We start from the raw sequence: 57,671 nt of genomic DNA on the forward strand, positions 1-57,671 counted from the left end.
ACTCATTGATATGAGATATGAAAAGAAAAGTACGATTTTAACAACTAATGTTGGTTTTAAATCCTGGGACGAGGTATTCCAAGATCCTAAGATAGCAAATGCAATTTTGGATCGTGTCCTCCACCATGCAACGGTAGTTAATATTATTGGTGATTCTTACCGAATTAAGGACCATCTGGAACGAGATAATTAGTAAAACTGTACATTCTTAAACAGTCAAAAGTGTACATGTTTATGTTGACATTTATAATCCGGACTGCAGGACTGGTGGAAACTATGCAAACCTCACTGCGGGGAATAACAACAAAAGCAAAACAAGATAAGAACTATCGCTTCGGTAACCTTTATGGGTTAATAGACAAAAACGCTTTGTATGAGGCATGGGGTAGCATCAATAAAAAAAGCATCAGCAGGAGTAGACAAGGTAAACGCAAAACAATTCAAACAAAACCTTGACCCAAACCTCAGCGAACTCCTAGACCAACTAAAACAAAAGAAATACAAAGCCAAACTCATAAAAAGAGTCAACATACCAAAAGAAAATGGAAAAACCAGACCCCTAGGAATACCCACAGTCAAAGATAAAATCCTACAAAAAGCAGCAGCCCAAATACTAGAAGCAATCTATGACCAAGAATTTCTAACAAGCAGCTACGGGTATAGACCAGGAGTCGGACCACAAAAAGCAGTAAAAAAACTCACCAAAGAAATCCAAGGCAAATACAGCTACATAGTCGAAGCAGACATCAAAGGGTACTTCAACAACATAGACCATGAATGGCTAATGAAAATGCTACAACTGCGGATAAAAGACAAAGCATTCCTAGGACTCATAAGAAAATGGCTAAAAGCAGGCATCCTAGACACAACAGGAAAAACAATACACCCAACAACAGGCTGTCCACAGGGCTCAACCATAAGTCCAATACTAGCAAACATCTACCTTCACTATGCACTAGATTTATGGTTTGAAAAAATAGTAAAACCAAGAAGCATAAGCGACGCATACCTATGTCGTTTTGCAGATGATTTCATTTGCGCGTTCAGATATAAACAAGACGCAGAGAGGTTTTACAAAGCACTTGGCAAAAGACTGGGAAAATTCAAGCTGGAATTAGCAGAAGAGAAGACAAAAGTAATAAGTTTCTCAAGATTTAGAAAGCACGAAAACACCAGCTTTGAATTTCTAGGATTTGGATACCGATGGAAAGTCTCACAAAAAGGGAATGACATAATAACGAGACAGACCAGCCGAAAGAAACTAACCAAATCAATACAGAACTTTACCGAATGGTGCAAAGAGAAACGTAATAAAAGACTAAAGAAAATCGTAGATATGTTTAATGCCAAACTTAGAGGATACTTTAACTATTACGGAGTCATAGGAAATTATAGCAGAATACAACAATTCTATAACATAGCCATCAAAATACTGTATAAATGGCTAAACCGCAGAAGCCAAAAGAAAAGCTTCAACTGGACCGAGTTCAACGCAAAAATGAAATGGTATGGTTTAATGAGACAAAAATAACCGAAGTAGCTGAAAACCAGCTAAAGTTCAAAGAATGTTTTGCTTGATTACGGAAGTGAATATATCTGAAGAGCCCAGTGCGGTAGTTCCGCACGCTGGAATCTGTGCGGGGGACAGCAAGTAATTGGTGTTTCTACCGTGACGGCGACAGACTCTGCAATAACCGCGCGTCTGCGCGGAATTTAAAGAAAGTAATAGAGTTACAGCACATATGATGTGAAAGACGACACGATACTGGTGATGTTTTTCTTACTGCCATAATCTCGCATCCTTGCTTGGGTGTTTTTGAGAAGAGCGTTGAATGATTGAGCATACCGTGTTTACATAAAAATAAATTTTTTCTTAAGAAAGGAATGGCAAATGAAATGATAAAAGTAAGTAAGTTTAGGCATGTTGCAATCGTTGTTAAGGATTATAAAAAAATGATAGATTTTTATTCGAAAATCTTAGGATTTGAAATTATTAGAGAAATTGAGGTTAGTAATGAGGAATTTAGAAAGGGTATCGGACTTCCAAACGCAGTTGCTAAAGGTGCACATTTGGCTATACCCGGAAACAATGTAGAAATTGAGATGTTTCAATTTGAAAAAAAGATGGATAGGTGTGATGAATTATCTATTGCAAACTATCCTGGATTTAGACATATTGCTTTAATAGTAGAAAATCTTGGGGAAGCATATGCGAGTCTTAAGTCAAAAGGGATAGAATTTGTATCTGAACCGATTTGCATGAAGGAACCACCAAGTGTAGCTGGGTTTAGATTTGTTTATTTTAAAGATCCTGAAGGCAATATAATTGAATTAAATCAACTGCCGTAAGATGTGGTATTATTTCCTTTAGTTGACATTATGATAGTTGTTAGTCCGCAGCGTCCTTCTGCTCTTGCTATGTGGGGCAGAGTCCGCCGCCTAACAAGGCTCTCCACTAGGGGCAAACAAGAAGCATATTCGGTTGGAGTTATAGCATGAAGTAATCATGCCACATCCACTAGCTAAGATATGAGTTATATAAATCTAGCGGATGTTGCAGACGTCAGACGTTATTTGAAATTTCAGGTCTATGAAAGGTTACATTTCCGCATCTAAAGATTTCTTAGATTATTATGGCACAAAGATAAGTCACAATTATAATACATTACGATTTATTTAATATTAAGGAGAATTAACAATATGAATGTTTATATAGCATTATTAACAGGTATCAACGTAGGTGGAAAAAATATAATTAAAATGGCAGATTTGAAACGAGTAATGGAATAATTGGACTTTTTGAAGTAAAAACATATATTCAAAGTGGAAATGTTCTATTCAAATCAAATGAAGTAGAGGAATCTCTGTGCAATAAAATTGAACATGAGATTGAAACAGTGTTTGGAATTCCTGTAAAGGTTGTTTTGAGGACGTCTACAGAGTTAGAAGAGATTATTTTGAATTGCCCATTCTCGGAGGATGAAGTGACACAAGCAGAGACATTATCCGAAGTAGAGAGTCTGTATGTTGCATTATTGGCACAACATCCTTTAAAAGAAAAGATTGAGTGCATAGATGTTTACAGAAGTGAAAGTGATAAATATCAAATTGTAGGGAGAGAGGTATATCTTTTATTCCATCATAGTATTTGGAATTCAAAACTTGCTAATAATCTTTATAAATTGAATGTACCAACAACTGTGCGTAACTGGAAAACATTAAGCAAACTTGTCCAATTAGCAAAAACTATGATATGAAATGTAGAGTGAGAATGTCCTGATTCGGATTTTTTTTATTGTAAACTACAAGAAAAAATTTGTGGGGTTATCTTACGCATTTAGAGTAAATGACCTGAACCATCAACTAACAAAACATTCCAGTTCGCTTTGTCCTGAAAAGACGGACAAAGCCACCGCCTCAGGCTAAGATACGAGTTATCTAAGCCTGAGGCGGTGCAGGAATGCGCCACGTTATCCATAATATTGATGCTTAGACTATTACCAAAAATTACGTTTCGGGTATAATGATTATAAGTATTCAATATGGAGGCGATCGAGATGAGTGCAAAAGAAGAAGTTATAAAAATCATCAAAGAATTGCCTGAAACTGCTACGATAGAAGATATTATGTATAAAGTATACGCTCGTGTACAAATAAAAGCTGGATTGAAAGAACTCGATGAAGGCAAGGGGATTACTCATAAAGAAGCTATGGAAAGAGTATCTAAATGATTAAATTAATTTGGTCGCAAAAATCATTGAATGATTTAGAAGAAATTTATAAATATATATCGGCTAATTTCTGAATCAAATGCTAAACAGTATATCGAAAGAATAATTAAAAAAACAGAAGATATTTCAAATTTTCCCTTTATCGGTAGGGTTGTACCTGAGGCTAGTGACAACAAAATCAGGGAAATCATATCTATCAATCATAGAATTATATATAGGATAAATCTGATTCAGTAGAAATTGCTACAATATTTCATGTTGCCAGACAATTAAAAGAAGACAACATCTAGACATTTAGCATGATGTTTTTGTTAGCGATTCAGCATACTACGGATAACAACGCATCACGTGTCTTGAAAGTACATACAGTGAATTCTGCAGCGTCGTCATGTTAACCCGTAAGGGACAAGGGAGATATAGAAGAGGTCATGCGTTTGTAATTGATATTTCTGGTATAGCAAACAGGATTTAAAACGCGCAACGTCGAAAATCTCTCTATGTGAAATATGGGAGGGATTGGATGCGTCGCCCTTTATTTTGGTCATTATTGATTTTTATCACGGGATTATTCTTATCTGTAGCAATCCTAGATGCATATGCGTTTTCTAACACTAGTCTCATCATTAAAAAAATAACCCAATTGGTATTTATATTGCTCATCGTGATACTATCATCGATTGTAGCCGTTAATCATTTCAAGCTATCAAAGCAAACCTTCATCTCAATACTACTATCTGTATTTATATTCCTGTTAGGAAGTTTCTATGGTCTAGTAACGGTGAAACAAACTTCCTCGATAGGATCAGTGTTGAAAGATCGTCAGGATATCACGATGGAAGGCATTGTGGATACCACATGGCATACACCAACACAACAGAATATCATCATAGAAACATTAGAAAAACATCGTATACGTGTCATACTCTATAAGAATGATGAAGCAACAGAGTCTATGTCGGGCGATCCCAAGCCATCTACTAGCGTATCTATCTACCCTGGTGATTACGTACAAGTTTCTGGAGAATTCCGTAAGGTAGAACCGAAGCGCAATCCTGGAGGCTTCGATGAACGAAGATATTACTGGCTCCACGATTGGGATGGAAAAGTCGTTAGTGATAGCAGTAATGTGAAAATCATTCAAAGAATAGATGTAAGCTCAAGCCCAACATCGAGCCTATCGACATACTTGTTTTCCTATCTTCCTTTTAAAATGCGAGAGTTCTATCAAGGTGCGCTTCGTTCACACCTTGGCGAGAAAGAATTTATGATCGTTAACGCCTTAATTCTAGGTGAACGAACATCGATGGATTTTGACACGAAGGAATTAATTCGCAAACTAGGATTAGCCCATTTATTTGCCATATCTGGCTTGCACGTAGGGATTATTGTGTTGGCTTTTATTGCTGTTATGGACAGACTACGAATGGTAAGAGAGCGAAGTTATTTAATATTAATTATTTTACTTCCTATATATGCACTCTTAACAGGTGGAACATCGTCTGTAGTACGTGCTGTAATAATGATTGAAGTTGCATTGCTCGGATCTCTACTATCAAGGAAGAGCGATGTATATACAAATATCGTGATCGCAGCATTCCTATTATCTTTTTATAACCCCAAAGTACTTTTGCAAGTAGGTTTTCAACTGACGTTTATTATTACATTGGGAATCTTGTTATTTGAGCCCATTATTGATTATCTCCTGCTAAAATGGAATTTCACTTGGAAATGGTTGCGTAAACTATTGTCTGTTACAATAAGCGCCCAAGTTTTCTCTTTCCCTTTGCTGGTATACTATTTTCAAGAATTCTCTTGGACGGTACTTCTTTCGCAATATTTCATTCTACCAATAACAAGCGTTGTAATTTTACCAATAGGTTTTCTATTTCTTTTAATTTCGTGGATTCATCCGATGATACCGGCACTTTTAGCAATTATTTTACAGTGGGCTTCATCGGCTATGCTTTGGATTACTGAATTTATGTCGTTTGCAACAAAATACGTCAGCTATTTTCCTGAGCGTCACTGGTTATGGCTCGTAGGCTACTTGCTACTTGCCTTGTTCCTTGCATATCTTATGTATCAACGTAGGTATCTTAATAAACTCATCATTAGTTTGGTTTGCGCCTTACTACTCTTTGCAGGTTCTCTTTGGATTCCTAAGCTACCGACAGGAAGTTTACAAATGACTTTAATTGACGTGGGTCAAGGCGATGCAATTCATATTGAAACACCGAAAGGGAGACATATTTTAATTGATGGTGGAGGTGTACCAAGCTATAACAATAATGTCTACGATGTCGGCGAACGTATCCTTTTGCCATATTTTCGAGCAAATGGTATACGAAAGCTTGATATGGTTTTTCTGAGTCATGCAGATTGGGATCATATTCAAGGATTGTATCAAATACTTAAAGAGATACCTGTACAAAGCTTTGTATATAGCTTTGAGGATCCACGGGAAAGCTTTCTTCAGCTAAAATCAATTGCAGAACAAAAAAATATTCAAATATTTCAAGTAAGTCAAGGAAACCAAATTGTCATTGAGGATCAAATAGTGCTTGATATCTTATATCCTGATATAATAGTAGGGAGTCAAACAGATCCTAATCATTTATCTATGGTGATGCGATTGATGTATAACGAAATGGATATTCTACTCACAGGGGACATTGATGAACTCGCTGAGGATAAGATTAGGCCATTCCTACAGAATAGCGAAATTGAACTTCTAAAGGCAGCCCATCATGGAAGTCAAACATCCAGTTCTAAAGCTTTTCTTGATACAATACAGCCAAAGGTATCGGCCATAAGTGTTGGTGCTAATAACCGGTTTGGTCATCCCAACCAATCCGTTATCGACCGTCTTGAAGAAGTAGGAAGTGCAATCTATCGAACTGATTTACACGGAGCCATCACGTTTAAATTGAATAAACAAAGGATGGCCGTAGAAACTATGATTCAATTACAGGAACATTAAGATTATAATCACAGTGTTAAAGTATTAGTCAAAGGTGTAGTTACAGTACACCAAGCATATTGTGAAAGCTTAATTTAGGAGGGAAAATAATGGATTCAGATATGCTAAAGATTCTTAACGAATCGAAAACAATTGCTGTAGTCGGTCTATCTGACGTTGAAACAAGACCGAGCTTTAAGGTGTCACAATATATGCAAAAGCATGGGTATCGTATAATTCCAGTTAACCCAAGGCTAGATCAAGTGTTGGGCGAGAAGGCAGTAGCAAGTCTGGATGAGATTCAAGAACAAGTCGATATCGTGAATATCTTCCGAAAAAGTGAGGATGTTTTGCCGTTTGTAGAAAAGGCCATTGCTATTGGAGCTAAGACAGTATGGTTGCAGATGGGCATTTCTAATCAAGAGGCTGAAGAATTAGCTAGAAACGCTGGCTTACAAGTAGTATCTGATAAATGTATTAAAATTGAGCATCAATGCCGAATCAATTAGGAGCGAGCAATGTCGAACGTATATTTACTTTTTGGAAATGAAGCGATTCTTATGGAGGAATGGCTAGATACACTGATACATAATGAGCTTCCCGATGGGAAATTAGATATGAATTATTCTTCTTTTGATTTAGAGGAAATAGCAATTCAACAAGTGTTACAATATGCTGAAACAATTCCTTTCATGGCAGATAGAAAAATTGTGATTGCAGAACGTGCTGATTTTTTTGGCACAGCCAACGGAAAGAATATTCACGATTTAGAGGCCTTAAACGACTATTTGTTAAACCCAGCACCATATACCACAATTATTTTTAAAACAAAAGCAGACAAGCTAGACAAAAGAAAGAAGATTGCAAAGACAATTGAAAAAGCTGGAATCGTGAAAGGGTTTGTCCCTTTACAAGGAAAAACACTGGAAGATTGGATCTTGGCAAAGGTGCGAAGTCATCAATGTACGATAGACGGCAAAGCAGTGGAGCAGTTGATTGTTGCCTGTGGTTCGGATATGAATCTAATGGCTAATGAAATTGAGAAACTGTGCTTATATGTAAATCAAGGGAACATTACTTCAGACACAGTTGCATTGTTGGTTTCAAAAACACTTGAGCAAAATCTGTTTGCCTTTATCGATCGGATTGCACAGAGAAATATTAAACAGGGATTACAGGTGATTTATGATTTGTTGAAAAATAAAGAATCGCCGATCTTAATCTTCTTTTTATTAGCTAAGAAATTCCGCACTATGCTTGTTGGCAAAGATTTGTTAGACAAAGGATATTCACCGCAGCAGATAGCCACCCAATTAGGCCAGCATCCATATGCATTGAAGATAACCCTAGAACAAGGGGCGAAATTCTCTCCGCAGAACTTACGCAGAATGTTAATTGCTTTAGCAGAGGCAGATGAGCAGATTAAAACAGGAAAAATGTCCGATGTGGTAGCATTAGAAAGGTTCATCCTATCGATACCTACCAAATATTAAAAAGCATTATGAGGATTCTTAAGAAAAAAACGACCTATGTAAAGGTCGTTTTTTTATGCTTGAACAGCTTGTAATTTGTTTAAACGTAGTGCAAGGCGAGATTTTTTACGAGCAGCTAAATTCTTATGAATGATCCCTTTAGTCACAGCCTTATCAAGGGTTTTCGTTGCATTTAGGAATTCTTGCTTCGCAACATCAACATTTGTATCGATAACTGCAGTTTCAAACTTCTTAATTGCAGTTTTAAGTTTTGATTTAATTACTACGTTACGAACACGCTTCTTTTCGTTCACAGCGATACGTTTTTTAGCAGATTTAATATTAGCCATTATTTCACCTCCCTTGACAGAAAAAACTCCTGTCACACTTACAAACATAACACATAGTATTCTATCATGTATAAATAAAAAAGACAAGATTCTTTTTATAATGCATAAAATATCTAAGTTACATCAGACTAGATTATATATTTGTATTCTTGAAAGTGAGGAATTTTTATGCCACATAAAGGATATCACGATATCGATACCGTGAATTTCCCGTTTTTCTCTACAGACTTAGCAGTTGAAGCGCATCAACACGTAAGTCAAAATGGCGCAATTCCAGGTATTGATAAAGAGGTAGAAGAGATAGACAAAGTAATGATAGAACGCTTATATGTACGAGACATGCAAGCAGGACAAGCGATTAACAAAATGCCAGGAAAATATGTAACGATTTTCGCTCCTGGATTACGTACAAAAGATACACCTTTACGGAAAACAGTTTCTAAAGTGTTTGCCAAAGAATTCTCTAAATATATTGAGGGTCTAAGTGATCAAGCAAATATTCTCGTTGTAGGATTAGGAAATGCAAATGCCACACCAGACGCCATCGGACCTGCCGTGACAGAGAATCTTTTAATATCTAGACACTTTTTTCAAGTCATGCCTGATAAGGTAGAAAAGGGTTTTCGACCGATTAGCGCGATATCACCTGGGGTGATGGGGCAAACTGGTATTGAGACTGGTGATATTGTATTTGGCGTCGTGCAGCAAATAAAGCCAGATTTAGTGATTGTGATAGACGCTTTAGCATCAAGAAGCATTGATCGCATTAACACAACAATTCAAATTGCTGACACTGGAATTAACCCAGGAGCGGGTGTCGGGAATCAGCGTAAAGCTTTAAATAAAGAAACATTAGGCGTTCCAGTGATAGCTGTTGGAGTCCCTACGGTTGTAGATGCTGTAACGATTGTTCATGATGCTATGGAATATGTGACGAGATACATTAATGAAAAAGGGATTGCCCCAATGCAATATTCAAATGTATCTACGAAGAACATGAGAAAACAACAAGCTGTACAAGCAACACAATCGACACCACAATCACAAGTTCCTCCACACGATGGTACTGCCGCATCTAATAATACTTCAACGAATCATGCAGTGCACAACATGTACGAGAACATGACAGAAGATCAGAAGAAACAGTTAATATTCCATGTCTTGAAGTCAGAGGGTCATCAATTTATGGTTACGCCAAAGGAAATTGATACTTACATTGAAGAGATTGCTAATATTATTGCAGGAGGTCTTAATGCTGCTCTTCATCCGAAGATAAGCATTGAAGATGCCGCGATGTACACTCACTAAAAAATATTAAACTTTATAGGAATAATTAGGCATTCGTATGCATATTGATGATTTAGGACAACCCTAAGGAGAGGATACGAATGCCTATTAAACGTAGAAACTTTAGAAGTATGACGGTTAACCTTAGTGGATTTGACATTAAGAAACAAATCATAACGATAGCAATTTCTATTGTCTTCATACTCGTACTTGTAGGTATTACATTTACAAGTGTAGAGAGCTTGACCAGTGAAGCGAATGAGCAATCAAGAGTTGAGCAATTAGTAAGCAAGATAAGAACAGCAACGTATAAGCAAATTCTCCAACACGAGATGAAAGTTCTTAACGCAACTGAAACTTCCACACATTCTAATCGGACAACCTATGAATTCGGAGCTTTCTTATCTAAGTTGTTCACAGGCATAGAGATTTATAATTTACAAAGCATATTGCATCAGGAGGTACCAGGGTACAGCGTAATGGCAATGGAGCTAATTGGTGATCGCAATCAACTTGATATTTATGCTCCACCGGTAGAAACACCACCGCCAGACAATTTATTTTCGAACGAAAAAGAAGATAATGAAGATCAAAAACCTGAACCACCGAAAAAACCAAAGCAAGAACCGACTAAGCCTAAAGTTAACTACACAGAGAAACCACCAGTGCTAATCTATCACACGCATAACCGTGAAGCTTTCTTACCGGAGCTAAAAAATATTAAAAAGGCAAACGAAGCATATCATCCGACCAATAATATTACCTTAGTAGGTAAACACCTTGCAGAAAACCTTGAGAAGCTAGGTGTTCCAACAATTCTATCATCAAAAGATTACTGGGTAGATTTGCCACCAGGGGAATATTGGAAGTCATATGTGCATTCGAAGAAAGAAGTAGAGGCAATTTTAAAACAGCATAAGTATATTCCATTTATCCTTGATATTCATCGTGACTCTGCTTTAAGAGCGAGGACAACTGTTACACATAGTGGTAAAGACTATGCAGCTGTGTGGTTTATTATTGGGCAGATTAACCCTACGTGGCAATATAACTACCAATTTGCGGCGACTATAGAGGGACGCTTAGAGGCTAAAGTACCTGGAATATCAAGAGGTATATGGGCAAAAAAGAGCGGTCAATATAATCAGGACATTTCCCATAATAGTGTTCTAATCGAGATTGGTGGAGTAGATAATAATTTCGAAGAGGCTAACAGAACAGCAGAGGTTTTAGCAAAAATAATTGCTGATCTGTATGAAGATATGGTCATTCAAGGACAATAGTATATATTACTAGAGTTTGGAAATACTAGAGTTGAAAATGATGAATATGAAGTTGAAGTTAGGAATGAAAGGGGAGCTAATGATGCAATCAATTATTAACATGAAAAAGTTTTTTGAGGAAGGCATAGTCTTAGTAATATTCTCAGCACTTATGCTCTCCTTTATTTTCTTAGGATTTATAGTGGTAGAGCGCAATGTTATTGACATTATGGGTACATACGAAAATCCTGGCGTCATCTACTTTCAGCAAACTCAGAGCGTACAAAATGATCTGACAGCTCAACATGCAGTGCAAGTGAAAGATGATAGCGTCGTGGAAACAACGGTTACTGTGAAAGAATCGAATCACGTAAAAAACGATATCAATGACTTAGCACACACGTTGGAACGAAAGCTAGAAAGTAAAGCAAAAGTCTTGATAATCTGGTTTATTGAAAAATCAACTCAGGCTTTGGAATACATTATCTATATCCTCTCAAAATCATTGCAGTCATCTTAGGGAATTGCTATAATGTGAAATAGTGCATCAGCATTGGGAGGTTAATGATTCATGAGTAGTAGTAATATCGATAAACAAAGTAGGATAAGGAATTTTTCAATCATAGCACATATAGATCACGGAAAATCTACGTTAGCAGACCGAATTTTAGAATTTACGGGTGCATTATCATCTAGAGAAATGCAAGATCAAGTGCTTGATAAAATGGATTTAGAGCGTGAGCGCGGTATAACCATTAAACTGCAAGCAGTGCGATTAAATTATAAAGCAAAAGATGGCAACGAATATACATTGCATCTTATAGATACTCCTGGTCATGTCGACTTTACCTATGAGGTTTCTCGTAGTCTTGCGGCATGTGAAGGGGCTCTTTTAATTATTGATGCAGCCCAAGGGATTGAGGCGCAAACATTAGCGAACGTTTATTTAGCGTTAGAAAATGAATTAGAAATTGTTCCAGTTATTAATAAGATTGACTTGCCAAGTGCTGAACCAGAACGTGTAAAACAAGAAGTGGAAGACGTCATTGGTCTAGATACGAGCGATGCTGTACTGGCTTCCGCTAAGGAAGGTATAGGTATTGAAGAGATATTGGAGCAAGTAATTCAAAAGATTCCAGCTCCAACTGGTGATGCCGATGCACCATTACAAGCGTTAATATTCGACTCACACTTTGATCCATATCGTGGTGTCATTGTTTATACTAGGGTTGTCAATGGAAAAATGAAGCCAGGTATGAAAATCCGTATGATGGCGACGGAAAAAGAATTTGAGATTATTGAATTAGGCACATTTACACCAAAGCCAATTAAGGTTGACGAACTCAATGTTGGTGACGTTGGTTTTGTGATTGCAAGTATAAGGAATGTTAAAGATACTCGTGTGGGGGATACCATTACCGAGGCAAAAAGACCAGCGGCAGCAGCATTACCAGGTTATCGTAAAGTGAATCCAATGGTGTTCTGTGGAATGTATCCAGTAGAATCGTCAGAGTATGATGCTTTACGTGAAGCATTAGAGAAACTAGAGCTGAACGACGCTTCTTTACAATATGAGCCAGAAACTTCTACAGCTTTAGGGTTTGGTTTCCGTTGCGGTTTCTTAGGTCTTCTGCATATGGAAATCATTCAAGAACGTATTGAACGTGAATTTGATATTAACTTAATTACTACAGCCCCAAGCGTTGTATACCATGCATATATGAATGATAGTACGCAATCAATGATACGGATTGATAATCCGACGAAATTGCCGTTACAAGAGAAGCTAGATCGTGTAGAAGAGCCTTATGTGAAGGCAACAATTATGGTTCCGAACGATTATGTAGGTTCAGTCATGGAGATTTGTCAGAACAAGCGTGGCGAATACAAGGATATGAAGTATTTTGATGTGCGTCGCGTATCTTTAATATATGAAATACCTTTATCGGAGATTGTGTACGATTTCTTTGATCAGTTGAAGTCAAGTACGAAAGGATATGCATCCTTTGATTATGAGTTAATCGGTTATAGAGCATCGAAATTGGTGAAAATGGATATTCTCTTAAATGGGGAATCCGTAGATGCACTATCTCTGATTGTACATCGCGATAAAGCATATAATCGTGGACGTTTGTTGGTTGAGAAATTAAGGAGCTTAATTCCTCGTCAGATGTTCGAGGTTCCAATTCAAGCTGCTATTGGGCAGAAGATTATTGCCAGAGAAACAATCAGCGCCATGCGCAAAAACGTATTAGCAAAATGTTATGGTGGGGACATCTCGCGTAAACGTAAACTGATCGAGAAACAAAAAGAAGGTAAAAAACGCATGAAACAGGTAGGTAGTGTAGAAGTACCTCAAGAAGCGTTTATGGCTGTTCTGCAAATGGACGAGCCTAATAAAAAATAATAAAACTTCAGGCATCTTGCCTGAAGTTTTCTGCGTAATTAGATGTTTAGGAAGTTCACTTTTCAGTTTTATAAAGTAAGTTTGGAGGGAAAGATTATGAAAATCAATGACGCATCTTTATATATTCATATCCCTTATTGTGTTCAGAAGTGTCAATATTGTGATTTTGCCTCCTACGTAGGAAAAAACAATACGATTAATACTTATATTCATGCTATAGAGAATGAAATAGCTGAGTTCATGCAAGTGATTGACACCGTTTCACTTCGAACGATTTTTATCGGCGGTGGGACACCGACAATATTAAGTGCGCAGCAGTTGGAGCGGTTATTTTCATCAATTCATAAACATTTTCATTTGCACCCGCTCATTGAGTTCACCGTAGAAGCAAATCCTGGTACGATTACCGATGAAAAATTAGAAGTCATGAAACGCTATGCAGTAAACCGAATCAGTATGGGTGTTCAATCCATGCAACAACAGGAATTAAACCTTCTAGGGCGCATACATACTGTTGAGGATGTGTGCGATACAGTGGAACGATTACATTCGTATCAATTGGATAATTGGAATATCGATTTAATGTATGGGATTCCAGGTCAAACGTTAGAAAGCTGGAAAAGCACTTTAGAACAGGCGATAGACTTAGCGCCACAGCACATTTCAACCTATAGCTTAAAAATCGAAGAAGATACGCCATTCTACCATAAATATCATCAAGGGAAGTTACCCTTGCCAGACGAAGACGAAGTAGTTGCTATGTATCAACATGCGATAGATATGCTTCCACAATATAAATTTATGCATTATGAAATCAGCAATTTTGCTAAAGGGAACAATCAATCGCAACACAATTTACAGTATTGGAGAAACCACAATTATATTGGTCTTGGAGTCAGTGCGGCTAGTTATATTTCGAACATTCGATACACGAACCCTGCAACGATAGATCAATATATTGAAAAGTATCAAAATAAGCCTGATTCTAATACATGGATTCAATTATTAAAAAATAAAATAGATACTCAATCCTGTAGTAAAAGTTGTCAAATGGAAGACTTCGTAATGCTGGGATTACGTACTATGGATGGTATTAGCGTATCTGATTTCTGGGAACGATATTTAGTGAAATTTGATAATATTTTTGGGAGTGCGGTGCACAAGCTTATAACAGAAAATCTAATAGAACGCACAAAGTCAGGATATAAACTTACAAATAGAGGGATTTTATTTGCAAATGATGTAATTGAAGCTTTCTTTGAGTAATATAATCGGAATACATGAGATTAGGGTCAGAATTCTCGCGTATTCTTTTTTTTACTTACTCATGATACTGATTTTCATTATATCTATTGACGTGAGAGTAATTATCATATAGATTAACATTAACCACACAGCAATAATGATTATCGATTGCGTGTAGCGATATAATTAGGGGAGGAAATACAGAGAATGAAGAAATCACTAAAAGTTATGGCATTAACGATGCTAACGGCATCACTACTTGTTACAGGATGTGGCAAAACGACAACAACACAAACACCGCCTGTAGAGGAATCTAAGAGTGCTGGAGTAGTAAATCTGTACACAAGTAGACACTACGAATCAGACCGTCAACTATATGATGCATTTACTGAACAAACAGGTATAGTAGTAAATGTTGTGGAAGGTAAAGGAGACGAGTTACTTGAGCGTCTGAAAACGGAAGCGGATCAAACAGAAGCAGATTTATTCTTAACGGCGGATGCTGGTAATATGCATGTTGCAAGTGAAGCTGGTCTATTTCAACCAGTGAATAATGATGTAATTTTTGCAAACATTCCTGATAAATACCGTGCAGATAACAACGAATGGTTTGGTATAGCGAAGAGAGCACGTGTTATTGTATATGCTAAAGACCGTGTAAATCCAGCGGATTTATCCACATACGAAGCTTTAACAGAACCACAATGGAAGGGTAAAGTAGTTGCACGTACATCAACTAACATGTATAACATGTCTCTATTAGCTTCATTTATTGAAGTCAAAGGAGAGCAAGCATCGTTAGATTGGGCTAAAGGGTTAGTGGCGAATTTCGCTAGAGATCCTAAAGGTAATGACCGCGATCAAGCGAAGGCAATCGTTGCTGGAGAAGCAGATGTAACAATCATGAATACGTACTATATTGGTGCAATGTTGAACTCTAAGGATACAGAAGAAGTAAAAGTAGCCGAATCAGTGGGCATTTTCTTCCCGAACCAAGATACGACTGGTACGCATGTGAATATTAGTGGTATCGGAGTAACTAAACACGCTAAAAATGTAGAAAATGCAACTAAATTCATTGAGTTCTTATCAAGTGAGCAAGCTCAACAGCAATTTGCAAGTACTAACCACGAATATCCAGTAAACCCGAAAGTAGAGCCTAGTGATTATATTAAATCATGGGGTACTTTTAAAGAGCAAAATATAGATTTATCTGCACTTGGTAAAAACCAACAACAAGCAATTAAATTATTTGACCAAGCAGGTTGGAAATAGTAAATTCAATAAGAGCCGTATCTCTGAAAAGTGATACGGTTTTTACTCATCAAGGATGTGAAAAAATGATAGCATTGCGAAAGTTAAATCTATGGAAACGATTACGCCATCATCTTAATATCTGGGCTGTTTTAAGTCTAATAAGTATCATTATCATCATAGTACCCAGTCTATTGATTGCGATAGAATTCTTCGCGGAGCCAAATCATAATTGGACCCATATAAAAGAATACCTATTACAGGAGTATATCTATAATTCGATAGTTTTACTTTTGTTTACAGCATTGGCTACAATAGTCATTGGTGTCAGTTTGGCATGGTTGGTTACGATGTATAAATTTCCACTTCGGAACATATTGAAATGGGGACTCATTTTACCTTTGGCAATTCCGCCGTATATAGGCGCTTACACATATCATGGAATCTTCAATTATACTGGTATAGTTCAAGTAAATCTACGTAATACCTTTGAAATAACAGTGAATCAAAGCTACTTTAATATAATGACTATTCCTGGAGCAATCTTTATTTTTACGATTTTCTTATATCCTTATGTATATACCATTACAAGAAGTTTCTATCAATTCCAATCATCTTCATTGATAGAGAACGCCAGACTGCTAGGGAGCAATTCTATAGAGACTTTCTTTAGAATTGGATTGCCGATTTCACGGGTTGCAATTGTTGGCAGTGTAACACTTGTAGTCCTAGAAGTATTAAACGACTACGGTGTAGCAAGCTATTTTGGAATCCAAACGTTTAGTACTGCAATTTTTAGGACTTGGTACGGAATGCAAGACATCGATTCAGCATTGAAACTTGCGGGAGCATTAATGTTGATTGTTATATTGATATTGATTTTGGAGAAATTTTTGCGAGGAAGAAAAAGATATAGCTTTTCATCTACTAAAGTAAGACCAATTCAACCACAGCAATTAAAGGGTTGGAAGGCATTTTTAGTATTTTTCTATTGCTTTGGGGTTTTCGTAATCGCCTGTATAATACCAATCCTACAGCTATTACAATGGGCTTATATTACCTACGAGAAGATATACAGTAATGAGTTCATTAACCTAATCTATCAATCTATTTTAGTTGCTTCCATAGCATCTTCTATCATAGTACTTGGTTCATTGGTTATCGCGAATTATACGAGGTTATATCGAGGGGCGTTAACCAAGATAATATCAAGGGTTACTACGCTTGGATACTCAATACCTGGTGCAGCTATTGCAATTGCTGTGATTACGGTTTTTTTAGCAATTGACCGATATCTGACATCAATCTCAGATATATTGAGTGTGGATCCGATATTTGTATTCCGTACGAGTTTAGTGATGCTAATAGTAGCTTATATTATTCGATTTTTAGCGATTGGATATAACTCCATAGAATCAGGCTTTGAAAAGGTTGGGAATACGTTTACAGAGGCTTCTAGGATGCTTGGATATTCGACGGTAAAAACGTTCTTTAAGATAGATATACCGCTTGTACGTGGAGCAATCTTTAGTGGTTTCATTTTAGTTTTTGTAGACATATTAAAGGAATTACCATTAACATTGTTTTTACAGCCATTTAATTTTGCAACTTTGGCTACCCAAGCATTCAAATATGCCAATGATGAGATGGTTCACGAAGCTGCGTTGGCATCCCTATTAATTATCTTCATCAGCGGAATTAGCATCTACTTCTTCCATAGAATACTAGATAAGGAGCCAAGATAATGTATGTGCAAATAAAACAGGCAACTTTTCAATATGATAATGCAAAAGAAATGACAATTAAAGATTTTTCTCTAGAGATTGCCAAAGGCGAGATTATCTCTATTTTAGGTGATAGTGGCAGTGGAAAAAGCACAATGCTGAGAATTATGGCGGGCTTAGAAGTTCCTACTGGAGGCACAATGCTTGTCAATGGCAAAATTATGTTTAATGATCACCACTTCGTAGCTCCTGAAAACCGCGGGATTGGAATGGTATTTCAGGATTACGCATTGTTCCCTCATATGACGGTAGGTAAGAATATCCAATATGGATTAAGGAAGATAAGTAAAGAGCAAAAGCAACAAAGACTAAATGAAATGCTAGCGCTGGTTAATTTAACAGACTTTAGAGATCGCTATCCCTATGAATTAAGTGGTGGACAGCAACAACGAGTAGCATTAGCCAGGGCATTAGCACCATCTCCATCTTTGTTAATTTTTGATGAGCCTTTTAGTAACCTTGATGCAAAAATACAAGTTCAAATTCGTGATGATTTAAGAAAAATATTAAAGCAAACAGGTATTACATCTATTTTTGTGACTCATGATCAAAAAGATGCGAAGGCTCTTGCTGATCGAATTGTCTTCTTGAATAACGGTATTGTAGAAAGGATTATAACACCCGACAAAATATAGGTTGGGTGTTTTCTTTCAATTTTTTACACCTTATATGTTGACAAAGGTCAATTTTTTTTGTATTTTTTTATTAAAGGTTTAGCACTCATTAGAGGAGAGTGCTAACAGGAGGTATAAAACAATGCTGACAGATCGACAGAAGCTTATATTGAAAACTATCATCGATGATTATGTCCGTTCTGCAGAGCCAGTAGGTTCTCGAATCATAGCAAAAAAGGACAAAATCAATTACAGTTCAGCTACTATTCGTAATGAGATGTCCGACTTAGAAGAACTTGGATATCTTGAACAACCACATACTTCCGCGGGCAGAGTGCCATCACAAAAAGGTTATCGTTTTTATGTAGATTATCTGATTGAGCCTACTACGATGAATCACGTGGAAATTGAGAATGTTCGGGACATACTGTTCAAAAGAAAAGCAGAAGCCGAGGAAGTCATCCGTAACACAGCGAACATTTTAGCCGATCTGACGAACTATACATCCATAGTTTTAGGACCTGAAGTGTTTAAGGCGAAGTTAAGGAGTATACAGCTTATACCTATTAGTCAAGCCTCTTGTGTTGCAATTGTTGTCACGGATACTGGTCATGTCGAGAATAAAGTTGTTGCGATACCACCTGATTTACCAATTTACGAACTAGAAAAATTGACGAAAATCTTAAATGCTAAGCTTCAAGGGGTTCCTCTATATAAGCTTTCCCAATCAATTTATAACGAAGTGTTAGTAGAGTTAAGAAAAAACATGGAACAATTCGAACACGCGATGGAGTTTGTAGAAGGAATTGTTACACAAACCACTCATCAAAAAGATAATCGAGATTTCTTTTTGAGAGGAACCACCCACATTTTAAACCAGCCTGAATTTAAAGATATTGACACTGTAAGGAAATTCTTTAATTTATTTGAACAAAATGGGGTTATTGTTGATTTATTCTCCAATCAAACGAGTTCTATTGAAGTGAAAATTGGTCAGGAGAACCAAGTAGAAGACGCTAAAAATTGCACCATTATTACAGCGAACTATGTGATAAACGGAAAGCCAATTGGATCCATCGGCGTCATAGGTCCTACTAGATTAGATTATCCGAAGCTTATTACCCTCATTGATTATGTGGCAAAGGATTTATCCCAAGCTCTGAATCAATTGAATAAAGAATAAAAGCAGCTCCAAATGTGAATGATGTTAGAGGTTTATTATGTATGAAGACTGGCTAGTAAATGGAGGTTTACGGATGAAACAAAAAAACAATGAAAGTACCAAATCAGAAGAAGTAGTAGAAGTAAGCAATCTAGAAGAAACTTGCGTTCAAGAAGAATGTGAATCATGTGTAGATGGCACACAAGATTTAGATGAAAATCAAAAGAATATTTTACAATTAGAAGAGAAGTTACAGCAGCAAGAAGATCGTTATCTACGTCTTCAAGCAGATTTTGATAACTTCCGCAGAAGAACGCAAAAGGATCAATTACAAGTGATTACACGGGCAAATAAAGAGTTAATACTCTCAATTCTGCCAATCATAGATAATCTGGAACGTGCTATTAGCTCAAGTGAAAGCTTAGATAGCCCGTTTACTAAAGGGGTGGATATGGTTTACAAGCAGTTGCTTGAAGAATTGAAAAAACAAGGCGTCAAGGTTATAGAGGCAGTAGATAAAGAATTTGATCCGCATTTCCATCAGGCAGTAGCTCAAGAGCCTTCGGATAAACCTTCTAACATTGTTTTAGAAGAATATCAGAAAGGTTACATGCTTCATGAGGATGTTCTAAGACCTACAATGGTGAAAGTAAGTCAGTAATATAGTATCGCAAGCATATTTAAAAGAAAGAATAAAAAACTATTGAAACATTAGGAGGAAGAAACTATGAGTAAAGTAATTGGAATAGATTTAGGAACAACGAATTCATGTGTTGCTGTAATGGAAGGTGGAGAAGCAGTAGTTATTGCGAATGCAGAGGGGAATAGAACAACTCCTTCGGTAGTTGCATTTGGAAAAGATGGAGAACGCATTGTTGGGGAAACAGCAAAGCGTCAAGCAATTACAAACCCGAATACGATTCAATCGATTAAAAGATACATGGGTACTGACCATAAAGAAACAATTGATGGAACTGATTACAATCCACAACAGATTTCTGCGATGATTCTTCAAAAGTTAAAGGCGGATGCAGAGGCTTACATAGGAAGTAAAGTAGATAAAGCCGTTATTACTGTACCTGCGTACTTTAATGATGCTCAGAGACAAGCAACAAAAGATGCAGGTAAAATTGCTGGTCTAGAGGTTCTTCGTATTATTAACGAACCAACTGCTGCAGCGTTAGCATATGGATTAGAAAAAAATGATGATCAAGTAATACTAGTCTATGACCTAGGTGGAGGAACTTTCGACGTATCTATCTTAGAGCTTGGTGACGGAGTATTTGAAGTAAAAGCTACCAGCGGAAATAATAAGCTTGGTGGTGACGATTTTGACCAGAAAATCATTGATCATCTTGTCAGTGAGTTCAAGAAAGAAAGTGGAATTGACTTAAGCAAGGATAAAATGGCATTACAAAGACTAAAAGATGCTGCTGAGAAAGCAAAGAAGGAACTTTCAGGTGTTGCTTCTACACAGATTTCTTTGCCATTCATTACAGCGGATGCAACGGGCCCTAAGCACTTAGAGTTGAATTTAACGAGAGCTAAGTTTAATGAGATTACAGCAGATTTAGTAGAAAAGACATTAGAGCCTACAAGAAACGCATTAAGAGATTCAGGTCTTTCTGCTAGCCAAATAGACAAAGTAATCTTAGTTGGGGGTTCTACAAGAATTCCAGCAGTACAAGAAGCGATTAAGAATCTCATTGGTAAGGAACCACACAAAGGTGTAAACCCAGATGAGGTAGTTGCACTTGGTGCTGCTATTCAAGCGGGAGTATTAACAGGGGATGTTAAGGACGTTGTATTACTAGACGTTACACCTCTATCTTTAGGTATTGAGACTCTTGGTGGTGTATTCACAAAGCTTATTGAGAGAAATACGACTATCCCAACAACAAAATCACAAGTATTCTCTACTGCTGCTGATAATCAAACTTCTGTAGATATTCACGTTCTACAAGGGGAAAGAGAAATGGCTGCATACAATAAGACGTTAGGTAGATTCCAATTAACAGATTTACCACCTGCTCCACGTGGAATTCCACAAATCGAAGTATCATTTGATATCGATGCGAATGGTATTGTAAACGTTTCTGCGAAAGACTTAGGAACTGGTAAGATACAGAAAATTACAATCACTTCAAGTGGTGGCTTAACTGACGAAGAAATTGAAAAAATGGTAAAAGAAGCAGAGGCGAACGCAGAAGATGATAAGAAGCGCCGTCAAGAAATCGATTTAAGAAATGAAGCTGATTCAATGGTTTATACGACTGAAAAGACATTGAAAGAGCTTGGAGATAAAGTAGAACAAGAGTCTATTGATAAAGCAAATGCAGCGAAGGATGAATTGAAGAAGGCATTAGAAGGTAATGACTTTGAAGTCATCAAGAAAGCGAAAGAAGATTTAGAGAAGATAGTTCAGGAACTTTCCATGAAGTTGTATGAACAGGCTGCAAAGGCGGCTCAAGAACAACAAGGTGGAGATCAAGCAAGCCAAGCATCTCAAGATGATAATGTCGTAGATGCAGATTACGAAGAAATAAAAGATGACGAAAACAAGAAGTAATTATATAATCTTTAAATGATTATACAAAGCCAAGGTCCCCCCTTGGCTTTGTTGTAATATAGAATTGAGGTGTCCTGATGAGTAAAAGAGACTTTTATGAAATACTAGGCGTTGGAAAAGAAGCTAGTGCTGATGAAATTAAAAAGGCGTATCGTCAACTTGCTAGGAAATTACATCCGGATGTAAATAAAGATGATCCTAATGCAGAAGAAAAATTTAAAGAAACTAAAGAAGCCTATGATGTTTTATCAAATCCAGACAAGAGAGCTCAATATGATCGTTTTGGTCATGCAGGAGCGCAAGGACAAGGTTTTGGTGGTTTTGGCGGGTTTGATGAAGGTGATTTCTCAGGTGGCTTTAGCGATATTTTTGACATGTTTTTCGGAGGTGGAGGCGGTGGTGGTCAAAGGGCAAGTAACAGACCACGTCGTGGATCAGACTTACGATATGATTTAAGCATCACGTTTAAAGAGGCAATGAGTGGTAAAGAAGTTGAGTTGAAGCTTCCGAAACAAGAGAATTGTACAGCTTGTGATGGTACTGGTGCAGCCTCTAAGGATGACATAGAGACATGTAATGTATGTAAAGGCACTGGGCAAGAAGAAACAATGCAAAACACACCATTTGGTAGAATCGTGAATCGTCGTGTGTGTAGTGCGTGTCAAGGTCAAGGGAAACGTATTAAGAAGGTTTGTCCAGAATGTAAGGGACAAGGGAAGATTCGCAAAACTAAAACAATCAAGATTAATATCCCAGCGGGCGTAGATACAGGCGCTAAGATTCGTGTAGCTGGAGAAGGTGAACCAGGAGATAATGGTGGACCACAAGGCGATTTATTTATCTTTATTACTGTAAAACCGCATGAGTTTTTTGAACGTAATGGGGATGATATATATTGTGAAGTACCGATTACTTTTGCTCAAGCTACTTTAGGTGACGAGATAGAAGTGCCAACAATCGAAGGAAAAGTCAGATTAAAAATACCAGAAGGTACACAGACTGGCAAAATGTTCAGAATTAAAGGCAAAGGTGCTCCGAGGCTGAGGGGATATGGCAATGGCGACCAATTCGTGAAAGCTGTTGTAGTTACGCCAACCAATCTAACGCAAAAGCAGAAAGACCTTCTTAAGGAATTTGCCGACATTGGTGGCGACGACACATATAGCCAATCAAAATCCTTTTTTCAACGTGTAAAGGATGCTTTTAAATAACAAATTTTAAATAATTTTAGTAGCGAGAGGTGTAACTGTTGACGAATCTATGGTCAGAAATTTGTATTCATACTAATCATGAAGCAGTAGATGCTATTACCAATCTTCTTCATGAGTTGGGCGCAGGCGGTGTGGTGATTGAAGATTCATTATTATTAAATAAGGATTGGGATACATCCCTTGGAGAAATGTACCATTTGTCTCCAGATGATTTTCCTACAGAAGGAGTAAACGTAAAAGCGTATCTCCCTGTGAATAGTTTTCTTGTTGAGACAATTGAACAAATTCGTGAATCCTTAAATAATTTTAATCAATACGACATCGACATTAGTCCTGGAACTTTGACTGTTGCTGAAATGAACGAGGAAGATTGGGCTTCTTCATGGAAACAGTACTACAAGCCTGTAGCGATTACAGACAGAATCACAATTACACCTTCTTGGGAATCTTATGAAAAAAGAGAAGACGAATTAGTTATTGAGTTAGATCCTGGAATGGCTTTCGGAACTGGCACTCATCCAACTACGAGATTATGTATTACGGCTCTAGAGAAATATATGAAAGTGAATGACTTTGTATATGATGTAGGTTGTGGTTCTGGAGTATTATCTATAGTGGCAGCTAAATTAGGAGCGAGTAATGTGCTTGCCTTTGATTTAGATGAACTGGCAGTTCAAATCACCAAGGCCAATGCGGAAGTTAATCAAGTACAAGATATTGTTCAGGCAAAACAAAATAATTTACTTGATGGTATAGAGAAACCAGCAAACATCATAGTCGCGAATATTATTGCAGAGATTATTGTTCGTTTCGCCCCAGATATACCAAAACTATTAACGAGTGATGGATTCTTTATTGCTTCCGGAATTATATCGTTAAAAGAGCAAGAAGTAGTTGACGCTCTTCAATCAGTAGGCCTAGAGATTATCGAAACTATCTACGAAGGTGATTGGCTGTCCATTGTAGCCAAGCAGAGTAGCGTATAGTTATGCAAAGATATTTCATAGATCCTAGTCAAGTGCAAGGACAGTCGATTGCTATTGAAGGCGACGACGCCAAACATATCGCCAAAGTATTACGTTATCAAATTGGTGATCAAGTGATTTGTTCCGATAATACTGGAAACAATTATATATGTGAGATATCTAGAATTGATGCGAAGACGATACATCTTCGCATTATTTCTAGTCATTTACCGTGTAATGAACCAGAAATATTTGTCACCTTGTACCAAGGAATGACGAAAGCTGATAAAATGGAATGGATTATTCAAAAAGGCACGGAAATTGGCGTTTCGGCATTCGTGCCCGTAGAAATGAAACGTTCGATTGCAAAATGGGAATCTGATAGGGAATCCAAGAAGATAGACAGATGGCGAAAAATTGCCAAGGAAGCAGCGGAGCAAGCGCATCGTAGTAAGATACCAGATGTGCAAGCACCGATTCGATTCAAGGAGTTATTAAAACTATCGACTGCCGATTCATCCACATTAACACTACTTGCATATGAGAAAAGTGAGCATAATCAAGGTTTGCTTTCTTTATTAAAAGAATATCCAGAAGTGAAGAAGATTGCATTGATTGTTGGCCCAGAAGGCGGCATCAGTGAAGAAGAATTACAAGAAGCCTTACAATGTGGAATCCAAGCTATTAATTTAGGACCGCGTGTTTTAAGGACTGAAACTGCAGGTATGGTAGCTGCTTCAGGTATCTTGTTTTTTCATCAAGAATTAGGAGAGAAGTAAAGATGAAAGTTGCTTTCCATACATTAGGTTGCAAAGTAAATCAATACGAAACGGCAGCCATTGAACAGATTTTTACAGATGCCAGCTATGAAATCATTGATTTTAAAGAGACTGCGGATGTATATGTTATTAACACTTGTACGGTAACGAATTTAGGACAGCGAAAATCTAGACAAATGATACGTCGGGCGATTCAAAATAATCCGAACGCGATTATTGTGGTCACTGGTTGTTATGCGCAAACAGCACCTGGAGAGGTGTTAGAGATTTTTGGAGTGGATTTGGTAATAGGCACACAAGACAGACAAAACATCTTACAATACGTAAATCAGCTATTAGAAGAACGGAAACCTATTAATGCTGTTTCTGATATTATGCAGCAAAAAGATTTTGAAGATATCAGTGCTCCTTTTTTTGGTGAGCGAACTAGAGCTACACTCAAAATTCAAGAAGGATGTACGGAATTTTGTTCTTACTGCATAATACCGTATGCGAGGGGATCAATACGCAGTCGTAAACTTTCTAGTATTATTGAGCAGGCAGAATTAATAGTTCGACAAGGATACAAAGAAATTGTGCTAGCAGGAATACATTTAGGCGCCTACGGTAAAGATCAAGAGGATATACAACTGACAGATGTATTACAAGCACTTAAGGATGTTCAGGGACTTGAGAGAATCCGAATTAGCTCAATTGAAGCCACTGAAGTCGACGACCGTCTTTTAGAAATTATGAGTAGCTCTGACAAGTTTTGCAGGCATCTTCATTTACCCCTACAAGCGGCTACTAATGAAATCCTTGGCAAAATGAATCGAAAATACTCCGTAGAGCAATATGCTAATATTGTAGCAAACATTCGAAAACGCATACCAGAAATTGCAATCACAACCGATATCATCGTCGGTTTCCCAGGTGAGACAGAAGAATTATTTGATGAAGGTATACAATGGGTAGAGAAAATTTCATTTTCTGACATGCATATCTTTAAATATTCCAAGCGAACAGGAACGCCAGCTGCGGAAATGGAGAACCAGGTACTTAATACTGATAAAGAGAAACGTAGTCAAAGATTGAATCAGCTTGCGAAACAAATGAAACATGAATACAATCAAAAATTTCTTGGCAAATCGCTTCCTGTGATTATTGAACAACCATGGGGTCAAAGGCAAAACGAAGCATTACAATTGTTTGAAGGGTATTCCGATAATTATATAAAAATCGTAGTAGAGGCGACCCCGCAAGAGATTGGTACAATGGTGTCTGTAAAAGTTGACGATATTGGTACAGAGTACTGTTTTGGTAAGATAGAGAAATAGGAAGTAGGAAGAATTTATGAATCAGTCAGCGATTACAAATTATATAGACCATACGAAATTACATCCAACGACTTCTAGGGAAGATGTCATTCAACTATGCAAGGAAGCGATTGACCACAACTTTGCTGCGGTCTGTATTAATCCTTGCTTTGTCTCACTAGCGGCTAAAGAGCTAGGCCAGAGTATTGTTAAAGTGTGTACGGTTGTTGGGTTTCCTTTAGGGGCTAATACCTCGGAAGCCAAAGCATACGAGACTGAATTAGCAGTACAACAAGGTGCAACCGAAATTGATATGGTGATCAATATTGATGCATTAAAACAAAATGATTATGAATATGTAAAAAAAGACATACAAGCTGTAGTAGAGGCTTCGAGAGACCATGCGATAGTGAAAGTCATCATTGAAACCTGTTATTTATCAAATGAAGAGATTGTTAAAGCCTGTGAATTAGCTTTAGAAGCTAAAGCGCATTATGTGAAGACTTCTACAGGTTTCGGTAGCGCAGGGGCTAAAGTAGAAGATATAGAGCTAATGAGACACACTGTTGGAGACTTAATGGGTGTTAAGGCTTCTGGAGGTATTAAAGATTTAAATACTGCATTAGCAATGATTAGAGCTGGTGCAAGCAGAATTGGCACTAGTTCTGGAATTATCATAAGTACAACACATAACTAAATACTATAACCTTAAGGCGAATCATGGTCTTAAGGTTTTTTTTATTAAAATATTTTAATAACAATTAAATAGGCATTTAATTTGCATCATTCTCTTGTTAGGAATTAGAAGCATTGACTGATGAACAATTAAGCAATATTATATACATATAGGGGTATAAGTATAATTAAAAAGGAGAGATAAAAATTGAATGCTAAAGTAAATAGAAGGACATTTCTCGATCGTTCTATAAAGGCGGTAGGTATTACATCAATTGCGATTGCGGGGTTGCCAAAAAATATAGAAGCATCAACTACCCATCAAGGAAAACAATATGGAACAATGATTGATTTAACGCTTTGTGATGGTTGCCCACATCTGGATACACCGGCATGTGTAGCTTCTTGTCGAGATAAAAATAGCGAACATTATCCAAATCCTGTAAAGGATATACCGAACTATTGGCCAAGAAAGAATCATGAGGATTGGTCAGGTAAAAAGGATCTAACATCTCGTTTAACACCTTACAATTGGACGTATGTGCAGAAAGTAATAGTAGAAGATCAGGGAAACCAACACGAACTATTTATCCAGCGTCGTTGTATGCATTGTGATAACCCAGCATGTGCAAATTTGTGTCCTTTTGGTGTTCATAATAAAACTCCAGAAGGAGCAGTAGTAATTGATCGGGATTACTGTATGGGTGGTGCGAAATGTCGTGATGTTTGTCCATGGGGAATTCCTCAGCGTCAAGCAGGGGTTGGTTTATATATGAAGATCCTACCTGATTATGCTGGTGGTGGTGTGATGTACAAATGCGATTTTTGTCACGATTTATTAAAAGAAGGAAAGCTCCCAGCATGTCAAAATGCATGTCCTAAAAATGCAATTAAAGTTGGAGAAAAAGAGGAAATGCTAATGGCTGCTAAATCTAGAGTCCAAGAAATTCATGGCTATCTTTATGGGGAGCATGAAAATGGCGGAACCTCAACCTATTATGTATCTCCCGTCTCATTTGATAAAATCAACCATGCCTTGATTGAACAGAACGTAGTTGATGGCAAGCTTGGTGCGCCACATATGGAACCAGAAGTGAAGAATATGTTAGATACCACTAAGGGGTATGCAACTAGCGTGCTTGTCGCACCAATAGCAGGGATATTCGCTGCAGGAGTATTAGCCCATAAAACTATGAAAGGTGGAAATGACAATGAACAATAAAATCCTTCGTCATAGTAATGCTGTTAGAGTCATTCATTGGTTAACGGCAATATCCATCTTTCTTTTGATTTTCTCAGGAATCGGGCAAATGCCAATGTATAAGCGATATATGCTCAGTGAAGTAATCGGTATGGGTTGGACAGCTGACTATCAGGTCACTCTCGTTATTCATTATATTGCCTCTGTAATTCTAGTAACTGCAGTAGCATTTCATCTCTACTATCATTTTTTGCGCAAGGAATTCAACTTGATTCCAAAGCGTGGAGATATAAGGGAGTCAATACAAATTATTAAAGCAATGTTTGGCAAAGGTGAAGAACCGCCATCTGAGAAATATCTTGCAGAACAACGCATTGCATACTTATATATTGCTTTTAGTGTTGGTTTGCTAATTATAACTGGTTTTGTGAAAGTGATTAAGAATTTTGCGTTTTTCTCAATTTCCGAAACTACCATGATTGTCATTACATTACTGCATAACATAGGAATGGTGTTGATTATGATAGGCATCATTGCGCATGTTGCTGCATTTGCGATTAAGGCAAATCGACCGTTAGTCAAAACAATGTTCACTGGATATGTGGATGAAGATTATGTAAAACATAGACATAGTCTCTGGTATCAACAAATGAACTCTAAACAGGATGATAAAGACCAACAGTCTATCTCCAGTTAAGGCGTTCTAACCAACGTAGATTGTGATGAATCATAGGATAGAAAATTGCGATTGTTAGTAGATTAAATAATACTTGAGAATGGGCAATTTGCTGACTTGGGCTCGAAGAAATAAGTGTGATAATGTCCGTAATAATAGCTACACAAGGTAATAATAGTACAACACTCAGAAAATTTACGAGAATATGATAAGCCATTATTTTCTTTGCATGGACAGAGGCACCTATGGCAGCGATGATTGCTGTCATACAGGTGCCTATATTACTTCCGTAGACAATCAAGATACCAGATAGTAAAGTTATCACATTTGATTCAACTAACGACATAGCAAACGCAGTGGCGGCTGTACTACTTTGTACAATCGCTGTAAATATAATTCCAAACATTAACGCATAAACACTATTGGAAGAATTGTGGAAAGGGACAACTAGCCAATCAAAATTGGTTATGACGGACGCATTCTGCTTCATGAAATAAAAACCTATAAATATGAGCGCGAGCCCAAAAGTTACAGTACCAAGAAGTCTATATCTAGGGATAACAAAACTACAGCATGTAAAAAGCAAACATATAAGAATCCAAGTGGTATCAGTCATTGCAATTAGTTCCAGAGTGAGGGTAGTACCAAGATTAGCACCTAATACTATCGCAATTCCATTGGCTAGAGGAAGTACACCAATGCTTACGAAATTGATGATTAACACGAGAACAACACTACTACTTTGCAAGATGGCTGTTAATAGGACCCCTAACATTAAGCCTTTGATTGGTGAATTTGAAAGCTTTGATAATAGATTTTTAGTATGGCTATGTAAAAGTAAGCACAGAGCCCATCGCATAACGAAAAGCCCACATAAGAAACAAGTCAAACCGACAAAAAGTAATATGATTCCTGCGAACATACTTGACATTTGGACACTCCTAAATTGTTATTAATGGTATTTTTTTTTTGAATATGGTACTATTACATTTAAAGCTTTATGTGAAAAGAGGTGTACAAATGTCTACGGATTGTATTTTTTGCAAGATTATAGAGGGGCAAATACCAAGTAAAAAAGTGTATGAGGATGATATGGTATACGCTTTTCATGACATATCTCCAGCTGCTCCTGTACATATTCTGTTGATTCCTAAGAAACATATAAGCTCTGCAATGGAACTAGAGCTTGCAGATATGGAATATGTAAAGCAAATTCATCTAGCTGCACAGAAAATAGCTAAGCAATTAGGAATTGATGAGAAAGGCTTTAGAATCGTAAATAATTGCGGTAAAGATGGTGGTCAGACAGTTTCCCATCTTCATTATCACCTTTTAGGAGGACGTAATTTAAATTGGCCTCCAGGTTAATCTTGACCTGAAATCTCATGTATAATATAATGACTTTTGATGGGCTATGTTTTTGTTACAGTCATTGGAGGGAGGGAAAGTATATGTCAGAAGTAAATGTACGTAAAAATGAAACATTAGATAGTGCACTTCGAAGATTTAAACGCTCTTGCTCTAAAGACGGGGTAATCGCTGAATTGAAAAAGCGTAAGCATTACGAAAAGCCGAGTGTAAAACGTAAAAAGAAATCTGAAGCTGCTCGTAAGCGCAAATTCTAGGGGGTATCGAATTGAGTCTAAAAGAAAGACTTAGTGATGATATGAAACTTGCTATGAAAGAAAAAAACAAGTTTCGTCTCTCTGTAATTCGCATGGTTCGTTCAGCTATTCAAAACGTTGAGATTGACAAGAAGGCTGAATTATCGGATGACGAAGTGCTTGTAGTTCTTAATCGCGAAATTAAGCAACGCAAAGATTCCCTCCATGAGTTTACTAAAGCCAATCGAGAAGATTTAGCAACAAAAGCAGCACAGGAAATAGATATTTTAATGGAATATATGCCAAAACAGCTCACTGAACAAGAACTTGAGCTTATAGTACAAGAGGCTGTTTCAGAAACTGGCGCTACATCAAAAAAAGATATGGGCAAAGTCATGCAATATCTTTTAAATAAAGTTCAAGGACGTGCTGATGGTAAACTTGTCAATCAGATCGTTCAGAAGCACTTAAATTAAAATCAAAAGTGGCCGGAAGGCCACTTTTTTGATTGCTTTATTTCTTAATGTTTAGTTAATTTGATTTTATATAAAAATTAGTGGTAGAATTTAGTTACTATGTAGGAAGGGAGGGAAACTTCTGAAACGAAAATATACAACGAGAAGAATTACATTACTGATAACCTTATGCTTATTATTTACTTCTTTATGTATTTCTAGTGTAGCCGGAGAATCTGGGAAAGATATTATTTATGTCATTCCAATGGAGAGTTCCATCGAAAAGGGACTTAGCGTCTACTTGAAGCGTGCATTAGATGATGCAGTGCAACAAGGTGCTTCAGTAGTCGTTATCGAAATGAACACCCTAGGTGGCAGCGTTGACGCAGCATTAGAAATTGGAAGAGATTTACGATCCTATCAAATTCCAATTATTACATATGTCACGGGAACGGCTACTTCGGCGGGAGCTTACATTGCTCTCAATACTCCGATGATTGCAATGTCACCTGGAAGTTCTATCGGTGCGGCTGAACCGCGTATTATTACAGGGCAAGAAACAGACCCTAAGTACGTTGCATTTTGGCGCTCAGAGATGGAGGCTGCTGCAGATGCCTTTGGAAGAGACCCGCAGATTGCTGCGGCAATGGCTGATCGCTCCATTGCCATCGATGGAATCATTAAAGAGGGAGAAATTCTTTCTTTATCTGCACAACGCGCGACAGAAATGGGTATATCAGATGGAGTGTTTGCGAACCGTAATCTAATGCTTGAGCATTATGGATATGAAGGTGTGACCATTCATAGTGAGATTACGATTGCTGAACGGTTAGCGCGATTTATTACCCAACCTTATGCCATTCCTATCTTATTAACAATAGCGTTTGTGGGAATCGCAATAGAGTTTTTAGTCCCTGGATTTGGTCTGCCGGGCTTAGTAGGGATATCCGCTCTGTTATTGTTCTTTTTCGGACATATTGTTGCAGGATTTGCAGGGTATGAAGTATTAATATTATTTGTCATAGGTGTCATTTTACTAAGTATAGAATTTTTTGCTCCGGGGTTTGGCATCTTTGGAATTTCGGGTGTTGGGGCAATTATCGCTGCCATAATAATCGCGGCCCATGATACAACTCTGGGAATCACATCATTATTTATTGCATTTGCGATTACTATTGTTATTAGTGTTATTTTAGTTCGTTTCTTTGGCTACCGCGGAGTATGGAATAAGATAATTCTAAGTGAAACCCAACAAAACGAAAGTGGCTATATTGCTCATCAAAATAGTAATCAACTGTTAGGTCAGACTGGGCTTGCTGTTACGCCTTTACGCCCAGCAGGGACGATGGAAATAGGCGACACAAGAATTGATGTAATCAGCCAAGGGAGTTTCATAGACCGTGGCAAGACAGTAAAAATTGTCAAGATTGAAGGAACAAGGGTGATTGTAAGAGAAATACAAGATTAAAATTAATATTAAATACAAGATTAAACGTAAAGGGGTGTTGAAATTTGGATCCAGCAGTAATCACGATGTTAATTTTTATATTTCTATTTATCATTGGGGTGTATGTTCTACTAACGATTATTCCGGTAATGCTATGGATTTCCGCTTGGGCTTCAGGCGTGCGCGTTGGGATTATGACATTAGTTGGTATGAGACTGAGACGTGTTACTCCAGCTCGTATTGTAAATCCACTGATTAAAGCAACAAAAGCTGGTATCGCATTAGATACGAATATGTTAGAAGGTCACTATTTAGCGGGTGGTAACGTTGACCGCGTAGTGAACGCATTGATTGCAGCTCAACGAGCTGATATTCCACTGCCGTTTGAAAGAGCTGCAGCTATTGATTTAGCTGGAAGAAATGTACTGGAAGCTGTACAGATGAGTGTTAACCCGAAGGTAATAGAGACGCCTGTAGTATCAGCTGTTGCTGCAGATGGGATTGAAGTGAGAGTAAGGGCAAGAATTACTGTGCGTGCTAACATTGATAGACTTGTCGGTGGTGCTGGCGAAGAGACAATCATAGCACGTGTTGGTGAAGGGATTGTAACGACAGTTGGTTCAGCGAAGAATCATAAAGAAGTGTTGGAGAATCCAGACAATATCTCAAGCACTGTACTCAATCGAGGATTAGATGCAGGAACTGCCTTTGAGATTCTATCGATTGATATAGCGGACGTAGATGTAGGCAAGAACATCGGTGCAATGCTACAAACAGACCAAGCGGAAGCAGATAAGAAAATTGCTCAGGCAAAGGCTGAAGAGCGTAGGGCTATGGCTGTAGCGAGAGAGCAGGAGATGACTGCTTTTGTCGAGGAAATGCGTGCGAAGGTTGTGGAAGCAGAGGCGGAGGTGCCAAAGGCAATGGCGGAAGCTCTACGAGCAGGCAAACTAGGAGTTATGGATTACATGAACATCCAAAATATATTAGCGGATACTGATATGCGCCAAAGCTTAGCGAAAACGGATACAGTTAAACGAGATAGCATTTCTGATAAAAAATAGGTGCGAATATGGAAGGTATAATTGTTCTAATCGTCCTTTTCAGTATTGTTCAGAAAATTGCAGAGAAACTTAAAGAATATCGTGAGAATAAAACAGGAGAACAAATCCGCAGGAATCCTGTTGAGGATATTGCATATGATCATGAGCAAGCTAGACAGGGTCAACATACGAAGAGTGATAATAACACTTCGTATAATCCATACGATCCGTTTAGTAACTGGGAAGAAATATTATTCCCACAACAACAACAAGAGACAACTCAAAATTCTATAGATTTACAGTACGTTGAACCAGTGAAAATCACGAGACCTAAGAAAAAAGAAGCTAGAGAAGTACCGATATTAGAAATTCATCGTGAGACTCCCAATGTTAATGACCGAAAGAAGAAACTGATGATGGACCAAGAATCACTCCGACAAGGAGTTCTATGGTCAGAAATTTTAGGATCTCCTAAAAGTAATCCAGCTTGGCGTCAGCGATATAATTTACAAAGAAGCAAGCAGAGAGGGTAACTTCTCTGGTTGTTTTTTTATTTATGCATGTCAACTTTTCAATACTTTTCAACATAATGAACGTAACGATTGCATAAAGTGTAAAGATGAAATTAGCCTCCACAGGGGGAAAACCTATGATAAAAAAGAAGAGACAAAGAACAAATGTAAAAGGCATTCAATACAAACTGAAAAATCAAATAGCAAACGCATTAGACCTACCTAAGGATTTGATTTTTGATTTACCTAGGGTCACGTTGATTGGGAATATGCAATTGTATATTGAGAATCATATTGGGCTCTTAGAATTCGGACAGAACAAAATTCGATTAAATACAAAACAAGGTGAGATCATTGTGCATGGTAATGACTTAGTCATTCGGGGAGTTATGACGAAAGAAATTTTCATAGAAGGTGTAATTGTAGAGATTAAGTGGAAATCGAATGATGGTAATACGGAGGGAGATTTATGATTGCGAACTGGCTTAGAAACACCTTTTATGGAGCTATAAAGGTAGAAGTTACAGGGAAATTATTATCTGTACTATTAAATCAATTAAATCGATCAGGGATTCCTTTGCTAAATGTAAAGCGTAAGTCCGTAGAGTCCATCACCTTTATTATTAATATCCAACATTTTGAAACCTTGCGAACGATGGTCAAAAATACAGAATCAAAAATTAAGATTGTAAGAAAAATTGGTATCCCATTTTATAATTGGAGATTAAAAAGAAGGTACATGTTCACATTTGGATTTGTATTTTTTTTACTTTTTATTTGGACAATGTCTAACGTATTATGGGATATTGAAATTGTTGGGAATAATGGGAAGAGCTTACCCTATGAAAATGAAAAAATAATTCGCGAAGAGTTGGAAAACACAGGCATACGACCTGGTGTATGGAAGGGTAAGCTAGCTGAAAAAGATATGATTCAAAGTTACATGCGCGAAACGTTACAAGATCGATATGTATGGATAGGCATGGAAATTCGCGGTACTAAGATGCTGATAATAGCTGTACCGTTTGCTAAGCCACCTTTACAAGAAAAACTAGCACCATCGAATATCGTTGCAACGAAGCAAGCTGTAATACGGAATATATTAGTGCATGATGGTGTTGCAATGGTGAAAGCAGGAAAGAAAGTTGTTCCAGGTGAGGTACTAATATCCGGTATTGTAGGAGCAGGAAAAATTATCCCGGCAAAGGGTGTCGTAGAAGGTATTGTTTGGTATACTGTAGAAGTAAATGTCCCACTGCAACGAGAAGTAGAGACATACACTGGGGAGTCAAAGAAGAAATATAGGCTTGTTTTGGGAAACCGAGAGCTTCCATTGTACTTGCCAAGTAGTTTAGAAGTATTGCAAGCAGGTCATGATCTTAAAACGGTTATAAGAGCATTAAGTTGGAGATCCTTGCAATTTCCAATCCAATTACATGTGGATACGTATTTTGAGACAAAAACACAGATAATAAAACTAGATGAACAAGAAGCTAAGAATACAGCTCTGGCCAAGGCTAGTCAAAAAATTAAAGAACAAACAGATTATCTAGAAGTTGTGTCAGAAACAATAATGAAATACAATATGGATAGTGAACAAGTATATCTTAAATTGTTAGCGGAAGTCGTTGAAGATATTACAGCTAGAAAAACTATCACTGAACAGGACATTCTTGAGCATTTTCCAAAACCTGACTAAGGAGTGAAAGATTTTTTGAGTGAACATATTACGCTAAAAATCGAATTAGGTAACATAGATGAGACCAATAGCCTCTTTGGGCCAAATGATCAATTTTTAAAGGAAATTGAGAAACATTTTCCTGTGAAAATTGTTACTCGTGGTGGCGTCATTTCAATTATTGGGGAACCCGATGTAGCAAAGAAAGTACAAAGTGTAATATTAGACTTACAAGAATTAATTGCATCTAAGCATGAAGTGCAAATTCGCGATGTAATTTATACCATCCAAATGCAGAATCAAAATCAAGATGATCCTCAAAAAACAAACATTGCACAGATTTTAAATGAAGAGATTGCGAAAACCCTTAAAGGTCGAGCAATCAAAGTGAAAACTGTTGGGCAAAAGGAATATATTCAACAAATCAAATCGAAAGATATCGTGTTTGGTGTGGGTCCGGCCGGAAGTGGAAAGACTTTTCTTGCTGTAGTAATGGCAGTAAATGCACTGAAAAACAATGAAGTAAAGAAAATTATCCTAACAAGACCTGCCGTTGAAGCTGGGGAACAATTAGGTTTTCTACCAGGTGATTTACAAGAAAAGGTTGATCCTTATTTACGTCCGTTATACGATGCTTTGACTGAAATGCTTGGTTTAGAGACTATGCAGAAGTTTATCGAAAGAGGTACCATTGAGATTGCACCGCTTGCGTTTATGCGTGGACGAACGCTAAATGACTCTTTCGTCATATTGGACGAAGCGCAGAATTCAACAATTGAGCAAATGAAAATGTTTTTAACAAGATTGGGATTCGGTTCGAAAATGGTTGTCACGGGAGACGTTACACAGATAGACTTACCAAAAGGTAAAACATCTGGATTAAACCATGCAGTGAAAACCCTTCAACACATTCCAGACATTGGCTTCACATTCCTAAAAGAAGTAGACATAGTAAGACATCAACTTGTTCAAAAGATTGTAAAAGCATATGAGGCACCTCCAGAGACTTAGATATGAGAGGATGAACACTTGGGATGGGGAATTTACTCTTACGAACTTGGAAACATAACGTTCAAAAGTACAAGCTTCAAGAGAACATCTACGTGCGTTATTTTTTATGCGCACTTTTAGTGGTTGTTCTCTTTTTTATATTGCTTAGTGGAACATCAACGGTGTATTATGACCTGAAAGTTAACGATAGAAGCCCAGAAGACATAATTGCGAATCGTACATCAGTCGATGTAGTTGCTACAGAAAATGCTAAGAAAGATGCTCGAGAAGCAGTAGATGACATCTACCGCTTAGATCATACTATACTTGAGAAAGTGCGAATCGATATCGATCAATTGTTTTTTGATGTAAAAAGACTTGCAGGCGAAGATATCAGTCAGACGGTCAAAATTAATTCTCTTCAAGAGCGAAGTGAAGTAAACTTACCTGAGGAAGTGTATTATAAATTATTATTGACTGAAATAGAAATTCTTGAACAGATTCGCACACATGTACGAAATATTACGATTCACGTGATGGAGAACGGTATTACACAAAATGAATTGAAAAATGCTAGAGCTTTAGCAGATGATTTAATCATTGGCTTAGACGCTAGCAAAGATGAACGTTTTATCATCCGCGAAATTGTCCAGAATTCAATTACTGCTAATATGTTCTTTGATGAAAGGGCTACCATAGAAAAAAGGCTGAAACAGGAAGAGCTAGTATCCGATTTGATGATTCCTAAAAACACGTTAATCGTGAGGAAAGGGGATATCATCACAGATGATATTTATTCAAGGCTCAATTCTCTAAATCTTTTAGAAGAGCGTCTAAAATATGTAGATTGGGCAGGTATATTCATTTTATCGATGTTGACATTGCTTGGTTTAATTATGTATTTGAAGGCATACAAACCTGAAATCCTTCAAGATAATTATATACTAGCTCTATTGATATTAATCTGGATAATGACCTTAGTAGTCATCAAATGTATTCATTTTACTGTTGGAGTCATTGATTACTCTTCCGTCGGATATTTGGTGCCAGTTGCTATGAGTACTATGCTCATTACAATATTAATTAGTTCGCGCGTTGCCGTTTTTTCGACTGTTATGTTCAGTATTTTTGTGAGTTTTGTGTTTCAGCCAGATCAAGCAGCTTTATTCGATTATAGATTCGGTGTTGTGAGTTTAGTCTCAGGTTTTACAGGTGTATTTAGTGTTTCGAAGATGACACATCGTTCCGCGATTATGAGAGCAGGAGTTATTATTGCAGTTACTAACGTGATTGCGATATCTTCACTGCACTTACTAACGGTTGACTTTGTACCACCGGTATTAAGTTTGAATTTGCTGTTTGGAGTTATTAATGGCTTATTATCATCTGTATTAACAATAGGTATATTACCATTTTTAGAGAGTACGTTTGGCATCTTATCTTCTGTAAGGTTATTGGAATTATCAAATCCTAATCATCCATTACTACGGAAGCTACTTGTGGAAGCCCCTGGAACCTATCATCACAGTGTGATAGTTGGCAATCTAGCAGAGGCAGCAGCTGAAGCAGTGGATGGAGATCCATTACTCGCAAGAGTAGGTGCTTACTACCATGATATTGGAAAAACGAAACGCCCGTATATGTTTATTGAAAACCAAATTAACAAAGAAAATCCTCATGATAAAATAGCACCGAGCTTAAGTACGTTAATTATTACATCACATCCTAAGGATGGATTGGAACTAGCGGAAGCTCATAACTTGCCGAAAAAAATATGTGAGATCATATACCAGCATCATGGCACAAGTATGTTGAATTTCTTCTATAACAAAGCGAAAGAAAGTGAGAAAAGCGAAGCAAATGCTGCGGATTTTCGTTATCAATGTAAGAAGCCACAGTCTAAGGAAGCTGCGATTGTGATGGTCGCCGATGCTGTGGAGGCAGCGGTTCGCGCAATGTCCAAGCCTACACCAGTAAGAATCGAAAGTATGATTCGTAAAATAATGAAAGAAAAATTAGAAGATGGGCAATTTGATGAATGTGATTTAACATTCAAGGATTTAGATAAGATGGTATATTCGTTCTTGCATGTATTAAATGGTATATTTCATGCTCGTATAGAATATCCAACGGAAGATAAGGAGTTACCAACGAAATTAGAATCGCAAAAGGAGAGCTTTGTTCATGGCCTTTGAGTTTGAGTGGATTAACGAACATCCTACGAAAGAAGTATCGATAGAATTGCAAGATCAACTAGCTCGTTGCATATCGGCATTAAGTGATAAATTTGAAGATAATACAGGTGAATTCAGTATTATGATTGTCGATGAGCAACGTATTCATGAAATGAATCTGGAGTATCGAGGAAAGGACCAACCAACGGACGTAATATCTTTCGCTCTTAATGATAATATTGAAGAGACTGGTGAGGACGAGCAGTTGGCATATTACCTAGGCGATGTAGTGATATGCCTCGACATTGCAGAAAAGCAAGCGCACGAATATGGTCATTCTTTACATCGTGAATTGTGTTTTTTGGCGGTTCACGGCTTACTACATCTTCTTGGATATGACCATGAGACGGAGGTAGAGGAAAAGGAAATGTTTGATTTGCAAGAAGAAGTTTTACAGGAGCAAGGGTTATGAGAAAACAAGAATTAATCCAGGCTGCTCTAGAGGCAATGGAAAAAGCATATGCTCCATATAGTAAATTTTCGGTGGGAGCGGCAATTTTAACTGCGAAAGGCAATATTTACAAAGGGTGTAATATCGAGAATGCGTCCTATGGATTAACGAATTGTGCTGAAAGAACGGCTATATTTAAAGCGGTGTCTGAAGGTGAGCGTGAGGTCGTGGCGGTATCGGTTGCTGGAGCCACTGAAGAACCAATATCACCTTGTGGAGCATGTCGGCAGGTTTTGGTAGAGTTTTGCAAACCAGAGACTCCAGTATATTTGACGAATGTTAAAGGAGATGTTTTAGAAACTACGGTTGCAGGATTGTTACCTTATGCTTTTAAGTTATAGTGCCATTGTTTTTTGACATTTTTCACTTCATTTATTATAGTAGGTATGTATTCAATGCAAGGCAACGAAAGAAAAATTATGCTAAACGAGGTTTGGTTTAAAGGAGAAAGAACATTGGTAAATAAGAATTTTAAATCTGGTTTTGTTTCTATTGTTGGTCGCCCGAATGTTGGTAAATCGACATTACTCAATAAAGTTATGGGCCAAAAGATTGCAATCATGTCTAATAAGCCACAAACAACAAGAAATAAGATCCAAGGGATTTTAACAGAAGAATCGTTCCAAGCTATCTTTATTGATACACCTGGGATTCATAAACCAAAGCACAAGCTCGGTGAATATATGAACCAACAGGCGACGAGTACTTTAAGGGAAGTAGATGCCATATTGTTTTTGGTGGAAGTGGATCAAGAGCCAGGAACAGGCGATATCTTCATAGCTAATTTATTGAAAGACCTGAAGACACCTATAATTCTTGTATTAAATAAGATGGATTTAATCTCGAAAGAGATGCTGCTTGTCAGAATTGGACAGTACAAGGATATCGTAAACGCGATAGCATTCATCCCAATCTCTGCGATTAAGGGAGAAAATACAGAAGTTTTATTAGATGAAATCAAAAAACTACTTCCTGATGGCCCTATGTTCTTTTCGGCAGATCAAGTGACAGATCATCCAGAACGGTTTATTATTGCTGAGCTGGTTAGAGAGAAGGTTCTGCACCTCACCCATGAGGAAATTCCTCACTCCATAGCAGTAGTTGTTGAGCACATTGCTGAGCGCGAAGGTACAGACACACTATTTATTTCTGCTGTTATCTATACAGAGCGTCCTTCGCAGAAGGGAATACTCATTGGCAAACAAGGATTGCTCTTGAAGGAAATAGGAAAACGAGCGCGTGGCGATATCGAACGTCTATTGGGATCAAAGGTATACTTAGATTTATGGGTTAAGGTAAAAAAAGACTGGAGAAATCATGCGATAGAATTAAGAAATTTTGGATTCCAAAACGAATAGCATATTATACCCACCAAATATTGTACAACATGAAAAAACGAAAGTAAGAGAAACTAACATTACAATCAAGAATTACATTACATTATGTAAGAAAGGTTTGATTAACTAATGAAAAACTTTTCTTGGAATTACTTCTCGTTGTCAGGTCAAGTGGAAAGCTATTTATTGTATAAAGGGTTAGAAGGTACGAATGGTGTTGAACAGACACTGGATTCTAATCTAGAAAAGGATAATGTTGATGATATTTAATGCCGAAGGTCTTGTTTTAAAGGGAATTGATTATGGGGAATCCCATAAAATCGTTCACATTTTAAGTCCTTCATTAGGGAAATTTTCTGCTATCGCTCTTGGAGCGAAAAAGACTAAAAGCAAGTTTAGCGCAACTACCCAACCTTTAATGTTGGGTTCTTTTGTGTTATTTAGAAAAGGCGATTCATTAGCGAGTCTGAATCAGAGTGAAATCATACAGTCATATCCAAAATTACGTAACGATTTATTACTCTCTACATATGCCATGTATATATTAGATGTAACGGAGCGAGTGCAAGAAGAAAACGAACCAGCTTTTGAGCTTTTTCAGATGCTTACCAGTATATTGAACAAGATGGAAGAAGGTTATGACGCAGAAATTTTAGTCAGGATTTTTGAAATTAAGTTATTTGCACTTAAAGGCTATCGTCCATGTGTTGACCAATGTCTCCATTGTAACGCAGTTGAAGAAGGATACGCGTATCGATTTAGTGTTCGCTTGGGAGGTTTTTTGTGTCCAAGATGCACTCAACAAGATCCCAAAGCGATGCATATTACACCATCGGTGGCGAAATTAGTTCGGGTCTTTTTATATATTGACTTAGAAAGAATCGGAGAAATCTCTGTAAAGAAAGATACAAGAGCAGGCTTGGAGGAGGTATCTCAAGCGTTTATAAGGGAACATTTGGGTCTGCAAATGAAAGGGCATACTATGATTGCACAAATTAAATCGGTATATGAATCTTAGTGTATGAATCTCAGTGAAATTACACAAATTATTAGTAAATCAACCCATTCTTGTATTTTAGGAGGTTTACTATATGACGAACAATTACACTAATGAAATGAATGAGAAAACGCAAGAAGAGTTATTACAAGAAGTACAGACCATTTCTTCCTACACTGGGGCAAATATGAAAGAAGCTTACCAAGCATATATGCGGTGCAACAAAGATGTAATTCAGGCGATTATTGAATTAGAAGAAGTAGAAACACCAGCAATTTATGAACGTGTAATGATCCATAGTGAAGAGCTCTTCGAATTCTTACGTAACGTAGTGGCTAAGGGAAATGTCAGTAGAGTTGTGATTAAGCGAGATGATAAAGTGTTAATGTCTTTGCCAGTGACAATGGGAGCATTAGGTGTAGTTATGTTTCCTTACATGTCAATTGCTGCATTATTAGGCTTAATGTTTGGTCAGTATGAAGTACTGATTGAGAAGAACAAAATACAGCAAAACACTACTCCTTATACACCAGAAACAGCTAGAGTAAAGAAATTGAAACTTGCGACTGTTGACAAAATGTAAAAAAATTTGCTATAATCCAAAAAAATTCATATGTTTGCTACAGTGATGGAGAAAGTAATAAACAAAGGAAATTACCAGCGAGTCGAGACAGTGAAAGTCGACATTTTGATGTTTATGAAAAGGAACTCTTGAGTAGCTATTAATAAGTTGGACTTACATAGTCAAGTAGGGTGGAACCGCGGGTAAAATCCCGTCCCTAAAGCATTTTCATTTGCTTTAGGGACGGGATTTTTTTATTTTTTTCATTATCTATAATTTTTTAGGGGGAACATTGAATGAATGTACAACAGATGATTCTGACGTTACAAAATTTTTGGTCTAAACAGAACTGTGCAATTTTACAGCCTTACGATGTAGAAAAAGGTGCTGGGACAATGAATCCGTATACTTTTTTACGAGTACTTGGTCCTGAGAAATGGAACGTAGCTTATGTAGAACCATCTAGAAGACCCGCAGATGGAAGGTACGGTGAGAATCCGAATCGTTTATATCAACATCATCAGTTTCAAGTGATTATGAAACCGTCCCCTGACAACATTCAAGAATTATATCTAGAAAGTTTGAAGGAACTGGGAATCAATCCATTAGACCATGATATCAGATTTGTAGAAGATAATTGGGAATCTCCTACTCTTGGAGCATGGGGACTAGGTTGGGAAGTTTGGCTAGATGGCATGGAGATAACACAATTCACGTACTTCCAACAAGTTGGTGGCATTGATATGAAACCAGTGGCAGTGGAAATTACTTACGGAATTGAACGATTAGCTTCCTATATTCAAGAAAAAGAAAATGTTTACGAGTTAGAGTGGGTACAAGGAATTACCTATGGTGATATATTTAAAATGGCGGAATATGAGCATTCGAAATATACGTTTGAGCATTCTGATAGTGCCATGCTTTTCCAACTATTCGCTACCTATGAAAAGGAAGCACAAAAGACAATTGATTTGAAATTAGTGCTGCCAGCATATGATTATGTCCTTAAATGCTCTCACACATTTAATCTTTTGGATGCCAGGGGAGCAATTAGCGTAACAGAACGAACAGGTTACATTGCTAGGGTAAGAAATTTAGCGCGCCGTTGTGCAGAAACATACTATCAACAAAGAGAAGAACTAGGCTTTCCATTAGCATAGGAGGTATGTATCGATGAATAGAGACTTATTATTAGAAATAGGAACAGAAGAAATCCCTGCTAGGTTTATGCCTGGGATTTTGGATGACTTAAATAAAAAAGCATGCAAATGGTTTGATGATTTACATATATCCTATCATTCAATCCAAGTGTATGGTACGCCACGAAGAATTACTTTGCTAGTGAAAGAATTATCTGAAAAGCAACAAGACCAAACAATTGAAGCAAGAGGGCCAGCAGTGAAAGCAGCTTATGATGAGCATGGCCAGCTTACAAAAGCGGGCGAAGGATTTGCTAGAGGACAGGGAGTCAGCGCGCAGGATTTACAAGTAAGAAAAACTGATGCTGGGGAGTATATATACGCCATAAAGCACATTTCTGGACAAGCTACACAAGAACTACTAGGCAACTTGGATAAATTAATCTTGAACTTGCAATTCCCGAAGAATATGCGTTGGGGTACTTATGATATACGGTTCGTACGGCCACTAAAATGGCTTCTATGTTTATATGGGAAAGAAATAATTACACTAGAAATTGCCGGACAAACGACTTCCAATATTACTTACGGGCATCGTTTTTTATACCCTCAACCAATTCATGTTAACGAACCTAGTGAATATTTAGATAAACTAGAAAATGCATTTGTCATAGTTGAGCAGGAAAAGAGAAAGACAGCAATCCTAAAAGAAATTCAGAGAGTTGAACAAGAAAAGCAGGTAAGAGTTTTTATTGATGAAGAATTATTAGAAGAAGTCATATATTTAGTGGAGTATCCAACTGCTTTAATGGGAAATTTCGAACAAGAATTTTTGCAAATCCCTAGCCAAGTGCTAATCACATCTATGAAAGAACACCAACGATATTTCCCAGTGAAAGATGAGCAAGATCACCTTCTCCCTCATTTCGTTACGATACGTAATGGTAATCAAAGATCATTAGAAACCGTACAAAAAGGTAATGAAAAAGTGTTGCGCGCAAGATTAGCAGATGCGAGATTTTTCTATGAAGAAGACAAGAAGGTGTCCATCGATACGTTTAACAACAAGCTTCAATCAATTGTTTATCATGAGGAATTAGGAACCATCACTGAGAAGGTTGATCGCATTCAAGAAGTAAGTATTAAATTAGCTTCAAATTTAGGTCTGAATAATGAACAACAACAACATTTATCACGAATCACCCAGATATGCAAATTTGATTTAGTCACACAAATGGTATATGAGTTTCCAGAATTACAAGGGATTATGGGTAAGGACTACGCAAAGCTTGCCGGTGAAACTGTTGAGGTCGCTAACGGTATTTTTGAACATTATTTACCGAGATTTGCAGGCGATATATTACCGTCCAACCTAGTGAATTCGATAGCTAGTATATCTGATAAAATTGATACTATCGTCGGCTGTTTTGGGATTGGTATTGTTCCAACAGGATCCCAAGATCCATATGCATTACGCAGACAAGCAACAGGTATTTGTCAAATCATAAAAGCCAATGAGATTGAATTACCAATCGATACGTTAATACAACTAGCGCTAGAAATTTTTGATAACAAAGGATTGTTGAAAAAGGATAAAGAAGTGCTTCAAAAAGAAATCTTTGAGTTTTTCCTACTACGTGTGAAGAACATCATGCAAGAAGAGGGCATTCGATATGATTGTATCGACGCAACAATTACAGAGAATAGCACAAATATCAACGAAATGATTGCTAGAGGACATGCACTACAAAAAGCTCTTGAGTTTTCATGGTTGAGTGGTGTAATCGATACGTTTAATCGTGTGAAGAACATTTCGTCTAAATCATCATCTACAGAATATTCAAATCAACATTTTACAGAAGATGCAGAAATCAAGTTAGCGGAAGCGTTTTGCAACTTTGAATGCGTGGTTACGACAAAGGTCGATAACAGAGATTATATTGCTATCTTAGAACTCATCAACGAATTAAAGCCAAACATCGACTACTATTTTGATAAGGTTATGGTTATGGATCAAAATCTTACAATTCAACAAAATAGACTAGGCTTTCTCAAGGCGCTCCACATACAAATTGCTATAGCCGGAGATTTGAGTAAAATTATCAATAAATAGTACTTGTACAAGCTAACACTAATATTATATAGTGTATACTAAATAGACATATTACCTAATTAGTATAGCACATTACATTGGTGGTGGTGACAATCGAGCTTAATAAAAGGCAAGAGCTTATCATTGAGATTGTAAAGTCTGATGGGCCGATTACTGGAGAACATATAGCCGATCGGTTATGTTTATCGAGGGCGGCCCTAAGACCTGATTTAGCTATACTCACAATGGCTGGATATTTAGATGCCCGACCACGAGTTGGTTATTTCTTTTCTGGCAAACATCAAGGAGAGATTTATAGTAAAAGGTTACGATTACTCAAAGTGAAAGACTATAAATCAATTCCTGTCGTTATTAACGAAAAGTCTACTGCCTATGATGCCATGTGTATGATGTTTATGGAAGATTTAGGTACTGTTTTTGTTACTCGCGAAGAAGAAGGTCTCATAGTATTAGTTGGGCTTGTTTCGAAGAAGGATCTATTGAAAATAGCAGTGGCTCAACAAAACATGCCAGAGATTCCAATCTCCATGGTTATGACAAGGACACCGCACATTATTACCGTTGCCCCTACAGATTCTCTGTACGAAGCAGCGCAGAAAATTGTTGAATTTCATGTGAACTGTTTACCAGTAATCAATAAACAAAATGGTAAGAATGAGCTTGTTGGACTTATTTCTCGTACTACAATTACTAGAGTGTTTGTAGAATTAGGATCTCTAAAAACTGTTTAGTGCAAGTAGGATTGATTGGAGGTTTTATTATTAAAGCTGAAAATATGCTCCCGATTGTTTATGTTCTATCGGACTCTGTTGGTGAAACTGGTGAATTTGTAGTTCGAGCTGTTGCTAGTCAATTTAATGGTGGCCATGTGGATATACGAAGAGTTCCTTATATTGATGATCACGAGTCAATTGTTGAGGCTTTTGAATTAGCAAAAGAGGCAAATGCTTTTATTGCGTACACATTGGTGCTTCCTAATCTACGCAATTTTGTGAAGATTAAAGCAGAGGAGTACAATATTCCTGCCGTTGACTTACTTGGAGATCTAATGGAGACCTTTTCTAATGTACATGGAAAGCAACCCAATTATTCCCCGGGCTCTATGAGACAGCTAGATGCAGATTACTTTAAAAGAGTAGAAGCAATCGAATTTGCTGTAAAGTACGATGACGGGAAAGATCCACGTGGTATATTACGAGCAGATGTAGTGTTAGTAGGGGTTTCCCGAACTTCCAAAACTCCATTATCTATGTATCTTGCACATAAAAGATTAAAAGTAGCAAACGTACCAATCGCGCCAGAAGTTACGCCTCCTGAAGAATTATTTCTAGTACCATCAAAAAAATGTATTGGATTAACGATTAATCCTGACCAATTGAATGAGATTCGACAAGAGCGGTTAAAGACGCTAGGGTTAACTCGCAATGCTAACTATGCAAAATTCGAGAGAATTCTTGAAGAACTAGAATATGCAGAAAAAATTATCAAAAGAATTGGTTGTCCAACAATCAATGTATCGAACAAGGCCGTAGAGGAAACCGCAGGGATTATTCTCGACATATTGAAAAAGGGAGGAAAAATAAGTGGGTAAAAAGTATGTATATCTTTTCCAAGAAGGAAATGCAGATTTGAAAAATTTGTTAGGAGGTAAGGGTGCGAACCTTGCTGAAATGACAAATGCAGGACTGCCTGTTCCTCCTGGTTTTACAATAAGTACAGAAGCGTGTAATGAATATTATAACGCTGGCAAAGTATTCACCGATGAGATGAACAGACAAGCTATGGATGCATTAGCTGCATTAGAACAGCAAGTAGGTAAGAAATTAGGGGATATAGATAATCCACTTTTAGTATCTGTGCGCTCAGGTTCTGTTTTCTCTATGCCGGGGATGATGGATACCGTTTTAAACTTAGGTCTTAATGATCAAACGGTAAATGGACTTGCCAAAAAAACAAACAACCCACGTTTTGCATATGACTCCTATCGTCGTTTTATTCAAATGTTTAGTGGAGTGGTATTAAATGTCGATCATTACCACTTCGAGCATGTGATTGATCATGTGAAAGAACAAAAAGGAATCACGGAAGATACGCAAATGACAGCGGAAGATTGGCAGACTGTTATTGCTGAATATAAAGTAATTGTCAAAAAACAGACAGGTGAAGATTTCCCACAAGAGCCAATGGATCAGTTAAAAAAGGCAACAATCGCAGTATTTGATTCATGGAATAATCAACGTGCCATTATTTATAGAAGGGTACATAAGATACCTGACCACCTTGGAACAGCGGTTAACATTCAATCGATGGTTTTTGGTAACATGGGTGACGATTGTGGAACGGGTGTAGCATTCACAAGAAACCCATCCACTGGAGAGAAACTATTGTATGGAGAATACTTGATTAATGCGCAAGGAGAAGATGTAGTCGCAGGTACTCGTACTCCGCAACCAATAGTGACTTTACAACAGGTTATGCCGGAAGTGTTTGATCAATTTGTAGCAATTTGCAACCGTCTAGAAAGTCATTATCGAGATATTCAAGATATCGAATTTACAATAGAAGGTGGCAAGTTATACATTTTACAAACGAGAAATGGTAAAAGAACTGCTCATGCAGCAGTGAAAATAGCATATGATTTCGTAATCGAAGGGATTCTTACGAAAGAAGAAGCACTATTGCGTGTTGACCCAAGTCAATTAGATCAAATATTACACCGTCGAATTGACCCGAATGCAAAGCAAGATGTGATTGCAAAAGGATTACCAGCATCTCCAGGTGCAGCATCAGGAAAGGCGATTTTTGATGCAGACCTTGCTGATAAGCTTGCTAATGAAGGGCAAAAAGTAATGCTAGTAAGACCAGAAACTACTCCTGACGATATCCATGGTATCTTGGCGGCCCAAGGAATTCTAACAAGTCGCGGTGGTATGACAAGTCACGCTGCCGTCGTAGCTAGAGGAATGGGAAAACCAGCGATTTGTGGATGTGAAGAAATTAAAATTGATCTAAAATCGAATTCCTTTACTGTGAATGGAATCACAGTTAAAGAAGGTGACATCATCTCCATTGATGGGGGAACAGGTAGGGTTATGCTGGGTGAAGTGAAGCTAATCGATCCAGTATTGTCAGACGAATTCGTAAAATTATTAGGATGGGCTGATGAGATACGTGATTTAGGCGTTCGTACGAATGCTGATAATCCAGAAGATTCTAAGAAGGCTAGAGAGTTCGGAGCAGAAGGAATTGGACTTTGCCGTACGGAACATATGTTTATGGCTTCCGATCGAGTACCTATCGTTCAGTCAATGATACTAGCAGAAAATGAAGAAGAGCGTTTGGTAGCACTAGAAAAACTTCTGCCTATGCAACAAGAGGATTTTGAAGGCATATTTAGAGAAATGGCTGGGTTGCCTGTTACAATTCGTCTCTTAGATCCACCACTACATGAATTCCTTCCGCACCTTGAGGACTTAGTAGTAGAGATTACTAAACTTCAGATGAACCCTAATGCTGATGCAAGGGTGTTACATGAGAAAGAAATCTTGCTGCGCAAAGTACGCGGATTAACGGAATTTAATCCAATGCTCGGCCATCGAGGTTGCCGTTTAGGTGTGGTGTATCCAGAAATTTACGAAATGCAAGCAAGGGCGATCTTCCAAGCAGCATGTAAGTTAGCAGCTGAAGGAATTGTCGTTATTCCTGAAGTTATGATTCCATTAGTGGGCCATGTGAATGAGTTATCATTGATGAGGAAGTTAGTGGAAGATACTGCTAAGCAAGTATTTGAAGAATTAGGCCAAGAAATTGAATATAAGGTTGGAACTATGATTGAAGTGCCAAGAGCTGCTATTACTGCAGATGAGATTGCGACAGAAGCAGATTTCTTCTCATTTGGTACGAATGACTTAACACAGACAACTTTTGGATTTAGCCGTGATGATGCGGAAGGGAAGTTCCTGCACTACTACGTCGATAATAAAGTACTTCCAGAAAATCCATTTGCAGTACTAGATGAACAAGGGGTAGGGAAATTAGTTGACTTAGCTGTAAAACTTGGAAGAGGAACAAAGCCAGGGTTGAAGACTGGTATATGTGGAGAGCACGGTGGCGAGAAGCAATCGATCGAATTCTGCTACCGTACCGGCCTAGACTATGTTAGCTGTTCGCCATTCCGCGTTCCAATCGCTAGACTTGCCGCAGCCCATGCAACAATAAAATTCAAAAAATAGATTTAGACAGATAGAAAATAAAAAAATAAAACATAAAAACTGATTCTATGAGATACAAATCATGGAATCAGTTTTTATGTTTCTACTTATATCGCATGTGAAAAAAATATGAACTTATTTTTAAAAATTGAACACAATTCTTTGTAAGTTTCTACCTCCATACTATATAATTATCAAAAGACAACGTACAAGGAGGATAGATACTGTGAAACGGAACTGGGATGACATTGAAGCGATTATATTATCTCCGTATGCGTGCAAGAGTAAAGATACAAAAGGAAGACGATTTGCCGATACACGCAAAGATCTCAGAACGGAATTCCAAAGGGATCGCGATCGGATTATACATTCTAAAGCGTTTCGTCGTTTAAAGCATAAAACGCAGGTATTTATAACTCCTGAGGGGGACCATTATAGAACGAGATTGACTCATACATTAGAGGTATCACAAATAGCCAGAACAATCGCTAGAGGTCTAGGTTTAAATGAAGATTTAACAGAATCTATAGCTTTAGGTCATGACCTTGGTCACACGCCATTTGGTCATGCGGGTGAAACAGTATTGGATAGGATACATCCAGAAGGTTTTCGGCATAACGAACAAAGTCTACGTGTTGTTGATTGGCTAGAAGATGGAAAAGGATTAAATCTGACTTGGGAAGTTCGGGATGGTATATTGAATCACACAGGTCCTAATAAACCCTTTACATTAGAAGGTCAAGTCGTCAAAATTGCTGACAGAATTGCATATATTAACCATGATATTGATGACGCAATACGTGGTAAGGTACTGACATATGACGATTTACCGAAAGAATTAATGCTTATACTAGGGTCAAGCCATTCTGAGCGAATTAGTGCTATGGTTCATGACATGATACGTAATAGTGAAGGAAAAGAAGAGATTTCACTAAGTGGAGAAATAACTCAAGCAATGAACGAGCTTAGGAAATTTATGTTTCAGTATGTGTATATATCTTCAGATGCAAAGAAAGAAGAAGAAAAAGCTAAGAGAATAGTGGAAGCAGTGTATCTTCACTATTTAACTCATCCAGAGCTACTACATAAGGAGTATCATAATCAAATACAGGACAATAATATTCATAGAACTGTATGTGACTTTGTGGCTGGAATGACTGATCGGTATATCATAACGCTGTACAAAAAGATTGTGATACCGGATCCATGGCTTATCGTATAGAACTTCTGGGGGTGACATTATGAAAATCTATGTTGACGTAGATTCTTGTCCTGTGAAAGAAGAAATTAAGCATATTTGCCAACAGCACGAGATTCCTACATACTTTGTTTCGAATCGAAAACATTTATTTGTTGTGAAAGAACCCTTATTGCATTATCAGTGGGTAAGAGTCGAAGGCTCGGATGGGATAAAGAACTACTTGCAGAACCATCTGTCCGAGGGAGATATCGTCATTAGCCACGATGTCAAAGTTGCTTCACAAGCGTTAGAGAAAAAAAGTGTCGTTATCACATTTCGTGGAAGAGTAATCAGTCATCATAATATAGAATTTTTAGAGTATAAAAAGCATATTCAATTACAACAGCCGATTGCTTCACGAGATTCAAATCATACTGACATGATGCAGCAAGAAGACCGATTATTATTTTCAATAAAATTGACAGAATTGATAATTTCTTTGCAAAAAGAAGGAGATTTATAATAAATGGCGAATAATTTATACCCTAGAAGAAGAGGTGTAATGTTTGGCTAAGGAAAGAATATCTGAAGATGTGATAGAGGATATTAGAAATCGATTTGATATTGTGGAAGTTATCAGTCGATATATAGATTTGAAGAAAAAGGGACGCACATATTTCGGGCTGTGTCCTTTTCATTCTGAAAAGAGTCCTTCTTTCGCAGTATCTTCTGACAAACAAATATACCATTGCTTTGGTTGTGGAGCTGGGGGCAATACACTCAGCTTTCTGATGAATATAGAAGGGTGGAGTTTTCCTGAAACTTTAAAAAATTTAGCCGAAGAGGCAGGGATTAACCTACCAGTTCAAGAAGATAATCATAATCAAGAAGATCAGCAGCAACGCACACGGCTATATACATCACACGAATTAGCGGCAAAATACTATCATTACATACTTCTTGAAACTGACTCTGGTAAACAAGCGTTTCAATATTTAGAGAACAGAGGATTTACAAGAAAAATTATTGAAGAATTTCAAATTGGTTTTGTGCCTGATAGTTACGACACAATATTAAACTTTTTGATGAGAAGAGGTTTTCATGAAGAAGAATTAGAACTTGGTGGACTTATAACAAAAAGTACAAAAAGTAATCGATATTATGACCGTTTTAGAAACCGCATTATGTTTCCGATTTGGGATGGGCAAGGTCGAGTAATAGCGTTCGGCGGTCGAATCCTAGATCAAGGCGAGCCTAAGTATTTAAACACTAACGAAACGCCTATATTTAATAAAAGTAAAGTTCTCTATAATCTACATCGTGCTAGAATGTCTATGCATCAAAACGCCGAAGTGTATATCACAGAAGGATATATAGACGTCATCGCAGCCTATCAAAACGGTCTTTACAATACCGTAGCAACATTAGGAACTTCATTCACTCCAGAGCATGCAAAGCTAATCCGTAGAAACGTAAATAAGGCAATCTTACTATACGATGGTGATGAAGCTGGGACTCAAGCGGCACTCAGAGGTAGTGAAATTTTAGAGAACCATTCAATTGATACTGCAATCGTGAACTTGCCAGATGGACAAGATCCGGATGATTATTTTAAGACGCAAACATTACAAGATTTTGCCCAGTTACGAAAAAATGCAATCTCTAGAGAGCAGTTACAACTTCAATTATTGAAAAGTAAATATCCGACGCAAAATGGTGAAGAAAAAGTCCATTATGCGATGGAGGCAATTCGGGTAATTGCTGAAATTGAGAATGCCCCGAAACGTGAGTATTTTCTGTTGGAATTGAGTAAAGAAGTGAATTTATCCTTAGATTCTCTTCAAGATGAATTAAAAAAACAGATAGAAAAACAAAAAAAAGCAAATAACATGAAGAAACACGATGGAAAATGGAATAATCGTATAAATTATGGAAAACATAGTCATAACCAGATGAATTCTATTATTCCAGCTTTTCAAAAAGCTGAGAGAGAAATCATTTGGATTATGCTTCATGATGTAGAAAAAGGTAAAAAATTAGCGGAAAAGATTCAAGCAGATTTCCAAATTCCTGAGCATTCTTTAATTGCTGCTAGAATATATAGCTATTATCAAGAGAATATATTACCTTCTATGTCGGAAATTCTTAATTATTTTCATGATCAACCGAATGTTTTACGTGTGTTAACCAACATGCAATTTACTTTTGATGAGCAACTTTTTGATGATCAAAGTCATCTAGATGCCTGTATAGAGCTAATAGAAAAACGCCAGCTAGAAAACGAATTAAAAATTTTACAAAATCAAATAGAATTAGCAAATAAAACAGGAAAACAAGATCAGCTTGTCGAATTATTAAAGAAGATGCAAGAAATCCAAAAAAGAATCAAAAAATTATAGCATTATTTTTGATGCAGTAACTCCAGGAAGGGGGGAGTAAGGAAGTGCCTAACGTAGAAAATAATAACAACGAAATGTCCCTTGAAGAAGTAAAACAGAAATTGTTAGAAGAAGGGAAAAAGCGTGGAGTATTAACATATAAAGAAATACTAGACCGCTTATCTAATTACGATCAGGATTCCGATCAGATTGATGAGTTCTTTGATTATTTAAACGATCAAGGAATTGATATATCGAATGAAGAATCTGAGGATATTATGGTACCAAGTGATGATTATATTATAGAAGAAGATCTATCAATTCCACCGGGTATAAAGATTAATGATCCAGTGCGTATGTATTTGAAAGAAATAGGTCGGGTACCCCTTTTATCTGCACAAGAAGAGATCGAGTTAGCAAACCGAATTGCTCAAGGTGATGAAGAAGCAAAAAAGAGATTAGCTGAAGCAAATCTTAGATTAGTAGTTAGTATTGCGAAACGTTATGTAGGACGTGGAATGTTATTTTTAGATTTAATTCAGGAAGGTAACATGGGTCTTATCAAAGCGGTTGAGAAATTTGACTACAAAAAAGGGTTCAAATTTAGTACATATGCAACATGGTGGATTCGACAAGCGATTACCCGCGCTATCGCCGATCAAGCGAGAACGATACGTATACCAGTACATATGGTGGAAACTATCAATAAACTTATTCGGGTTTCAAGACAATTACTGCAAGATTTAGGTCGCGAGCCATCACCTGAGGAAATTGCAGCAGAGATGGATTTAACTCCGGATAAAGTCCGAGAAATCATGAAGATTGCTCAAGAGCCTGTTTCACTAGAAACACCTATTGGTGAAGAGGATGATTCACATTTAGGAGACTTCATTGAGGATCAAGATGCACTAGCACCTTCAGATGCTGCAGCTTATGAATTGTTAAAAGAGCAGTTAGAAGATGTTCTTGACACTTTGACGGAGCGAGAAGAGAACGTGTTACGTTTGCGTTTTGGACTTGATGATGGTAGAACAAGAACTTTAGAAGAAGTAGGAAAAGTATTTGGCGTAACTCGTGAAAGAATCCGTCAAATTGAAGCGAAAGCATTGAGAAAACTACGTCATCCAAGTCGTAGTAAACGATTAAAAGATTTCTTAGAATAACAGTTCCTTCGAAGCACTCAGACGAGTGCTTTTTCCTTAGGAGGGTAAATATGAATTCCAACGAAAAAGAAAAACAAGTCATTATTCAAGAAATCAATAAATGGCGCGAGTCTAAGCTTCTACCTTCGGAGTATTGCGATTTCTTATTAAATTTATACTCTTCCGGGAGTAACGCCCCAAAAAAAGAAACAAAGAAAGATACTAAGTCGAATGGTAAAAGTAGTTTACCAAGGATATTAACAATCATAGGTTTTGTTATAGTGGTAGCAATTGGAATTTATTTTTTTTTAAATTTTACCTCTTTTCACCCAATAATGCAAATGACGATATTGGGAATTATCACGCTAGCCTGTTATGTAGTTACATCCATTTATTATAAACATTCTAACCCATATATCCCGTTAATCAGCCACAGTATCGCTTCTGTATTATTATCAGTATTTGTTCTTCGATTTTTATTTTTATATGGTCTAGATCAAGACATCTCCTCAGTACATATTAGTTTCTTGTTTGTATTTGTGGTGTGGTTAATTATGTCTATCGCATTGCGTCATCCTATCATTTTTTCTTTTGGACTTATTGGTCTCACTGTTCTATATAATCAAGTAGTTACACAGCAAGTACCATCTGAGTCAATCATCGAACCACAGCTATACTGGGTTCCCGTAGCATTAATTACCTGCTGGTTAGGATATGCATTATACCAGCATAAGAAGCAACACCAGTATAGCTACATTTTGTTGTTCTCTAGTTTTTTATATTTTTTCATGCCAGAGATAAACCTTGGATGGTTGTCACGAAGTTTCTCTAGTATTCAAGAGTCTTTAGCATTGAAAATTATTATATTATTTATCTTGTTTTTTATTGGGAAAAGCGTTTTGCGTTCCCAGGTAAAGCAAACGGAGGTATAGTATCTTGGGCATATCGAATCGACTAATGACAATCGCAGAATATATTCCGAATCGTGCAATACTAGCTGATATCGGTTCAGATCATGCGTACCTACCAATCTACAGTGTACAAAAAGGTATCGTTGAAAAAGCAATCGCAGGTGAAGTAAACGAGGGACCGTATCTTACTGCGAAGACAAATGTTATGGACCAAAAACTAGCGCACCTCATTGACGTACGATTAGGCAACGGTTTGGAAGTATTGCAACCTAATGAAGTGAATTGTATTACAATTGCTGGTATGGGTGGAATCTTAATCACAGAAATTCTAACGCAAGGGATTGATAAGCTAGAATCAGTGGGACGGTTAATTCTACAGCCGATGAATAGTGAACCTAAGTTGAGAGAGTGGCTTATACAGCATTCTTATCAAATTTTAGAAGAACACATTATGAAAGAATACGATATTATTTATGAGATTTTGATTGCTGAGCCTGTAAAGCAGAAACTGACTCTCTCGCACCAAGACATACAATTCGGCCCTGTTCTCAGAAGAGGAAAATCGATACTCTTTGTCGAGAAATGGCAAGATGAAATCAACAAACGCGAAAAAGTAATTCACAATATTATTAAAAATGGTTCTAATGTTGCGAACCAAGCAAAAATCCAAAAAATACAGCAAGAAATACTAGAAATTAAGGAGGTGCTATAGGATGCTTAGAAAAATTTTAGAACAAATAGCACCACCGCATTTAGCATATGATAAAGATCCGATTGGTTTACAAATAGGCTCTTGGAGTAGGAATGTTAGTAAGATTCTAGTGTCATTAGATATGAACGAGGCGATTGTAGATGAAGCGATTACTATAGGAGCAGAATTGATTGTTTGTCACCATGCGCCTTTTTACAAGCCTCTTTCTAATATTCTAGTAGATACTCCTACGGGCAAGATGATTGAAAAGTTAATTAAGAACAACATTAGTGTATATGTTGCCCACACGAATCTAGATATTGTTGAAGATGGGGTTAATGATGCATTAGCGAATGCACTTGGCATAGAAAATATAGAAATACTAGAAGTAACAAAAAAAGAAAAAATGAAAAAGCTAGTCGTGTTTGTTCCAGAAGATACCCACCAACAAGTCTTACAAGCGATTAGCGATGCGGGAGCAGGACAGATAGGGAATTATAGCCACTGTTCATTCAATATCTCAGGTACAGGCACATTTAAGCCTTTGGCGGGCTCGAATCCTTTTATAGGTTCTCAAGGAGAGTTAGAAAAGGTTAAGGAAATTCGTATTGAAACAATAATTCCAGAAGGAATTCAAGCAAAAGTCGTTCAAAATATGCTAAATGCACATCCATATGAGGAAGTTGCCTATGATATTTATCCCCTAGAGATTGAAGGAAGTGCTAGCGGAATCGGTAGAATTGGTTCCTATGAACAAGCAATGCAGTTTTCTGAGTTTTTGGATAAAGTAAAGTTAGTTTTAAACCTATCCACTATACAAGTGGCAGGTCCATCCAATAAGTTAGTGAAAAAAGTTGCGGTATGTGGCGGTAGTGGTAGTAAATTTATAGCAAATGCAATTCAACAACAAGCAGATGTATATATCACTGGAGATGTCACTTATCACGATGCGCAGTGGGCAGAACAACAAAACCTAACAATTCTCAACGCTGGTCACTATCCTACAGAAGCTATCATCGTTCCTAAGCTAACGGCAATGATTCAAAAGCGTTGCAATGATGAAGGATGTTCGATACAAGTCATACCTTCAATTGTTAACACGGACCCGTTTCATTATATGTAATATTCATAAGCACCCTCTCATAATGTAAATTAAGGGGGTGCTTTTTTATGGATACAACTAGAATATTATTAGCATTCGTTGTCTCAAGTTTCTTTTTCTTTTATTTTTATGTCGTAGCAGCATTAATATCAACACACACGAAATGCCCCGATTGTGGAAAGATAATGCATAGCTCCCGCTTCAAGAAAGATGCGCTAGAAGGAGAATATGTGTGCAATTTTTGTCAACAGCACAAGAAAGATGTAAGCACCTTATAAAGGTGCTTTTTTGGCTACTTAATTAGAGGGGGAATAATATTGGGAAAAATCTATGTCCTTGATACGAATGTATTACTTCAAGATCCTGGAGCCCTTTTTTCATTTCAAGAACATGAGGTAGTCATACCAGCAGTTGTAATAGAAGAAGTTGACGGCAAAAAAAGACTACAAGACGAACTTGGGAGAAGTGCTCGGCAAGTATCTAGACAATTAGATCGATTACGTGAACAAGGTTCTTTAATAGAAGGGGTCAAGCTTCCGCATGGAGGAACGATAAGAGTTGAGTTAAATCACAAGAATATCGATAAAGTAAAAGAT

57 protein-coding genes and 1 pseudogene (1 of these 58 running past the window's edge) are annotated in these 57,671 nt (G+C 37.3%); 56 read left to right on the forward strand and 2 right to left on the reverse strand.

What is annotated here, in order from left to right; all coding sequences use genetic code 11:
* The 9 genes and pseudogenes from BHU72_RS04025 to holA all read left to right on the forward strand — a co-directional run.
* The coding region (locus BHU72_RS04025; RefSeq protein WP_176720392.1) for an ATP-binding protein at positions 1-193 on the forward strand (193 nt) is incomplete at its 5' end.
* Between the two features lie 180 nt (positions 194-373).
* Positions 374-1,531, forward strand: a complete 1,158-nt coding sequence (gene ltrA / locus BHU72_RS04030) for a group II intron reverse transcriptase/maturase (RefSeq protein WP_218076094.1) — start codon at positions 374-376, stop codon at positions 1,529-1,531.
* A 353-nt stretch (positions 1,532-1,884) separates the two neighbouring features.
* Positions 1,885-2,349: a VOC family protein gene (locus tag BHU72_RS04035; RefSeq protein WP_141709245.1), complete on the forward strand. Its 465-nt coding sequence runs from the start codon at positions 1,885-1,887 to the stop codon at positions 2,347-2,349.
* Between the two features lie 351 nt (positions 2,350-2,700).
* A pseudogene (locus BHU72_RS04040) lies at positions 2,701-3,257 on the forward strand (DUF1697 domain-containing protein).
* 300 nt (positions 3,258-3,557) lie between these two features.
* The gene (locus BHU72_RS15765; RefSeq protein WP_176720393.1) at positions 3,558-3,731 is read left to right on the forward strand and encodes a hypothetical protein; all 174 of its coding nucleotides are present in this window, start codon (positions 3,558-3,560) and stop codon (positions 3,729-3,731) included.
* Between the two features lie 54 nt (positions 3,732-3,785).
* On the forward strand, positions 3,786-3,968 hold the full coding sequence (locus BHU72_RS16485) for a type II toxin-antitoxin system RelE/ParE family toxin (protein WP_367114453.1): 183 nt from the start codon (positions 3,786-3,788) through the stop codon (positions 3,966-3,968).
* A 283-nt stretch (positions 3,969-4,251) separates the two neighbouring features.
* Positions 4,252-6,711 carry a DNA internalization-related competence protein ComEC/Rec2 gene (locus tag BHU72_RS04045; RefSeq protein ID WP_069701356.1) on the forward strand — a complete coding sequence of 820 codons (2,460 nt, stop codon included), beginning with the start codon at positions 4,252-4,254 and terminating at the stop codon, positions 6,709-6,711.
* An 89-nt stretch (positions 6,712-6,800) separates the two neighbouring features.
* Positions 6,801-7,199 (forward strand): CoA-binding protein, encoded by a 399-nt coding sequence (locus tag BHU72_RS04050; RefSeq protein WP_069701357.1) that lies wholly within the window; start codon positions 6,801-6,803, stop codon positions 7,197-7,199.
* 9 nt (positions 7,200-7,208) lie between these two features.
* Positions 7,209-8,183 (forward strand): DNA polymerase III subunit delta, encoded by a 975-nt coding sequence (gene holA, locus BHU72_RS04055; protein WP_069701358.1) that lies wholly within the window; start codon positions 7,209-7,211, stop codon positions 8,181-8,183.
* 53 nt (positions 8,184-8,236) lie between these two features.
* Here the strand turns inward: holA and rpsT are convergent, their stop codons facing one another.
* The gene (rpsT, locus tag BHU72_RS04060) at positions 8,237-8,512 is read right to left on the reverse strand and encodes a 30S ribosomal protein S20 (RefSeq protein WP_069701359.1); all 276 of its coding nucleotides are present in this window, start codon (positions 8,510-8,512) and stop codon (positions 8,237-8,239) included.
* A gap of 168 nt (positions 8,513-8,680) precedes the next feature.
* Between rpsT and gpr the strand changes: the two genes are divergently transcribed.
* The 18 genes from gpr (at position 8,681) to BHU72_RS04150 (ending at position 28,919) form a co-directional block, all read left to right on the forward strand.
* The gene (gene gpr / locus BHU72_RS04065) at positions 8,681-9,820 is read left to right on the forward strand and encodes a GPR endopeptidase (RefSeq protein WP_069701360.1); all 1,140 of its coding nucleotides are present in this window, start codon (positions 8,681-8,683) and stop codon (positions 9,818-9,820) included.
* 80 nt (positions 9,821-9,900) lie between these two features.
* Positions 9,901-11,082, forward strand: a complete 1,182-nt coding sequence (spoIIP, locus tag BHU72_RS04070) for a stage II sporulation protein P (protein ID WP_069701361.1) — start codon at positions 9,901-9,903, stop codon at positions 11,080-11,082.
* Between the two features lie 37 nt (positions 11,083-11,119).
* Positions 11,120-11,581: a hypothetical protein gene (locus tag BHU72_RS04075; RefSeq protein WP_218076095.1), complete on the forward strand. Its 462-nt coding sequence runs from the start codon at positions 11,120-11,122 to the stop codon at positions 11,579-11,581.
* 51 nt (positions 11,582-11,632) lie between these two features.
* On the forward strand, positions 11,633-13,468 hold the full coding sequence (gene lepA / locus BHU72_RS04080; protein ID WP_069701363.1) for a translation elongation factor 4: 1,836 nt from the start codon (positions 11,633-11,635) through the stop codon (positions 13,466-13,468).
* A gap of 96 nt (positions 13,469-13,564) precedes the next feature.
* Positions 13,565-14,734: a radical SAM family heme chaperone HemW gene (gene hemW / locus BHU72_RS04085; protein ID WP_069701364.1), complete on the forward strand. Its 1,170-nt coding sequence runs from the start codon at positions 13,565-13,567 to the stop codon at positions 14,732-14,734.
* Between the two features lie 186 nt (positions 14,735-14,920).
* Positions 14,921-15,988, forward strand: a complete 1,068-nt coding sequence (locus BHU72_RS04090) for a Fe(3+) ABC transporter substrate-binding protein (protein ID WP_069701365.1) — start codon at positions 14,921-14,923, stop codon at positions 15,986-15,988.
* 65 nt (positions 15,989-16,053) lie between these two features.
* Positions 16,054-17,712: an ABC transporter permease gene (locus BHU72_RS04095; RefSeq protein WP_069701366.1), complete on the forward strand. Its 1,659-nt coding sequence runs from the start codon at positions 16,054-16,056 to the stop codon at positions 17,710-17,712.
* Entirely contained in the window at positions 17,712-18,386 is a 675-nt protein-coding gene (locus BHU72_RS04100) for an ABC transporter ATP-binding protein (protein ID WP_069701367.1), read from the forward strand. Before BHU72_RS04095 ends, BHU72_RS04100 begins: the two co-directional genes overlap by 1 nt.
* A 121-nt stretch (positions 18,387-18,507) precedes the next feature.
* On the forward strand, positions 18,508-19,548 hold the full coding sequence (hrcA, locus tag BHU72_RS04105) for a heat-inducible transcriptional repressor HrcA (protein WP_069701368.1): 1,041 nt from the start codon (positions 18,508-18,510) through the stop codon (positions 19,546-19,548).
* Positions 19,549-19,621: 73 nt separating this feature from the next.
* Entirely contained in the window at positions 19,622-20,188 is a 567-nt protein-coding gene (gene grpE, locus BHU72_RS04110) for a nucleotide exchange factor GrpE (protein ID WP_069701369.1), read from the forward strand.
* A 66-nt stretch (positions 20,189-20,254) separates the two neighbouring features.
* Positions 20,255-22,096 (forward strand): molecular chaperone DnaK, encoded by a 1,842-nt coding sequence (gene dnaK, locus BHU72_RS04115; RefSeq protein ID WP_069701370.1) that lies wholly within the window; start codon positions 20,255-20,257, stop codon positions 22,094-22,096.
* A 77-nt stretch (positions 22,097-22,173) separates the two neighbouring features.
* Positions 22,174-23,307 carry a molecular chaperone DnaJ gene (gene dnaJ, locus BHU72_RS04120; RefSeq protein ID WP_069701371.1) on the forward strand — a complete coding sequence of 378 codons (1,134 nt, stop codon included), beginning with the start codon at positions 22,174-22,176 and terminating at the stop codon, positions 23,305-23,307.
* Between the two features lie 38 nt (positions 23,308-23,345).
* Positions 23,346-24,293, forward strand: coding sequence for a 50S ribosomal protein L11 methyltransferase (prmA, locus tag BHU72_RS04125; RefSeq protein ID WP_069701372.1), 948 nt, complete (start codon positions 23,346-23,348; stop codon positions 24,291-24,293).
* A 2-nt stretch (positions 24,294-24,295) separates the two neighbouring features.
* Positions 24,296-25,051 carry a 16S rRNA (uracil(1498)-N(3))-methyltransferase gene (locus tag BHU72_RS04130; protein ID WP_069701373.1) on the forward strand — a complete coding sequence of 252 codons (756 nt, stop codon included), beginning with the start codon at positions 24,296-24,298 and terminating at the stop codon, positions 25,049-25,051.
* A gap of 2 nt (positions 25,052-25,053) precedes the next feature.
* Entirely contained in the window at positions 25,054-26,367 is a 1,314-nt protein-coding gene (gene mtaB / locus BHU72_RS04135; protein ID WP_069701374.1) for a tRNA (N(6)-L-threonylcarbamoyladenosine(37)-C(2))-methylthiotransferase MtaB, read from the forward strand.
* Positions 26,368-26,383: 16 nt separating this feature from the next.
* A complete protein-coding gene (deoC, locus tag BHU72_RS04140; protein WP_069701375.1) occupies positions 26,384-27,043 on the forward strand; it encodes a deoxyribose-phosphate aldolase in 660 nt (219 codons plus the stop codon).
* A 186-nt stretch (positions 27,044-27,229) separates the two neighbouring features.
* Positions 27,230-28,243: a 4Fe-4S dicluster domain-containing protein gene (locus BHU72_RS04145; RefSeq protein WP_069701376.1), complete on the forward strand. Its 1,014-nt coding sequence runs from the start codon at positions 27,230-27,232 to the stop codon at positions 28,241-28,243.
* Complete coding sequence (locus tag BHU72_RS04150; RefSeq protein ID WP_141709246.1) at positions 28,233-28,919, forward strand: formate dehydrogenase subunit gamma; 687 nt, start codon at positions 28,233-28,235, stop codon at positions 28,917-28,919. The genes BHU72_RS04145 and BHU72_RS04150 overlap by 11 nt, the downstream gene beginning before the upstream one ends.
* Here the strand turns inward: BHU72_RS04150 and BHU72_RS04155 are convergent.
* Complete coding sequence (locus BHU72_RS04155) at positions 28,906-29,829, reverse strand: Na/Pi cotransporter family protein (protein ID WP_069701378.1); 924 nt, start codon at positions 29,827-29,829, stop codon at positions 28,906-28,908. The two genes, BHU72_RS04150 and BHU72_RS04155, sit on opposite strands and share 14 nt — an antisense overlap.
* A gap of 89 nt (positions 29,830-29,918) precedes the next feature.
* Here BHU72_RS04155 and BHU72_RS04160 point away from each other — a divergent pair, with 89 nt between their 5' ends.
* The 29 genes from BHU72_RS04160 to BHU72_RS04300 form a co-directional block, all read left to right on the forward strand.
* Complete coding sequence (locus BHU72_RS04160; RefSeq protein WP_069701379.1) at positions 29,919-30,266, forward strand: histidine triad nucleotide-binding protein; 348 nt, start codon at positions 29,919-29,921, stop codon at positions 30,264-30,266.
* A gap of 83 nt (positions 30,267-30,349) precedes the next feature.
* Complete coding sequence (gene rpsU, locus BHU72_RS04165) at positions 30,350-30,523, forward strand: 30S ribosomal protein S21 (RefSeq protein ID WP_069701380.1); 174 nt, start codon at positions 30,350-30,352, stop codon at positions 30,521-30,523.
* A gap of 11 nt (positions 30,524-30,534) precedes the next feature.
* The gene (locus BHU72_RS04170; RefSeq protein WP_069701381.1) at positions 30,535-30,978 is read left to right on the forward strand and encodes a GatB/YqeY domain-containing protein; all 444 of its coding nucleotides are present in this window, start codon (positions 30,535-30,537) and stop codon (positions 30,976-30,978) included.
* A gap of 238 nt (positions 30,979-31,216) precedes the next feature.
* Complete coding sequence (locus tag BHU72_RS04175) at positions 31,217-32,425, forward strand: NfeD family protein (RefSeq protein ID WP_436796449.1); 1,209 nt, start codon at positions 31,217-31,219, stop codon at positions 32,423-32,425.
* Positions 32,426-32,490: 65 nt separating this feature from the next.
* A complete protein-coding gene (floA, locus tag BHU72_RS04180; protein ID WP_436796450.1) occupies positions 32,491-33,468 on the forward strand; it encodes a flotillin-like protein FloA in 978 nt (325 codons plus the stop codon).
* A gap of 8 nt (positions 33,469-33,476) precedes the next feature.
* On the forward strand, positions 33,477-33,980 hold the full coding sequence (locus BHU72_RS04185) for a hypothetical protein (RefSeq protein ID WP_069701384.1): 504 nt from the start codon (positions 33,477-33,479) through the stop codon (positions 33,978-33,980).
* Positions 33,981-34,096: 116 nt separating this feature from the next.
* Positions 34,097-34,432 (forward strand): sporulation protein YqfC, encoded by a 336-nt coding sequence (yqfC, locus tag BHU72_RS04190; RefSeq protein WP_069701385.1) that lies wholly within the window; start codon positions 34,097-34,099, stop codon positions 34,430-34,432.
* Complete coding sequence (locus tag BHU72_RS04195) at positions 34,429-35,658, forward strand: sporulation protein YqfD (protein WP_069701386.1); 1,230 nt, start codon at positions 34,429-34,431, stop codon at positions 35,656-35,658. The genes yqfC and BHU72_RS04195 overlap by 4 nt, the downstream gene beginning before the upstream one ends.
* A 15-nt stretch (positions 35,659-35,673) precedes the next feature.
* On the forward strand, positions 35,674-36,648 hold the full coding sequence (locus BHU72_RS04200) for a PhoH family protein (protein WP_069701387.1): 975 nt from the start codon (positions 35,674-35,676) through the stop codon (positions 36,646-36,648).
* A gap of 23 nt (positions 36,649-36,671) precedes the next feature.
* Positions 36,672-38,822: an HD family phosphohydrolase gene (locus tag BHU72_RS04205; protein ID WP_069701388.1), complete on the forward strand. Its 2,151-nt coding sequence runs from the start codon at positions 36,672-36,674 to the stop codon at positions 38,820-38,822.
* A complete protein-coding gene (gene ybeY, locus BHU72_RS04210) occupies positions 38,812-39,273 on the forward strand; it encodes an rRNA maturation RNase YbeY (RefSeq protein ID WP_069701389.1) in 462 nt (153 codons plus the stop codon). Before BHU72_RS04205 ends, ybeY begins: the two co-directional genes overlap by 11 nt.
* Positions 39,270-39,653: a cytidine deaminase gene (locus tag BHU72_RS04215; protein ID WP_069701390.1), complete on the forward strand. Its 384-nt coding sequence runs from the start codon at positions 39,270-39,272 to the stop codon at positions 39,651-39,653. The genes ybeY and BHU72_RS04215 overlap by 4 nt, the downstream gene beginning before the upstream one ends.
* A 114-nt stretch (positions 39,654-39,767) precedes the next feature.
* The gene (gene era, locus BHU72_RS04220; protein ID WP_245671850.1) at positions 39,768-40,670 is read left to right on the forward strand and encodes a GTPase Era; all 903 of its coding nucleotides are present in this window, start codon (positions 39,768-39,770) and stop codon (positions 40,668-40,670) included.
* 108 nt (positions 40,671-40,778) lie between these two features.
* Entirely contained in the window at positions 40,779-40,919 is a 141-nt protein-coding gene (locus tag BHU72_RS15390) for a YqzL family protein (protein ID WP_083248250.1), read from the forward strand.
* Positions 40,909-41,667 (forward strand): DNA repair protein RecO, encoded by a 759-nt coding sequence (gene recO, locus BHU72_RS04225; protein ID WP_069701391.1) that lies wholly within the window; start codon positions 40,909-40,911, stop codon positions 41,665-41,667. Before BHU72_RS15390 ends, recO begins: the two co-directional genes overlap by 11 nt.
* Positions 41,668-41,740: 73 nt before the next feature.
* The gene (locus tag BHU72_RS04230) at positions 41,741-42,229 is read left to right on the forward strand and encodes a DUF4342 domain-containing protein (protein ID WP_069701392.1); all 489 of its coding nucleotides are present in this window, start codon (positions 41,741-41,743) and stop codon (positions 42,227-42,229) included.
* Between the two features lie 275 nt (positions 42,230-42,504).
* A complete protein-coding gene (gene glyQ / locus BHU72_RS04235; protein ID WP_069701393.1) occupies positions 42,505-43,368 on the forward strand; it encodes a glycine--tRNA ligase subunit alpha in 864 nt (287 codons plus the stop codon).
* Between the two features lie 13 nt (positions 43,369-43,381).
* Positions 43,382-45,460, forward strand: coding sequence for a glycine--tRNA ligase subunit beta (gene glyS / locus BHU72_RS04240; protein WP_069701394.1), 2,079 nt, complete (start codon positions 43,382-43,384; stop codon positions 45,458-45,460).
* 86 nt (positions 45,461-45,546) lie between these two features.
* Positions 45,547-46,191, forward strand: a complete 645-nt coding sequence (ccpN, locus tag BHU72_RS04245; RefSeq protein WP_069701395.1) for a transcriptional regulator CcpN — start codon at positions 45,547-45,549, stop codon at positions 46,189-46,191.
* Positions 46,192-46,235: 44 nt separating this feature from the next.
* Complete coding sequence (locus tag BHU72_RS04250; RefSeq protein WP_069701497.1) at positions 46,236-47,051, forward strand: pyruvate, water dikinase regulatory protein; 816 nt, start codon at positions 46,236-46,238, stop codon at positions 47,049-47,051.
* A complete protein-coding gene (gene ppdK / locus BHU72_RS04255; RefSeq protein WP_069701396.1) occupies positions 47,044-49,692 on the forward strand; it encodes a pyruvate, phosphate dikinase in 2,649 nt (882 codons plus the stop codon). The genes BHU72_RS04250 and ppdK overlap by 8 nt, the downstream gene beginning before the upstream one ends.
* A gap of 205 nt (positions 49,693-49,897) precedes the next feature.
* Positions 49,898-50,893: a deoxyguanosinetriphosphate triphosphohydrolase gene (locus BHU72_RS04260; protein ID WP_069701397.1), complete on the forward strand. Its 996-nt coding sequence runs from the start codon at positions 49,898-49,900 to the stop codon at positions 50,891-50,893.
* 19 nt (positions 50,894-50,912) lie between these two features.
* Positions 50,913-51,374, forward strand: a complete 462-nt coding sequence (locus BHU72_RS04265; protein ID WP_069701398.1) for a DUF188 domain-containing protein — start codon at positions 50,913-50,915, stop codon at positions 51,372-51,374.
* A 43-nt stretch (positions 51,375-51,417) separates the two neighbouring features.
* Positions 51,418-53,250, forward strand: coding sequence for a DNA primase (dnaG, locus tag BHU72_RS04270; RefSeq protein ID WP_069701399.1), 1,833 nt, complete (start codon positions 51,418-51,420; stop codon positions 53,248-53,250).
* 74 nt (positions 53,251-53,324) lie between these two features.
* Positions 53,325-54,392, forward strand: a complete 1,068-nt coding sequence (gene rpoD / locus BHU72_RS04275) for an RNA polymerase sigma factor RpoD (RefSeq protein WP_069701498.1) — start codon at positions 53,325-53,327, stop codon at positions 54,390-54,392.
* Positions 54,393-54,442: 50 nt separating this feature from the next.
* Positions 54,443-55,303: a hypothetical protein gene (locus BHU72_RS04280; protein WP_069701400.1), complete on the forward strand. Its 861-nt coding sequence runs from the start codon at positions 54,443-54,445 to the stop codon at positions 55,301-55,303.
* 4 nt (positions 55,304-55,307) lie between these two features.
* Positions 55,308-55,994, forward strand: a complete 687-nt coding sequence (locus BHU72_RS04285; RefSeq protein ID WP_083248252.1) for a tRNA (adenine(22)-N(1))-methyltransferase — start codon at positions 55,308-55,310, stop codon at positions 55,992-55,994.
* 1 nt (position 55,995) lies between these two features.
* The gene (locus BHU72_RS04290; RefSeq protein WP_069701401.1) at positions 55,996-57,096 is read left to right on the forward strand and encodes a Nif3-like dinuclear metal center hexameric protein; all 1,101 of its coding nucleotides are present in this window, start codon (positions 55,996-55,998) and stop codon (positions 57,094-57,096) included.
* Positions 57,097-57,392: 296 nt separating this feature from the next.
* Positions 57,393-57,671, forward strand: partial view of a PhoH family protein gene (locus tag BHU72_RS04300; RefSeq protein ID WP_069701403.1) — the 5' end (the start) only. 1,062 nt of this gene lie beyond the right edge of the window; the window shows 279 of its 1,341 coding nt (coding positions 1-279); the start codon lies at positions 57,393-57,395; its stop codon lies off the right edge, out of view.

Origin of the sequence: Desulfuribacillus stibiiarsenatis (assembly GCF_001742305.1) — a bacterium.
Taxonomy (GTDB): domain Bacteria; phylum Bacillota; class Bacilli; order Desulfuribacillales; family Desulfuribacillaceae; genus Desulfuribacillus_A; species Desulfuribacillus_A stibiiarsenatis.

What these genes read in the sequence shown, in the direction of transcription:
- ltrA (WP_218076094.1), top strand. Translation starts at nt 374, where the DNA reads ATGAGGCATGGGGTAGCATCAATAAAAAAAGCATCAGCAGGAGTAGAC.
- BHU72_RS04035 (WP_141709245.1), top strand. Translation starts at nt 1,885, where the DNA reads ATGGCAAATGAAATGATAAAAGTAAGTAAGTTTAGGCATGTTGCAATC.
- BHU72_RS15765 (WP_176720393.1), top strand. Translation starts at nt 3,558, where the DNA reads ATGAGTGCAAAAGAAGAAGTTATAAAAATCATCAAAGAATTGCCTGAA.
- BHU72_RS04045 (WP_069701356.1), top strand. Translation starts at nt 4,252, where the DNA reads ATGCGTCGCCCTTTATTTTGGTCATTATTGATTTTTATCACGGGATTA.
- BHU72_RS04050 (WP_069701357.1), top strand. Translation starts at nt 6,801, where the DNA reads ATGGATTCAGATATGCTAAAGATTCTTAACGAATCGAAAACAATTGCT.
- holA (WP_069701358.1), top strand. Translation starts at nt 7,209, where the DNA reads ATGTCGAACGTATATTTACTTTTTGGAAATGAAGCGATTCTTATGGAG.
- rpsT (WP_069701359.1), bottom strand. Translation starts at nt 8,512, where the DNA reads ATGGCTAATATTAAATCTGCTAAAAAACGTATCGCTGTGAACGAAAAG.
- gpr (WP_069701360.1), top strand. Translation starts at nt 8,681, where the DNA reads ATGCCACATAAAGGATATCACGATATCGATACCGTGAATTTCCCGTTT.
- spoIIP (WP_069701361.1), top strand. Translation starts at nt 9,901, where the DNA reads ATGCCTATTAAACGTAGAAACTTTAGAAGTATGACGGTTAACCTTAGT.
- BHU72_RS04075 (WP_218076095.1), top strand. Translation starts at nt 11,120, where the DNA reads ATGATGAATATGAAGTTGAAGTTAGGAATGAAAGGGGAGCTAATGATG.
- lepA (WP_069701363.1), top strand. Translation starts at nt 11,633, where the DNA reads ATGAGTAGTAGTAATATCGATAAACAAAGTAGGATAAGGAATTTTTCA.
- hemW (WP_069701364.1), top strand. Translation starts at nt 13,565, where the DNA reads ATGAAAATCAATGACGCATCTTTATATATTCATATCCCTTATTGTGTT.
- BHU72_RS04090 (WP_069701365.1), top strand. Translation starts at nt 14,921, where the DNA reads ATGAAGAAATCACTAAAAGTTATGGCATTAACGATGCTAACGGCATCA.
- BHU72_RS04095 (WP_069701366.1), top strand. Translation starts at nt 16,054, where the DNA reads ATGATAGCATTGCGAAAGTTAAATCTATGGAAACGATTACGCCATCAT.
- BHU72_RS04100 (WP_069701367.1), top strand. Translation starts at nt 17,712, where the DNA reads ATGTATGTGCAAATAAAACAGGCAACTTTTCAATATGATAATGCAAAA.
- hrcA (WP_069701368.1), top strand. Translation starts at nt 18,508, where the DNA reads ATGCTGACAGATCGACAGAAGCTTATATTGAAAACTATCATCGATGAT.
- grpE (WP_069701369.1), top strand. Translation starts at nt 19,622, where the DNA reads ATGAAACAAAAAAACAATGAAAGTACCAAATCAGAAGAAGTAGTAGAA.
- dnaK (WP_069701370.1), top strand. Translation starts at nt 20,255, where the DNA reads ATGAGTAAAGTAATTGGAATAGATTTAGGAACAACGAATTCATGTGTT.
- dnaJ (WP_069701371.1), top strand. Translation starts at nt 22,174, where the DNA reads ATGAGTAAAAGAGACTTTTATGAAATACTAGGCGTTGGAAAAGAAGCT.
- BHU72_RS04130 (WP_069701373.1), top strand. Translation starts at nt 24,296, where the DNA reads ATGCAAAGATATTTCATAGATCCTAGTCAAGTGCAAGGACAGTCGATT.
- mtaB (WP_069701374.1), top strand. Translation starts at nt 25,054, where the DNA reads ATGAAAGTTGCTTTCCATACATTAGGTTGCAAAGTAAATCAATACGAA.
- deoC (WP_069701375.1), top strand. Translation starts at nt 26,384, where the DNA reads ATGAATCAGTCAGCGATTACAAATTATATAGACCATACGAAATTACAT.
- BHU72_RS04150 (WP_141709246.1), top strand. Translation starts at nt 28,233, where the DNA reads ATGAACAATAAAATCCTTCGTCATAGTAATGCTGTTAGAGTCATTCAT.
- BHU72_RS04155 (WP_069701378.1), bottom strand. Translation starts at nt 29,829, where the DNA reads ATGTCAAGTATGTTCGCAGGAATCATATTACTTTTTGTCGGTTTGACT.
- BHU72_RS04160 (WP_069701379.1), top strand. Translation starts at nt 29,919, where the DNA reads ATGTCTACGGATTGTATTTTTTGCAAGATTATAGAGGGGCAAATACCA.
- rpsU (WP_069701380.1), top strand. Translation starts at nt 30,350, where the DNA reads ATGTCAGAAGTAAATGTACGTAAAAATGAAACATTAGATAGTGCACTT.
- floA (WP_436796450.1), top strand. Translation starts at nt 32,491, where the DNA reads ATGTTAATTTTTATATTTCTATTTATCATTGGGGTGTATGTTCTACTA.
- BHU72_RS04185 (WP_069701384.1), top strand. Translation starts at nt 33,477, where the DNA reads ATGGAAGGTATAATTGTTCTAATCGTCCTTTTCAGTATTGTTCAGAAA.
- yqfC (WP_069701385.1), top strand. Translation starts at nt 34,097, where the DNA reads ATGATAAAAAAGAAGAGACAAAGAACAAATGTAAAAGGCATTCAATAC.
- BHU72_RS04195 (WP_069701386.1), top strand. Translation starts at nt 34,429, where the DNA reads ATGATTGCGAACTGGCTTAGAAACACCTTTTATGGAGCTATAAAGGTA.
- BHU72_RS04205 (WP_069701388.1), top strand. Translation starts at nt 36,672, where the DNA reads ATGGGGAATTTACTCTTACGAACTTGGAAACATAACGTTCAAAAGTAC.
- ybeY (WP_069701389.1), top strand. Translation starts at nt 38,812, where the DNA reads ATGGCCTTTGAGTTTGAGTGGATTAACGAACATCCTACGAAAGAAGTA.
- BHU72_RS04215 (WP_069701390.1), top strand. Translation starts at nt 39,270, where the DNA reads ATGAGAAAACAAGAATTAATCCAGGCTGCTCTAGAGGCAATGGAAAAA.
- BHU72_RS15390 (WP_083248250.1), top strand. Translation starts at nt 40,779, where the DNA reads ATGAAAAACTTTTCTTGGAATTACTTCTCGTTGTCAGGTCAAGTGGAA.
- recO (WP_069701391.1), top strand. Translation starts at nt 40,909, where the DNA reads ATGATATTTAATGCCGAAGGTCTTGTTTTAAAGGGAATTGATTATGGG.
- BHU72_RS04230 (WP_069701392.1), top strand. Translation starts at nt 41,741, where the DNA reads ATGACGAACAATTACACTAATGAAATGAATGAGAAAACGCAAGAAGAG.
- glyQ (WP_069701393.1), top strand. Translation starts at nt 42,505, where the DNA reads ATGAATGTACAACAGATGATTCTGACGTTACAAAATTTTTGGTCTAAA.
- glyS (WP_069701394.1), top strand. Translation starts at nt 43,382, where the DNA reads ATGAATAGAGACTTATTATTAGAAATAGGAACAGAAGAAATCCCTGCT.
- BHU72_RS04250 (WP_069701497.1), top strand. Translation starts at nt 46,236, where the DNA reads ATGCTCCCGATTGTTTATGTTCTATCGGACTCTGTTGGTGAAACTGGT.
- BHU72_RS04265 (WP_069701398.1), top strand. Translation starts at nt 50,913, where the DNA reads ATGAAAATCTATGTTGACGTAGATTCTTGTCCTGTGAAAGAAGAAATT.
- rpoD (WP_069701498.1), top strand. Translation starts at nt 53,325, where the DNA reads ATGTCCCTTGAAGAAGTAAAACAGAAATTGTTAGAAGAAGGGAAAAAG.
- BHU72_RS04280 (WP_069701400.1), top strand. Translation starts at nt 54,443, where the DNA reads ATGAATTCCAACGAAAAAGAAAAACAAGTCATTATTCAAGAAATCAAT.
- BHU72_RS04290 (WP_069701401.1), top strand. Translation starts at nt 55,996, where the DNA reads ATGCTTAGAAAAATTTTAGAACAAATAGCACCACCGCATTTAGCATAT.